The organism is Actinosynnema sp. NPDC059797 (assembly GCF_042732085.1).
Classification (GTDB): Bacteria; Actinomycetota; Actinomycetes; order Mycobacteriales; family Pseudonocardiaceae; genus Actinosynnema.
In genome coordinates this window covers 1-45,531 of record NZ_JBHWIE010000037.1, presented here as the reverse complement: position 1 = coordinate 45,531, position 45,531 = coordinate 1, and the positions used below count along the sequence as shown (strand labels likewise).

Genomic DNA, 45,531 nt, shown 5'->3' with positions numbered 1-45,531 from the left:
GCGTTCGACGGCGGTCGCGGCGCCGATCTCGTTGGTCGGGGTGAAGCGGTGCCCCAGGGCTTGCAGGGCCTGCGCCTCCGAGGTGGCCAGGAAGGCGGGTTCGGCCTGCGTGCTCGCGGCGTTGCGCTGGGAGGCGCGCGGCGCGGCGATGGCCTCGACGAGCGGCGTGCCCCGGTCCAGCCGCTGGACCAGCACCTGGAGGACCGTGGTGATGATGCTCGCGCCGCCGGGCGAGCCGAGGGCCAGCACCGGCTTGCCGTGGTCCAGCACGATCGTCGGCGACATGGACGAGCGCGGGCGCTTGCCGGGGCCGGGCAGGTTCGGGTCGGGCACGCCCGGCGTGACCGGGGTGAACGAGAAGTCGGTCAGCTCGTTGTTGAGCAGGAAGCCCCGGCCGGGCACGACGATGCCGCTGCCGCCCTCCTGCTCGATGGTCAGCGTGTAGGCGACGACGTTGCCCCAGCGGTCGGCGACGGTGAGGTGCGTGGTGTCCGTGCCCTCGTACGGGGTCGCGGCGGGTTCGCCGGTGGTCGCGCACGGAGCCGGGTTGCGCGGGTCACCGGGGGCGACGGGGCTGGTCAGGGCCTTGGTCGGGTCGATGAGGCACGCCCGGCTGTCGGCGAAGCGCTGGGACAGCAGCTCCCGGGTCGGGACGTCGGCGGCCGCCGGGTCGCCCACCCACCGGTTGCGGTCGGCGAAGGACAGGCGGCTCGCCTCCAGGAACCGGTGCAGGTACTGGGTGGGCGTCTCCTCGGCGAGCTTCGTGGTCTCCAGGATGTTCAGGGCCTCGCCGACCGTGGTGCCGCCGGACGAGGGCGGGGCCATGCCGAACACGTCGAGGCCCCGGTAGCGGACGCGGGTCGGCTCGCGGTTCGCGACGGTGTAGCCGCGCAGGTCGGCGGTCGTCATCCCGCCCGACCGGACCTCGCGGGTGGCCCCGGCGACGACCGGCGGCTGCTGGACGGTCCGCGCCACCTCGCGGGCCAGGTCGCCCTCGTAGAAGGTGCGGACGCCCTTCCTGCGCAGCTCGCGGTAGGTGTCGGCGAGGTCCGGGTTGCGGAACGTGCTGCCGACGGCGGGCGGCGTCCCGTTCGGCAGGTACAGCTCGCGGGACGAGGTGAAGTCCGCGAACCGGGCGGCGTTCTCGGTGACCTGGCGGTTGAAGGTGGCGTCCACCTGGAAGCCGCGCCGGGCCAGGTCCTCGGCCGGCTTGACGGCCCGGTCCAGCGAGAAGGTGCCCCACCTGCGGAGCGCCTGCTCCCAGGTCTTGGGCGTGCCGGGCACCCCGACCGACAGCCCGCTGGTGACGGCCTCCGCGAACGGGATCACCGCCCCGTCCTCGACGAACAGGTCGGCGTCGGCGGAGGCGGGCGCGGTCTCCCGACCGTCCAATGTGGAGACCTTGCGCGTGCGGGCGTCGTAGTGGACGAAGAAGCCGCCACCGCCGATGCCGGCGGAGAACGGGTCGGTGACGCCCAGCGCGGCGGCGGTGGCGACGGCGGCGTCCACCGCGTTCCCACCTCGGCGCAGGACCTCGATCCCGATCTGCGAGGCGTCGGGATCGATGCTGGACACCACCCCACCACTACCAACGGCTTCGGGCACCCGTGGCGGCGCGGCGGCGGCGGCGGCACCCGCGACGGCGGGCAGGAGCGGGACGAGGAGGAGGGATGCGAGGACGCTGGCGACAGTCGACCGGAGCATCGTTCCCTTCTACTCCAAGCCGGCGGAAACCTGAACCTCCCGAGTGGCTGGTTCCCGATGGGTGAGTACGGGGCGACGAGGTGGAGGGGCGAGGAGGAAGGGGCCGAGGCGAAGGGGCGCGAAGGGGTTCGGCCGGCCTGACCCGGGGTTCGGTTCGGCGGGTCAGAGGACTTCGAGCGGGTCCAGTTTCACGCGGACCGCCTCGGGTTCTTTTCGTGCGCTGCGCACCGCTTGGACCTCGCCGAGGATCGCGGCCAGGGTTCGGCCGTCCGGGCGGGCCACCCGGACCAGGGCTCGTTCCCTGTCCTCGTCCAGTGGGACCGGCCCCAGGACCTCCCCGCTCGGGGGCAGGTGGAGGTCTTCGAGGACGGCGGCCAGCGCGTCGCGGGAGCCGTCCACCGTGGCCATGCGCACCGCCGGCGGGAAGCCCAGCTCCTCCCTCGCCGCCAGTTCCTGCCTGGCGTGCCACACCGGGTCCCAGCGGACCAGGGCCTGCACCGGCGCCAGGGACGAGTCGGCGACCACCACGACCCGGCCCGCCTCGTGCACCAGCGCCGCCGCCGTCATCCAGCGGCGCAGGGCCTCCTCGGCGGCTCGCAGGTCGGCGCGGCCCAGCAGGGCCCAGCCGTCCAGGAGCAGGGCGGCTCCGTAGCCGCCCGGGGCCACCGGTTCCGCGCCGGGGGTCGCCACCACCAGCGACCGGCCGCCGGGCACGGTGGACAGCACCTCGTCGCCGCCCGACGTGCGGACCGGGACGCCGTTGAACGCGCGGCCCAGCTCCTCGGCCGTCCGGCGGGCGCCGATGACCTGCCCGCGCAGGCGGCGCGAGCCGCAGTTCGGACAGCGGAAGGCGGCTTCCGTCGCACCGCACCAGCGGCAGTACGCGGGCCTGGGCTCGCCGTCCCGCGTGCCGCCCGGCAGGGCCAGCGGTCCCGCGCAGCGGCGGCACCGGGCGGGCGACCGGCACTGGCCGCACGCCAGCGCCGGCACGTAGCCCCGGCGCGGCACCTGGATCAGGACCGGGGTGTCGGCCGACAGCGCGGCTCGGGCCGCGTCGAACGCGATGGACGGGAGCCTCGCCGATCTCGCCGCCGGGTCCTTCACCTCCTGCCAGTCGTTGTCGCCGACGGCCGCCACGCGCGGCGCCACCGAGCGCAGCGTGTCGCGGGACGCCACCACCTCGTGCGCCCAGCCGCTGTCGACCAGCACCTGGGCCTCGGCGGTCCGGGCGAAACCGCCGACCAGGAACGAGGCCCCGGTCAGGTGCGAGCGCTGCACCAGCACGTCGCGCACGTTCGGGTACGGCATCCTGGGTTCGGCGTGCAGGTCGTCGCCGTCGTCCCACACCACGACCAGGCCCAGGTCGTGCACCGGCGCGAACGCCGCCCCGCGCGTGCCGAGCACCACCCGCACCGAACCCCGCCGCACGGCCAGCCACCTCTTGTACCGCTCGGCGGGCCCGAGGTCGGCCGACAGCGCCACCACGTCCGCCTCGTGCATGAGCGCCAGGCACGCCTCGTGCAGCCGCGCCAGGTCCCGGTGGTCCGGCACGACCACCAGCGCGCCCCTGCCGGTGCTCGCCATCGACGCCGCCGCCTCGGCCAGCCGGGCCGGCCAGTCCTCGGCGGGCAGCGCCTGCCACACCGCCCTGGCGGCACGGCCCGAGCGCAGCGCTTCGAGCAGGCGCGGCCCCAGCGGGTACCGCTCCCAGCCCTCGCCCGAGGGCGCCGCCGGCGCGGGCCCCGGCTCCGGCGACGGCTTCGCCTCGGCCCGCGCGTGCCGGGGCGGGATGGCCATGCGCAGCACGTCGATCAACGACCCGGCGTACCGGTCGGCCACCGCCCGCGCCAGCTCCGCCACCTCGGGGGACAGCACCGGCTCCGGCGAGATCACCCGGTCCAGGAACGTGAGCTTCCGGTCGTACTCCGACGACTCCGCCCGTTCCAGCAGGTAGCCGTCCACCAGTTGCCCCGCGAACCGCACCCGGACCCGGCAGCCGGGCACCGCGTCCGCGTCCTGCTCCGCGGAGACCTGGTAGTCGAACGGGCGGTCCAGGTGCGCCAACGGCACGTCGACGCACACGCGGGCAACCGGCATCGAGGCGGCGGGGACCCGCTCCCCGCGCCTGGTGCTCGCCTTGCCCGCCACGGAGGGAGGTCTACCAGAGACCGCTGTGGACGCCCTCGCCCCGGGTGGCCGCCACCGGCCCGTCACGACCGCGTTCGGCAACCGGTGGCAGGGAAGGGACGAGAGAGGAGGGAGAGGAACCGGTCAGAGGAGTTGTCGTGGTCATGGATTTAGTATCGAACAGGTGTTCGACTGGGGCAAGTTCCCTATCGGGTGATCATCCGGAGATGCTCTCCCGGCCGTTCTCCACGTGCCCGGCCAGCCTGCGGTGGAACGCGCCGCAGGCCACCACCACGTCGTACCACCCGTGGCGAAACTCGGTCAGCCACGGCACCGACCGGCGGCGGCCGGGGCGCACGACCACCTTGAAGTCCCGCCCGTCGCCGGTGATCGAGAACGTCGCGTCCGACGTGCCGGAGTTCGCCAGCACCACGCTCAGCACCCGGCTGTGCCCGTGCACCGACGACGACGCGGACACCGACTCGCCGCGCTCCCCAGCGAACTCCCGCCGGAAGCCGTTCGGGCCGATGAGCGTGAACCGGTACGAGCCGCCGAACGGCACCGCGAAGTCCTCCGACGAGCGCACGTCGAAGTGCACCGGGAACTCGAACTCCCCCGCGTACGGGTACAGCGCGAGGTGCACGCTCTCCGCCCCGGAGTTCAGCAACGTCACCCGCACCTCCCCGCCCTCGGCGACCCCGAACGCGTCCGGCTGGTACGGCAGCGCCCGCGCGGGCCGGACGCCCGGCTCCTGCACCGGCATCCGCTGGTCCGCGGGCGGCGTCGGCCGCCAGCGCGGCGAGGCGGGCGGCACCTCGGGCGGCGGCGCGAGCGCGGGCCGGCGCAGGCGGCGGCCGAAGTCGAACGCCGAGGTCAGGTCGCCGCACGCGGTGCGCCGCCAGGCGCTGATGTCCGGCGCGGGCACGCCGAGCCAGCGCTCCAGGAAGCGGGTCGTGGAGGTGTGGTCGAACACCTGGGAGTTGACGTAACCGCCGACGGTCCAGGGCGACACCACGGTCATCGGCACGCGCGGGCCGAGGCCGAGCGGCCGGTCGCCCGCGTGCTCGTCGGCGACCCCGGCGGGCGGGCGCGGCGGCGGGACGTGGTCGAAGTAGCCGTCGTTCTCGTCGTAGGTGATGAACAGCGCCGTGGTGTCCCACACCTCCGGCACGGAGGCCAGGGCGTCCAGCACCTGGTAGGTGAGCGCCGCGCCGGCGGCGGGCGAGGACGCGCCGGGGTGCTCGGACCCGGTGGACGGCGCCACCAGGTACGAGACCCGGGGCAGCCGGCCGGCGGTCACGTCGGCGCGGAACTCCGCCGCGAGGGCGCCGGGCCGCACGCGGCGCAGGCCGCGGTCGTAGAGCGCGCGCTCCTCCGGCGTGAGGGCCTGCACGCCCTCCTCCAGCTCGGCCAGCACCTTCTCCGGCTCCGCGGAGCGCGCCAACGCGGCGTAGAAGGAGTCGAGGCTGCGGTGCCCGCCGCGCAGCGCCTTGCGCGCGACCTCCTTGAAGCGGGTGAAGAACTCCAGGTTGTTGTCCTGGAAGTTGTCCCACTCCTGGTAGACGCGCCAGGAGTGGCCGGCCTCCTGGAGCCGCTCGGCGTAGGTCCGCCACGGGTAACCGGGGTGGGTGTCCTCCGCGTAGGCGGCGTTGGTGACCGCTCGTTCACCGGATGCCTCGAACCCGGTGTAGCCGCTGACCCAGTAGTTGCGGTTGGGGCTCGTGGAGGTGGGGACGGAGCAGTGGTAGGCGTCGCAGAGGGTGAACGTGTCGGCCAGCTCGTAGTGGAACGGCAGGTCCCGGCGGTCGTAGTAGGCCATGGTCGCGGGGGTCTTCGCGGGGACCCAGGAGTCGTGCCAGCCGCCGCGCAGGGCCCGGTGACCGCCGTCCCAGCTGTGGTCGAGGTCGCCGATGTACTGGGCGTCGCCCGCGCCGCCGCGGACCGGGAACGGCAGGGTGCCGCCCTGGTCGAACACGCCGTCCAGGGCGTTGCGGTCGGAGAAGCCGCGGACGCCGCGCAGCGTGCCGTAGTAGTGGTCGAACGACCGGTTCTCCTGCATCAGCAGCACGACGTGCTCGATGGCGGACAGCCCGCCGCGGCGCGGTTCGCGGGCCAGGGCCCGGTGCACCGAGGGCGGCAGGAGGGAACCCGCCACGGCGGCGGTCAGCAGGGCGCGGCGTGAGACGACCATGGGCACGGTGTCTAGTGACCGGAGGTGAACCGGCGGCCACGCCGGCGTGGCGGGCAGCGGCCGGCCGCCGGAATTGTGCCCGCCGGGCGGTGTGCCCGGGGAGGGCCGAGGTGCAGTCCGCGCCGAACAGGACTTCCGGGTTCACGGAGGGTGCCCGATGCCCCGGGCACCCCTTCCCGCCGCGCGACTGCCGGTCCGGGCCGCGGCGGGCAGGCGTCGACCGCGAGCCGCTGGAGGTGCCCGGCGCGCACCACGGCTTCGACGCGGTCCGCGGGAAGGCGCCGGTCTCCCGCGCCTCCGTGGACGCGCAGGTCGCGGCGCCGGCCGGCGGCCTCGCGCCCCGGGGCCGACGGCCCCGGGTCAGGCCCCCGCGGCGGCGCGGAGGTCGGTCGCGCGGTCCGTGCTCTCCCACGGCAGGTCGACGTCCGTGCGGCCGAAGTGGCCGTAGGCGGCGGTCGGGGCGTAGATCGGGCGCAGCAGGTCCAGGTCGCGGATGATCGCGGCCGGGCGGAGGTCGAAGACCTCCTGGATGGCCTGCTGGATCTTCTGCGGGTCCACCGTCTCGGTGCCGAAGGTCTCCACGAACAGCCCGACCGGGGCGGCCTTGCCGATCGCGTACGCCACCTGCACCTCGATGCGCGTGGCCAGGCCCGCGGCCACGGCGTTCTTCGCCACCCAGCGCATCGCGTACGCGGCCGACCGGTCCACCTTCGACGGGTCCTTGCCGGAGAACGCGCCGCCGCCGTGGCGGGCCATGCCGCCGTAGGTGTCGACGATGATCTTGCGGCCGGTCAGGCCCGCGTCGCCCATCGGGCCGCCGATGACGAACCGGCCGGTGGGGTTGACCAGCAGCCTCACGGCGGAGGTGTCCAGCTCGAGCGCGGCGATCTCGGGCGCCACCACCTGCTCGCGCACGTCGACGCCGAGCAGCTTCTCCAGGTCGATGCCGTCGGCGTGCTGCGTGGACACGACCACGGTGTCCAGGCGCACCGGCTGGTCGCCCGCGTACTCGATGGTGACCTGGGTCTTGCCGTCGGGCCGCAGGTACGGCACGGTGCCGTCCTTGCGGACCGCGGTCAGCCGCCGGGACAGGCGGTGGGCCAGCGCGATCGGCAGCGGCATCAGCTCGGGGGTGTCGGTGCAGGCGTAGCCGAACATCAGGCCCTGGTCGCCGGCGCCCTGCTTGGCGATGTCGTCCTGCTCGCCCTCGACCCGCTGCTCGAACGCGGTGTCCACGCCCTGCGCGATGTCGGGCGACTGGGCGCCGATGGCCACGTTGACCCCGCAGGAGTGGCCGTCGAAGCCCTTGGCCGACGAGTCGTAGCCGATCTCCAGGATCTTGTCCCGCACGATCGACGGGATGTCCGCGTAGACCTCGGTGGTCACCTCGCCCGCGACGTGCACCTGACCGGTGGTGACCAGGGTCTCCACGGCCACGCGCGAGCGGGGGTCCTTGGCCAGCAGCGCGTCCAGGATCGAGTCGCTGATCGCGTCGCAGATCTTGTCGGGGTGCCCCTCGGTCACAGACTCGCTGGTGAACAGCCTGCTGCTGTGCTGGCTCACGGCACTCCCTAGCTAGACCTATCCGACAACAGGTCAAGCTTACTGAGCCCGACCAGGGTCTTCCTCAATGTTCGGTCGAGGACGCAATGGCGTCCCACACAACGGACGCCAGTTGCGCTTTCGAGCCGTGCGGGATGGGGGTCTCCGCGCCGCCCGAGGAGAGCAGCCAGCCGGCGTTGTCCTCGACCTCGAACGCCTTGCCGTCGCCGACCGCGTTGACCACGAGCCAGTCGCAGCCCTTGCGCTTGAGCTTGGCGCGGCCGTAGCCGAGCACGTCGGTCTCGCCGTCGCCGGTCTCGGCGGCGAAGCCCACGACGACCTGGCCGGGGCGCCGGGTGGCGACCAGCTCGGCCAGGACGTCCGGGTTGCGGGCGAGCGCGACGGGGTCCGGGTCGCGGTCCCCCTTCTTGATCTTGTGCTCGGCGAGGTCGACCGGCCGGAAGTCCGCCACGGCGGCGGCCATCACCAGCACGTCGGCGGTCTCGGCGGCGGAGCGCATCGCCGCGCGCAGCTCCTCGGCGGAGCCGACGCGCACCAGGTCCGCGCCCGCGGGGGTGGCCAGGTCGGCGGTGTGCGCGGCGACGAGCGTGACGCGCGCGCCCCGCTGGGCGGCGACCCTGGCCAGGGCGTAGCCCTGCCGGCCGGACGAGCGGTTGCCCAGGTAGCGCACGGGGTCGAGCGGTTCGCGGGTGCCGCCCGCGGACACCACGACGTGCCGGCCCTCCAGGTCGCGCGGCAGCGCGTCGGGGCGCGCCAGCAGCAGCCGCGCCAGGTCCACGATCTCCGCGGGCTCGGGGAGCCTGCCCTTGCCGGTGTCCTTGCCGGTGAGCCTGCCGCTGGCGGGCTCGGCCACCACGACGCCGCGCGAGCGCAGCAGCGCCACGTTGGCCCGGGTGGCCGGGTGCTCCCACATCTCCGTGTGCATCGCGGGCACGAGCAGGACCGGGCAGCGCGCGGTCAGCAGCGTGTTGGTGAGCAGGTCGTCGGCCAGGCCGTGGGCGGCCTTGGCGATCAGGTTGGCCGTGGCGGGCGCCACGACGACCAGGTCGGCGGTCTGCCCCAGCTTCACGTGCGGCACCGAGGGGACGTCCTCGAACACCCCCGCCTGCACGGGCTGTCCGGACAGCGCCTCGAACGTCGCCGCGCCGACGAACTTCAACGCCCCGTCGGTGGGCACGACGCGCACGGAGTGGCCGGACTCGGTGAGCCGGCGCAGCACCTCGCACGCCTTGTACGCGGCGATGCCCCCTCCGACCCCGAGGACGATCCTGGGCCGGTCGGGGGCGTCGACGGTCCCGGTCACTCGCCTTCGGTGTGCTCGAGGAGACCGGCGTGGATCTCCCGGAGCGCGATCGACAGCGGCTTCTCGCGCGGACCGGGCTCGACCAGCGGGCCGACGTACTCGAGCAGGCCCTCGCCGAGCTGCGCGTAGTAGTCGTTGATCTGGCGCGCCCGCTTGGCCGCGTAGATCACCAGCGCGTACTTCGAGCTGACCTGCTCCAGCAGGTCGTCGATCGGCGGGTTGGTGATGCCCTCCGGAGAACCCGACAGCGGGCCCAGCTCGGTGTGCGTGGTCACTCGTCAACGCTCCTGCGGTTGGTGTGCGTTCGGGGTCGTCCCGCGCCTGCCGCGCACGCGTCAGGGCGTGCCGGGCACTGGGCCGACCACCAAGTTTAGCAAGCTCGCGGCAGCCGCCTCGACGTCGTCGTTCACCACGACCTCGTCGAACTCCGGTTCGGCCGCCAGCTCCTCGCGGGCGATCTCCAGCCGGCGGGCCACCACGGCGGGGTCCTCGGTGCCGCGGCCGACCAGCCGGCCGACCAGGTGGTCCCAGGACGGCGGCGCCAGCATGACCAGCTGGGCCTCCGGCATGGCGGCCCGGACCTGGCGCGCGCCCTGCAGCTCGATCTCCAGCAGGGACGGCTTGCCGGACGCCAGGGCCCGCACGACGGGTTCCCGGGGGGTGCCGTAGCAGTTGCCCGCGAACTCGGCGTGCTCCAGCAGCTCGCCGCTCCGGGCCATCCGGCGGAACTCGGCCACGTCGACGAAGTGGTAGTGCACCCCGTCGACCTCGCCCGGTCTCGGCTTCCTGGTGGTCACCGAGACGCTGAAGTGGATGTCGGGCCCCATGCGGCGCAGCTCGGCCAGCACGCTGGACTTGCCGACGCCGGAGGGCCCGGACAGGACGGTGAGGCGGGGCCGGGCGCGTGCGCCCGACCCCGCCCCGGTGCCATCACTCACTCGCCGCTGAACTCGGTGAGCAGCGCCTTGCGCTGCCGCTCACCGAGGCCGCGCAGCCGACGGCTCGGCGCGATCTCCAGGCGCTCCATGATCTGCTGCGCGCGAACCTTGCCGACGCCCGGAAGGGCTTCGAGCAGCGCGGACACCTTCATCTTGCCAAGGACCTCGTCGCTCTCGGCGGCCTTCAGCACGTCCGTCAGGGTCGTGCCGCCACGCTTGAGGCGCTCCTTGAGCTCAGCCCGAGCGCGACGAGCGGCAGCAGCCTTCTCCAGCGCTGCGGCCCGCTGCTCCTCGGTAAGCTGGGGAAGGGCCACGATTTCCTCCGTGGTGTGGGAATTTCAATTCTGGATCGGTGCCGCGACCGTACCGAGCGCAATTGCCTGGGTACAACGTGGGTCCCAGTCAGGTGAATCTTTCAGCGCTGGTGTGGTGCGGCGGGTGGTAGTAGTACCAACACCCTCCAACAGGCCCATCACCGCCACCGGTAACGCCCTGCGCACGCCCTGTGTGGTATGCGCTCGATGGGGGATGGACCCGTCGGTGGACTGGACCGTACCAGGGACCGTTTGCGCTGGTGAGCGGACCACGCGAAGCGTGTCGCGATTTGATCGTGATCACATCTCCAGCGAGCACCGCACGGCGTCCACCGCAGACCGCAAGGATGCGGTCTCCGGACCGTGCCTGAGCACGTCCCGGGAGGACGTCGGCAGCACCCCGCGCAGGTCCTCGCCGAACAGCGCGCGCAGGTCCCCGACCGTGCCGCCCTGGGCCCCGAAACCCGGCGCCAGGATGGGTCCTCGCAGGTCAGAGAGGTCGAGGTCGAGTTCGCCCACGGTCGCGCCGATCACCAGCCCGACGTCGCCGAGCGGCTCGGCGCCCGCGTTCGCGCGGGCCGCCTCGTCCACCACCGACTGCGCCACCGAACGCCCGCCGGGACCCGTGGCGCGCTGCACCGAAGCCCCCTCCGGATTCGAAGTCAACGCGAGCGCGAATATTCCGCGGCCGCTCGCCGCGGCGGCTTCCAGGGCGGGTCGCAGCGAGCCGAACCCGAGGTACGGCGACACGGTGACCGCGTCGCCGGCCAGGGGCGACCCCTCGGTCAGGTACGCCGCCGCGTAGGCGGCCATGGTCGAGCCGATGTCCCCGCGCTTGGCGTCCACCAGGACGAGCGTGCCGCTGCCGCGCAGGTCGGAAATGACCCTTTCCAGCACCGCCACGCCTTTCGAGCCGTACGCCTCGAAGAACGCGGACTGCGGTTTCACCACCGCCACGCGGCCGCCGAACGCCTCGACGCACGTGAGCGCGAAGCGCTCCAGCCCGGAGGCGTCCTGGGGCAGGCCCCAGGACGCCAGCAGGCCGGGGTGGGGGTCGATGCCGACGCACAGCGGGCCGTGCCGGTCGACGGCCTCGGCCAGGCGCTCCCCGAACCTCATTCGCCACCCCGCAGGGCCGCCTGGAGGGCCTGGAGGGGCCGCACGCCGATGTCGCCGCGGATGGCCGCCTCGATGCCGTGCACGGCCGCCGCCGCGCCCTGGATCGTGGTGACGCACGGGATGTCCTTGGCCACCGCCGCGGTGCGGATCTCGTAGCCGTCCACGCGCGGCCCGCTGTTGCCGTACGGGGTGTTGATGATCAGGTCCACGGTGCCGTCGAGGATCGCGTCGACCACGTTCCCCTCGCCCTCGAAGTGCTTGCGGACCACCGTGCACGGGATGCCGTTGCGGCGGAGCACCTCGGCCGTCCCGCTGGTGGCCAGCACCTCGAAGCCCAGGTCGGCGAGCCGCTTGACCGGGAAGATCATGGCCCGCTTGTCCCGGTTGGCCACCGACACGAACACCCGGCCCGAGGTGGGCAGGGAGCCGTAGGAGGCGGTCTGGGACTTGGCGAAGGCGGTGCCGAACGACACGTCGATGCCCATGACCTCGCCGGTGGACTTCATCTCCGGGCCGAGCAGCGAGTCGACGCCCTTGCCCTCCGGCGTGCGGAACCGGTGGAACGGCAGCACGGCCTCCTTGACCGCCACGGGGGCGTGCGCGGGCAGCCGGGCGCCGTCGCCGGCGGGCAGCAGCCCCTCCTCGCGCAGCTGGGCGACGGTGGCGCCGAGCATGATCCGGGCGGCCGCCTTGGCCAGCGGCACCGCGGTCGCCTTGGACACGAACGGCACGGTCCGCGAGGCCCGCGGGTTGGCCTCCAGCACGTACAGCACGTCGTCCTTGAGCGCGTACTGGACGTTGAGCAGGCCGCGCACCCCGATGCCGCGGGCGATGGCCAGCGTCGAGCGGCGGACGTTCTCGATGTCGGTCTCGCCCAGCGTGATGGGCGGCAGCACGCACGCCGAGTCGCCGGAGTGCACGCCGGCCTCCTCGATGTGCTCCATCACGCCGCCGATGAACACCTCGTGCCCGTCGAACAGGGCGTCCACGTCGATCTCGATGGCGTCGTCGAGGAACCGGTCGACCAGCACCGGGTGCTCGGGGCTGACCTCGGTCGCGCGCTGGATGTAGCCCTGGAGGGACTCCTCGTCGTAGACGATCTCCATGCCGCGACCGCCCAGCACGTACGACGGGCGCACCAGCACGGGGTAGCCGATCTCGTCGGCGATGGCCTTGGCCTGCGCGAACGAGGTGGCGGTGCCGTACTTCGGCGCGGGCAGGCCCGCGTCGGTGAGCACCTGGCCGAACGCGCCCCGGTCCTCGGCGAGGTGGATGGCGTGCGGCGGCGTGCCCACGACCGGGACGCCCGCGTCCGCCAGCCGGCGCGCCAGGCCCAGCGGCGTCTGGCCGCCGAGCTGCACGATCACGCCCGCCACGGTGCCCGAGGCCCGCTCGGAGTGCACGACCTCCAGCACGTCCTCGAAGGTCAGCGGCTCGAAGTAGAGCCGGTCGGAGGTGTCGTAGTCGGTCGACACGGTCTCCGGGTTGCAGTTGACCATCACCGTCTCGTACCCGGCGGCGCGCAGCGCCATGGCCGCGTGCACGCACGAGTAGTCGAACTCGATGCCCTGGCCGATGCGGTTGGGGCCCGAGCCCAGGATCAGCACCTTCGGCTTGTCGGCCTGGCCGACGACCTCGGTCTCGGCGTCGGGGTCCAGCTCGTAGGCCGAGTAGTGGTACGGCGTCCGCGCGGCGAACTCGGCGGCGCAGGTGTCGACGGTCTTGAACACCGGCCGCACGCCCAGGCGGTGCCGCAGCGCCCGCACGCCGTCCTCGCCGGCCAGCTCCGGGCGCAGCGCGGCGACCTGCCGGTCGGACAGGCCCGCCCGCTTGGCCTTGCGCAGCAGCCGGGAGCCGAGCACCGGGGCGGACTCGATCTCCCGGCGCAGGTCGACCAGCCAGGCGATCTGCTCCAGGAACCACGGGTCGATGCGCGAGGCCTCGTGCACCTGCTCGATGCTCGCGCCGAGCCGCAGCGCGCGCTCCACCGTGTAGAGCCGGCCGTCGTGGCCCGTGCGCAACGCCTCCAGGGTGGCCTCGACGGTCGTGTCGGGGTCCTGGGTGGTCCAGAAGCCGACCGACTTGGTCTCCATGGAGCGCAGCGCCTTGCCGAACGCCTCGATGAAGCTGCGGCCGATCGCCATGGCCTCGCCGACGGACTTCATGGTCGTGGTGAGGGTGCGGTCCGCGCCGGGGAACTTCTCGAAGGCGAACCGCGGCACCTTCACCACCACGTAGTCCAGCGTCGGCTCGAACGACGCCGGGGTCTCGCCGGTGATGTCGTTGCGGATCTCGTCGAGGCTGTAGCCGATGGCGAGCTTTGCGGCGATCTTGGCGATCGGGAAGCCGGTCGCCTTGGACGCCAGCGCGGAGGAGCGGGACACGCGCGGGTTCATCTCGATGACGACCATGCGGCCGTTCTCCGGGTGGATGGCGAACTGGATGTTGCAGCCGCCGGTGTCCACCCCGACCTCGCGGATGACCGCGATGCCGACGTCGCGCATGTGCTGGAACTCGCGGTCGGTGAGCGTCATCGCGGGCGCGACGGTCACCGAGTCGCCGGTGTGCACGCCCATCGGGTCGATGTTCTCGATGGAGCAGACCACGACCACGTTGTCGTTGCGGTCGCGCATCAGCTCCAGCTCGTACTCCTTCCAGCCGAGCACGCTCTCCTCGATCAGCACCTCGGTGACCGGGGACTCCGCGAGGCCGGAGGCGGCCAGCCGCTCCAGCTCCTCGGGGGTGTGCGCCATGCCCGAGCCGAGGCCGCCCATGGTGAACGACGGCCGGATGACCACCGGCAGGCCCAGCTCGGCGACGGTCTCGCGGACCTCGTCCATGGTCTTGCACACCGCGCTGCGCGGCACGTCGGCGCCGATCTTGCGCACGATGTCCTTGAACATCTGGCGGTCCTCGCCGCGCTGGATGGCGTCGATGTCGGCGCCGATCAGCTCGACGTCGTACTTCTCCAGCACGCCCCGCTCGTGCAGGGCGATGGCGGTGTTCAGCGCGGTCTGGCCGCCCAGGGTGGCCAGCACGGCGTCCGGCCGCTCGGCCGCGATGACCTTCTCCACGAACTCCGGCGTGATCGGCTCGATGTAGGTGGCGTCGGCGAACTCCGGGTCGGTCATGATCGTCGCCGGGTTGGAGTTGACCAGGGAGACCCTGATGCCCTCCTCGCGGAGCACCCGGCATGCCTGGGTGCCGGAGTAGTCGAACTCGCAGGCCTGACCGATGACGATCGGGCCGGAGCCGATGACCAGCACGTGCTTGAGATCAGTCCTCTTCGGCATCAGCGACCCTCGTCCATCATCGTCACGAACTCGTCGAACAGCGGTGCGGCGTCGTGCGGACCGGCCGCCGCCTCCGGGTGGTACTGCACGCTGAAGGCGGGCACGTCCAGCGCGCGCACGCCCTCGACCGTGCCGTCGTTGGGGCAGTAGTGGCTGAGCTGGACGCGGCCGAAGTCGGAGGTGAACTCCTCCCCCGGCTCGCCCTCCAGCGCGAAGCCGTGGTTCTGCGCGGTGATGGCGACTCGGCCGGTGGCCACGTCGATGACCGGGATGTTGATGCCCCGGTGGCCGTAGCGCAGCTTGTAGGTGTCCCGGCCGAGCGCGCGGCCCAGGATCTGGTTGCCGAAGCAGATGCCGAACAGCGGGATGCGCCGGTCCAGCACGCCGCGGGTCAGCTCGACCGCGTGCGCCTGGGTGGCCGGGTCGCCGGGGCCGTTGGACAGGAACACGCCGTCGGGCTTGACCGCGGCGATGTCCTCCACCGTCGAGGACAGCGGCAGCACGTGCACCTCGATGCCGCGGGCGGCCATCATCCGCGGGGTGTTGGACTTGATGCCCAGGTCCAGCGCGGCCACCGTGAACCGGCGCCCGCCGACCGCCTCGACCACGTACGGCTCGGGCGTGGTCACGTCGCCCGCGAGGTCCGCGCCCGTCATCTCCGGCGCGGTGCGCACGCGCTCCAGCATCTCCCCGGCGGTGCCCAGCTCGTCGCCGGAGAACACGCCCGCGCGCATCGCGCCCCGCTCGCGCAGGTGGCGGGTGAGCATGCGGGTGTCGATGCCGGACACGCCGACGACGCCCTGCCTGGTCAGCTCCTCGTCGAGGCTCCGGCGGGAGCGCCAGTTGGACGGCACCCGCGCCGGGTCGCGCACCACGTACCCCGCCACCCAGATCCGGCCCGACTCGTCGTCCTCGTCGTTCCAGCCGGTGTTGCCGATCTGCGGCGCGGTCTGCACCACGATCTGGCGGTGGTAGGACGGGTCGGTCAGGGTCTCCTGGTAACCGGTCATGCCGGTGGAGAACACCAGCTCGCCCAGGCTCGCGCCGAGCGCGCCGTACGCCTCGCCGCGGAACACCCGGCCGTCTTCGAGAACCAGTGCCGCGTTGGTCATCGGTCGCCTCCCAGGGCTAGCACCCACTGCTCGTACACGTCCTTGTCGTCGCCCCGGAACCCGGTGTCGAGCACCCGGTCCCCGAGTTGCCAGCGCACGACCAGCAGGCCGTCCGCGGTCATCACCTTCCCCGCGAGGCCGCGCGCCGTGCGGGCGCCCTCGACCCGGTCGGCGGGGATCCACAGCGGGCTCGCGCCCGCGCGCTCCACCAGCACGCCCCGCTCGGTGAGCCTGAGCACGGACTCGGCGCGGTGGCCGACGTCGCCCACCGCCACCCGGTCCTGCCAGTCGCCGCCCAGGGTCGTGCCGACGTACACGCCGGTCGTCTCCAGCACGGTGGCGCCGGGCTCGGCGGGCGGGGCCGGGAACTCGGGCAGGTCCGCCTGGCGCCGCTTGCGGTTCTGCCAGCCGCGCCACATGCCGTACAGGCAGAGCAGGAAGATCGCCAGGACCAGCAGGGACAGCAGCACGCGGGTCATGCGGGGATCCTTCCGCCGAGTGCCGTCACGCGCCCGCGCAACACGGTGGCGACCACCGCGCCGGGCAGCTCCATCCCCTCATACGGGGTGTTGGCGGCGATGCTGGCCAGCTCCGCGCCGCGCACGGTCCAGCGGGCGCCCGGGTCGACCAGGACGAGGTTGGCGGGCTCGCCGACCTCGATCGGGCGACCCTGGTCGGGCAGGCCCGCGATGGCGGCGGGCCGCTCGCTCATCACCCGCGCCACGCCGCGCCAGTCCAGCAGGCCGGTCTCGACCATGGTCGCCACCACGATCGACAGCGCGGTCTGGAGGCCGAGCATCCCGGGTCGGGCGGCGGCCCACTCGGTGTCCTTGTCCTGGACGGCGTGCGGCGCGTGGTCGGTGGCCACGCAGTCGATGACGCCCTCGGCCAGCGCCCGCCGCAGCGCCTCGACGTCGCCCGCCCCGCGCAGCGGCGGGTTGACCTTGTTGACCGGGTCGTAGGTGGCCAGGCGCTCGTCGGTCAGCAGCAGGTGGTGCGGGGTGACCTCGGCGGACACGTCGGTGCCGCGCGCCTTGGCCCAGGCCAGCACGTCGGCCGTGCCCGCGGTGGAGACGTGGCAGACGTGCAGGCGGGCGCCGACCTGCTTCGCGAGCAGGCAGTCCCGGGCGACGACCGCCTCCTCGGCGGCGGCCGGCCAGCCCTGGAGGCCCAGCCGGGCGGCGTGCTCGCCCTCGTGGGCCTGCGCGCCGACGGTGAGGCGGGGCTCCTCGGCGTGCTGGGCGACCACCACGTCCAGCGCCTTGCTGTACTCCAGGGCCCGGCGCATGATCAGCGGGTCGTGCACGCAGTGGCCGTCGTCGGAGAACACGCGCACGCCCGCCTTGGCCATGGTGCCCAGCTCGGCGAGCTTCTCGCCCTTCAGGCCGACGGTGACCGCGCCCACGGGGTGCACGTCCACCAGGCCGACCTCGCGGCCGCGGCGGGCGACGTGCCCGACCACCACCGCGTTGTCCGCGACCGGGTCGGTGTTGGCCATGGCGAACACGGCCGTGTAGCCGCCCAGGGCCGCCGCGGCCGAGCCGGTGGCGATGGTCTCGGTGTCCTCGCGGCCGGGTTCGCGCAGGTGGGTGTGCAGGTCGACGAAGCCGGGCAGCAGGACCGCGCCGTTGCCCTCGACCACGTCGGCGCCGTCCTCGGCGACCTCCCCGATCGCGGCGACCACGCCGTCGCGGACCAGCACGTCGACCGGATCGCCCTCGCCGTAGGGCCGTACTCCCCTGATGATCAAGGGGTTCACGCGGTTTCCTCCTCGTGGGCAAGCAGGTGGTACAGCACGGCCATGCGCACGTGCACGCCGTTGCGCACCTGGTCGGTGATGGCGGCGCGGGGCGAGTCGGCGACCGACGAGGCGATCTCCATGCCGCGCAGCATCGGGCCGGGGTGCAGCACGACGGCGTGCTCGGGCAGCAGCTTGAGCCGGTTGTCGTTCAGGCCGTAGGCGATGGAGTACTCGCGGGCCGACGGAAAGAAATGTCCGCTGCCTCCCGCGCCGGCGGGCCCGCTGTACATGCGCTCCGCCTGCACCCTCAGCAGCATGACCGCGTCGTGGCTCGGCAGCTCGGCGTCCAGCTCGTGCGAGACGCCCACCGGCCAATTCTCCACCCCCGCGGGCAGCAGCGTCGGCGGTGCGACCAGAGTCACCTCCGCGCCGAGCGCGGTCAGCAGGTGCACGTTCGAGCGGGCCACGCGGCTGTGCAGCACGTCACCGACGATCGCGATCCGGCGGTCGCGCAGGTCGCCGAGGCGTTCCCGCAGGGTGGCGGCGTCGAGCAGGGCCTGGGTGGGGTGCTCGTGCGTGCCGTCGCCCGCGTTGACCACGGACGTGCCCGCCTCGCGCAGCCAGCCGGCCAGGCGGTGCGCCGCGCCGGACGCCGGGTGGCGGATGATCACGCAGTCCGCGCCCGCCGCGGCCAGGGTCAGCGCGGTGTCGCGCAGCGACTCGCCCTTGCCCACGCTGGAGCCGGACGAGGAGACGTTCACCACGTCCGCGCTCATCCACTTGCCCGCGATCTCGAAGCTGACCCGGGTGCGGGTGGAGTTCTCGTAGAACACGGTGATGACCGTGCGACCGCGCAACGTGGGGAGTTTGCGCACTTCACGGCCTTCGAGGGCCTGCTTGAGCCGGGCCGCGGTGTCCAGGACCGCGGTGGCCTCGGCCGGGTCGATGCCCTCGGTGGACAGCAGGTGCTTCACCGCAGGACCACCCCGTCGCGGTCGTCGAACTCGGCCAGCAGCACGTGGACCTCCTCGGACCGCGCGGTGGGCACGTTCTTGCCCACGTAGTCGGCGCGGATCGGCAGCTCGCGGTGACCCCGGTCGACCAGCACGGCCAGCTGCACGGCGCGCGGGCGGCCGTGGTCGCGCAGGGCGTCGAGCGCGGCGCGGATGGTGCGGCCGGAGAACAGCACGTCGTCGACCAGGACCACGAGCTTGTCGTCGATGCCGCCGCCGGGGAGCTTCGTGTCCTCCAGCGGGCGGGTCGGGCCCCGCCGCAGGTCGTCCCGGTACAGGGTCACGTCCAGGGTGCCGGTGGGCACCTCGACCCCGCTGAACTCGGCGATCCGCGCGCCCAGCCGGCGCGCCAGCGGGGCGCCGCGGCTCGGGATCCCCATCAGGACTACTTCCGGTGCGCTGGGTGCACCTAGAGCGGTCTTCTCGATGATCTGATGGGCCATTCGGGCGACGGTGCGCGCGACGTCGCCGGCCGACAGGAGCTCGCGCTCCCCGGCCGGGTCCGTCGCGCCACGTTGACGTGGCGCCACGGTGGACCTCCTTCCCCGCCTCGCAGGACGGGTCCTTAAAGGACGTCGGACACCCGGTTGCGACCGGGCTGACCAGCACGGTATCAGGCGCGGACGGTCAATCTTCCGGGTGGTGTCCGTGGTCTCGCCCACCTGTCCCAACGAGATCAGCTTGACCTGGTGACCACGGAGAGCAATCATTACTCTGCGTATTGATCTAAGCCTCCCCGCGGCAGTCCCCTACCGGCTGACGGGGCGAATGAACGGAGAACCGCCACATGGGCGACTACGCCAAGGCGCTGGGGGCAAAGCTCCGCGCGATCCGCCAGCAGCAGGGCTTGTCTTTGCACGGCGTCGAGCAGAAGTCCGGCGGTCGCTGGAAGGCCGTGGTCGTGGGCTCTTACGAGCGCGGCGACCGAGCCGTCACCGTGCAGAAGCTGGCCGAGCTGGCCGACTTCTACGGGGTGCCGGTGGCCGAACTGCTGCCGGAGGGTCGGGTCCCGTCGGGGGCGGAGCCCGCCACGAAGATCGTCATCAACCTGGAGCGGCTGCAACAGCTGCCGGCGGAGAAGGTCGGGCCGCTCGCGCGGTACGCGGCCACCATCCAGAGCCAGCGCGGTGACTACAACGGCAAGGTGCTGTCGATCCGGACCGAGGACCTGCGGTCCCTCGCCATCATCTACGACATGACACCCGGTGAGCTGACCGAGCAGCTCATCGACTGGGGCGTGCTTCCCCCCGAGGCCCGACCGGCCAAGGAGGACTGAAGCACGGAGCTGCCGGGACCCGGGTGGTGTCATCGGGTCCCGGTGGGCACGGCAGAGGGGGCCGTGACCCGCTCGTGGTGAGCGGGACGCGACCCCCTGCCGGTGTTGCTACAGGACGGCGCGGAGCTGGTCCGCGATGACCGCGATGCGGCCCAGCACGCCGTTGACGAACCTCGGCGAGTCGTCCGTGGACAGGCCCTTGGCCAGCTCCACGGCCTCGTCGATCGCCACCGCGTCGGGCACGTCACCCGCCCACAGCAGCTCGTAGAGCCCGACCCGCAGCACCGCCCGGTCCACCGCCGGCATGCGCTGGAGCGTCCAGCCCTCGGAGTGCTCGGAGATCAGGTCGTCGATCCGCGCGCGGTGCGCGGCGACGCCCTCCACGAGGCTGACCGTGTAGTCGTTGACCGGCGGCACGTCGGTGGAGCCGACGCGCTCGGCGATCAGGGTGACCGGGTCCACGCCCCGCACGTCCGCCTCGTAGAGGACGTCGACCGCGCGTTTGCGGGCCTTGCTGCGTGCGCCCATCTCAGCCGTTCACGCGGCCGAGGTAGCGGCCGTCGCGGGTGTCGACCTTGATCTTCTCGCCGGTGGTGACGAACAGCGGGACCTGGATCTCCGCGCCGGTCTCCAGCGTGGCGGGCTTGGTGCCGCCGGTGGAGCGGTCGCCCTGCAGGCCCGGGTCGGTGTGCTGGATGACCAGCTCGACCGAGGTCGGCAGCTCCACGTAGAGCGGGGTGCTCTCGTGGATGGCGACGATCGCCTCCTGGTTCTCCAGCATGTAGTTCGCCGCGTCGCCGACGGTCGCCGCCGGGACGGTGATCTGGTCGTAGGTCTCGCCGTCCATGAAGACGAAGTCGGCGCCGTCCTTGTACAGGTACGTCATGCCGCGCTTGTCCACGGTCGCCGTGTCGACCTTGGTGCCCGCGTTGAAGGTCTTGTCCACCACCTTGCCGGTCAGGACGTGCTTCAACGTGGTGCGCACGAAGGCGCCGCCTTTGCCCGGCTTGACGTGCTGGAACGCCGTGACGGTCCAGAGCTGGCCGTCGAGGTTCAGCACCAGGCCGTTCTTCAGGTCGTTGGTCGTGGCCACGGTGGTGGGCTCTCCTGTGGGTGAGTGCCGGCGAGCGCCGACTGCTCGGACGTCAGACGACCACGAGCTCTTTCGTGGTCAGGGTGAGGAGCTCCGGGGCGCCTTCGCGCACCACGAGCGTGTCCTCGATGCGGACACCACCCTTCCCGGCCAGGTACACACCGGGCTCGACGGTGACCGCCATACCGGGCAGAAGTGTACCGTCACCCGCCTTGGACAGCGCCGGAGCCTCGTGGATCTGCAGGCCGACGCCGTGGCCGAGACCGTGCAGGAAGTGCTCGCCGTGGCCGGCCGCGTCGATCACGCCGCGCGCCGCCGCGTCCACGGAGGAGACCTCCGCGCCGACCGCCAGGGCGGCGCGGCCCGCCGCCTGGGAGGCCGCGACCAGCTGGTAGAGGTCCCGCTGCCAGTCCGCGGCGCGGCCGACGACCACGGTGCGGGTCATGTCCGAGTGGTAGCCGTCGACCAGGGCGCCGAAGTCGAGCTTGACGAAGTCGCCGTGGTGGACCAGCGCGTCGGTGGGCCGGTGGTGCGGCACGGCCGAGTTCGCCCCGGCCGCCACGATCGACTCGAACGACGGGCCGGCCGCGCCGTGGTCGAGCATGCGGCCCTCCAGCTCGCGCGCGATCTCCCGCTCGGTGCGGCCGGGTCGCAGGCCGCCGTGCTCGATCAGGTCGGCGAGGGCGCGGTCGGCCGCCGCGCACGCCATGCGCAGCGCCTCGACCTCGGCGTCGTCCTTGACCACGCGCAGCGCCTCGACCAGGCCGGGCGCGCGGACCAGCGCCGCGTCACCGGCCGCGCCCCGCAGCGCGTCCAGGCCGTCCACGGTCACGTCGTGGCTCTCGAAGCCCACCCGGCGGGCGCCGGTGGCCCGCTCGAGCAGCGCCGCGTCGCACGGGCGGTCGATGACCCGCTCCAGGTCGGGCACCTGCGCGGCGGCCTGGGTGAGGTAGCGGCCGTCGGTGCAGAACAGGCTCGACCCGTCCGACTCGGCGTGCACCAGGAGCGCGGCGTTCGAACCGGTGAAGCCGGTCAGGTAGCGGACGTTGAGCAGGTTGGTGACCAGCAGGGCGTCCAGCTCCTGCGCCCGGAGCGAGGCTCGCAGGGCGGCACGGCGGGTGGCGTGGGGCATACCCGCAGCCTAGGGCCACCGGACCGGTCATACAGGGCCACACGATCGGCTGAACTTCGAGACGTGGCGGACACATAGGGTGGAGTTATGCGCACGTGGCCGGTTCGCGGGTTCACCCTGGGGTTGCTCCACGGCGCGGTGCAGACCGGTGTCGCGGCGGTGGGCGTGCACAGCCCCGGCGCCGCCTCGTCGACCCGGTACATCGCGCTGGCGCTGCTCGTGGTCGTCGGCGGGCTGTGGGGCGCGCTGGACGCGTGGCGCGGGATGCGGGGGCCCGGGATGGTGTGGTTCCTGGCCGGCTTGGCGGCCGGGCCGGTGGCCGGGGTCGTCGGGGTGGTCGGGCGGTCGCTGGTCGACCAGACCGGGGTGGAGGCGCTGGGGTCGGCGCTGACCGGCGGCGCGGCGTTCACGGCGCTGGTGGTGATGGCGACGGCCGGGGTGGGGGTCGTGGTCGGGAGCAGGGTGCCGCAGCCGGACGGGGCTCGGGAAGGAGGGGCTCCGGCGGAGGGGTAGCGGGCAAGGGGGTGGCGGCCGGGGGCGCGTCGGTCGGACAGGGCTCGGTCGGAGGGCCGGTCGGTGGTCGGCCGCGGACCCGGTAGGGGGTCGGTCGCGCGGGGTCCGCCGCGGTGGCGGTGCGGTCAGCGGCGCCGGCCGCCCGCCTTCTCGTAGGCCTCCCAGGTCCTCTGCGCCACGTCGGTGACCGGGGACGAGTTCAGCGCGGCCACCTCGGCGTCGCCGACCACCCACAGCCGGTCGCCCTCCAGCAGCAGGCCGACCTGCCCGTCCGGCGCGCGCACGGCGGGCACGCCGGCCGGGACGTGCTCGGCGACCTCCAGCCGGTCCACCACGGGCGGACGCCGGTCCAACACCCGGGTGGCCAGGCGGTCGGCCACCGAGCGGCGCTCGACGCGGACCACCTCGCCGTTCAGCACCAGGTCGACGGTGTTCTCGGGGGACGGCACCGCGAAGCCGTGGAGGACGCGGGCCGCCGCCTCGGTGGCGCAGCCGGGGACGCCGGCCAGGTCCAGGCCGAAGCGGGCCAGGTCGGTCGGCGCGCCCGACTCGCCCTTGACCGTCGCGCGCACCACGTCCACCGGCACCCGGCCGCACGGGTCCTCCGGCGAGGTGGGCGCGTGCCCGGTGGGGGTCCGGACCAGGCCGGGGCCCTCCTGCCACGGGCCCGGGATGTGCACCGGCGGGTGCGGGTTGGCGGTGAAGTCGCGGTTCCAGGTGGTCAGGGTGGTGCCCCGGTCGGTGGAGTGGGCGATGACGAAGGCCTGGAGCGCGTCCGCGTACATCCAGTCGGCGCTGAACGCGTCGACGATCGAGCGGGTGCGCGAGCGCGTGTCGGGCACGTTCCCGAAGCCGTCGGGGCCGAGCGCCTGCACGCCGGTGGCGAACGTCGGGTCCTGGGACCGCAGCACGAACTGGCCCGCGCCGTTCCAGCCGGCCGCCGCGCCCGTGGTGTCGGTGAACATCAGGTAGACCCAGCCGTCGAGCCACAGCGCCGACACCTGGCCGGCGCCGTAGACGTTGTCCCTGATCACCTCGCCGGACGGGGTGATGATGGGGCCGTCGCCCCGCCGCGTCCAGGTCAGGCCGTCGGGGCTGACCGCGACGCCGACGGCGCTGCCGTTGTCCACGTTGTCGCGCTCGGCGGCGGTGTAGTACAGGTAGTAGACGCCGTCGACCCTGATCACCGACGGGTCGCAGGTGTGCATGGCGTCGAAGCCGGAGCCGCTGCCGGACAGCACGGGCGTGGCGGGGCTGCCGCCGGGCGCGGTGAACGGGCCATCCGCCGAGCGCGCCTCCGCGTAGAGCACGTCGTCGCCCGCCGGCTGGGCCACGCCGAGCTGGCTGCACCACCACATGCGGTACTTGCCGCCCTCGACCACCAGCGTGGGCGCGTAGTTGTAGGCCGAGTCCCCGCCGCCCACCGCGACCACGCCTCCGCTGCGCCGCCCGCGATCGGTGGCGAGCGCCACGGGTTCCGGTGGGGGCGCCGGTGAGCTGACGACCGAGGTGGACGGCTCCGGCGCGGCGCTGCTCGTGGTGGTTCCGGGTGCGGGGTCGGCGGCGCTCGGGGCGCAGGCCGCCAGGGAAGCGGCGACCAGCGAGAACCCGAGGAGCCTCGCCGCTCCCCGTGCGGACCTGGGCATGCGGGGCTTGGTCTCCACTTCTGCGGGTGGTCGGTGCGCCGGTGGACGCGCGGCGCCCGGCACCGTTCAGTGTAGAGATCGCCTCACTTGTTCGAGTGTCACCCGAATGGGGCTACGAATGCGGCTCCGAGGACGTTGCCGCACCCCGGGTGACCGGCGTGGTGCTGCGCGCCGGCCCCCTGGTCCTGCTGCCGGTGTCAGCGGCTACGTCCCCGACGAGGACAGGACGGGCGTCGTGGTGACCGGCCTCGTCTGGACCCCGCTCACCGCGGTCGTCCTGACCGTGGCCGTCGTCGGCACCCTGCGGGACCAGCGCGTGTGGCGCGAGCTGGACGCGGCCGGGGTGCGCGCCCTGGGCGAGGTCACGTCCGCGGACGTGGCGTCCTCGTAGTCCCCTCGCGAAGGGACTCGCGTCACAGCAGGACGCTGCCCCCGCTCTTCGGCTCACCCGCCACGGCCGAGTAGGCCGCCGCGATCAGCGACGGGTCCGGGCCCTCCAGGCGGCCCGGCTTGGCCAGCCCGTCCAGGACCACGAACCGCAGCACGCCGGACCTGTTCTTCTTGTCCGAGCGCATGCCGTCCATCAGCTGGGGCAGCGCGTCCGGGTCGTAGCCGGTCGGCAGGCCCAGGGAGGTCAGGATCGCGCGGTGGCGGTCGGCGGTCGCGTCGTCCAGGCGGCCGGCCAGGCGGGCCAGTTCGGCGGCGAACACGAGGCCGACGCTGATCGCCGCGCCGTGGCGCCAGCGGTAGCGCTCGCGGCGCTCGATGGCGTGGCCCAGCGTGTGGCCGTAGTTCAGGATCTCGCGCAGGTCGGACTCGCGCAGGTCGGTGGACACCACGTCCGCCTTGACCTGGATCTTGCGGCGGACCAGCTCCTCGATCACGTCGCCCGCGGGGTCGAGCGCGGCGGCGGGGTCGGCCTCGATCAGGTCGAGGATCGCCGGGTCGGCGATGAAACCGCCCTTGACCACCTCGGCCATGCCCGCGACCAGCTCGTTGGGGGGCAGCGTCTCCAGCGTGGCCAGGTCGACCAGCACGGCGGTGGGCTCGTAGAACGTGCCGACCAGGTTCTTGCCCGCGTCGGTGTTGATGCCGGTCTTGCCGCCGACCGCGGCGTCGACCATGCCCAGCAGCGTGGTCGGCACGTGGACCAGCCGCACGCCGCGCATCCAGGTGGAGGCGACGAACCCGGCGAGGTCGGTCACGGCGCCGCCGCCGAGGCCGATCACCACGTCCTGCCTGCCCAGCCCGATGTGGCCGAACACGTCCCAGCAGTAGCCGGCGACGCGCAGCTCCTTGCCGTCCTCGGCGTCCGGGATCTCGACGCGGTGCGCGTCGACCCCGGCGGAGATCAGCTCGTCGCGGATCGCCTCGGCGGTCGCGGCCAGCGTGGGCGTGTGGACGATCGCCGCCTTGGCCGTGCCTCGCACGAGTTCGACCAGGTCACCGAGCAGGCCACGGCCCACCACCACGTCGTACGGTCGTTCCGCGGCCACGCGGATCCGCACCGGCTCGCCCATCACCACTCCCTCCGTCGTCCACCATTCGACCACGACCGCTCCGAGCACGTCGCCGCACCACGCCCCCGACCTCCGGCCGGCCCTCCGCGCGGGAGGCCACCGCGCGGCCGCTCGACGCGTGCCGCCGGGCGAGGCCGCGCCGCCGGCACGCGGGGACGGGCCACCGTCACGCCAGGCCGGACCACCGTCGCAACAGGCCGGGCCACCGGCACCCGAGACCGGGTCGCCGGCGTGCGTGGTCCGGCCACCGGCGTGCGTGGTCCGGTTCCCAGTGAGCGGGGTTTGGCGGCCGGGTGGTCGGGCCTCGTCGCTCGGGGTCGGGTGTCGCCGTGCGGGCCCTGGGCCGCGGTGCGGTGTGCCAGGGCCCGCGCGGCGGTCAACCGCACCGGTCGAGCACGGTGTCGACCACCTGCTCCGGGGTGAGGTCGTCGGTTGCCACCTCGACGGTGGCGACCTCCCGGTACAGCGGCAGGCGGGCGTCGAGCAGGGCCTTGAACGTGGCGCGCGGGTTCACGCCGGCCAGCAGGGGGCGGGCGCTGGACAGGCCCGTGCGCCGCACGCCCTCGGCCATGCCGACGTTGAGGAAGACCACGGTGTGGTCGGCCAGGCGCTGCCTGGTCGTGGCGGACAGCACCGCTCCCCCGCCCAGCGCCAGCACGCCGTCGTGGGTCTCCAGGGCTTCGGCGACGGCCCGTTCCTCCAGCGCGCGGAACGCGGGCTCGCCGTCGGTGGTGAAGATGTCCGAGATCGGCTTGCCCGCGCTCGCCACGACGTCCTCGTCGGTGTCGCGGAAGGTCAGCCCGGTGCGCTCGGCGAGCAGCCCGCCGATCGTCGTCTTGCCCGCGCCGGGCGGGCCCAGGACGACGAACCTCGGGCTCACAGCCCCTCCCAGCGGGCTTCCAGGGCCTCCAGGTAGGAGGCGACGTTGCGCTTGGTCTCGGTGATCGAGTCGCCGCCGAACTTCTCCAGCGCCGCCTCCGCCAGCACCAGCGCCACCACCGACTCCAGCACCACGCCCGCGCGCGGCACCGCGCACACGTCCGAGCGCTGGTGGATCGCCACGGCAGGCTCGCCGGTGCGGACGTCCACGGTCGACAGGGCGCGCGGGACGGTCGAGATCGGCTTCATGGCCACGCGCACGCGCAGCGGCTCGCCGTTGGTGATGCCGCCCTCCAGGCCGCCGGCCCGGTTGCTGCGCCGGGTGACGCCCTTCGGCCCGGTGCCGCGGTCGATCTCGTCGTGGGCCTCGCTGCCCCACCGCTCGGCGGTGGTGAAGCCGTCGCCGACCTCCACGCCCTTCATCGCCTGCACGCCCATCAGCGCGCCGGCCAGCCGGGCGTCGAGCCTGCGGTCCCAGTGGACGTGCGAGCCGAGGCCGGGCGGCAGGCCGTAGGCGATGACCTCGATGACGCCGCCGACCGTGTCACCGGCCTCCTTGACGGCCTCCACCTCGGCGACCATGGCGTCGGTGCCGCGCTGGTCGAAGGCCCGGACCGGGCTGGCGTCGATCGCGGCGAGGTCGCCGGGACCGGGCACCTCGGCGTCGGCCGGGGTCTTGGCCTTGCCGATCGACACCACGTGGCTGATCACGTCGACGTCGAAGACCTGCTTGAGGAAGTGCCGGGCGACCGTGCCCAGCGCGGTGCGGGCGGCGGTCTCGCGGGCGCTGGCGCGTTCGAGGACCGGCCGGGCCTCGTCGAAGCCGAACTTCTGCATCCCGGGCAGGTCGGCGTGGCCCGGGCGCGGCCGGGTCAGGGCCTCGTTGCGGCCGGTGGGCTTCAGCTCGCCCGGGTCGACCGGGTCGGCGGACATCACCTTCTGCCACTTCGGCCACTCGGTGTTGCCGATGCGGACCGCGATCGGACCGCCCTGGGTCAGGCCGTGGCGCACCCCACCCAGGATGTCGACCTCGTCGGCCTCGAAGCCCATGCGGGGGCTCCGCCCGAACCCGAGGCGACGCCGCTCCAGTTGGGCGGTCAGGTCGGCGGTCGTGACCTCGACCCCGGCGACCATGCCTTCCAGCACGGCGACGAGGGCGGGCCCGTGGGATTCCCCAGCAGTCATCCAACGCAGCACGCGGGGAATCTTTTCACAGCGTGAACGGGAGGGGGTGGATCGGGGCCGCGGGCCGGCGGCTGCCTCGGACGTCCCGTCAAGTGGACGCCGCGCGGCCGGCGGGCGCGCGGGGGCGCGGCGCTGACCAGCGCGAATGTCCAGACCTGTGATGTCCAGACCTTTGAGGACCGTCCAACGAGGTCGGCCGGGCACGGGCCGCGGCTGCCACCGCGACGGGGTCAGCCGGTCGACAGCACCGCCAGCCACGCCGCGACCAGCAGGCCCGGACCGTGGGGCGCACCGCCCGTTCGGCGCACGGCGGCCACGGCGAGGGTCACCGCGCTCGCCACCACCGCGCCGACCGGTAACGCCCACCAGGACACCGACGCCAGCACCGCGCCCACCGGACCCGCCAGCTTCACGTCACCGCCGCCCATCGCGGACGGCGCGAGCAGCCGCACGCCCAGGTGGAACCCGAGGAACAGCGCCGCGCCCGCCGCCGCGCGCCACAGGTCGGCCCCCGCCCACCACAGCGCCAGGCCCACCAGGGGGTAGGCGGGCAGCGTCACGACGTCGGGCAGCCGCCGGTGCCGGAAGTCCACTGCCGACAGCACCACGCCCAGCCACGCCACCAGCAACGCCAGTGGCAGCCACCGGGGCGGGACGAGCAGCGCGCTCAGCCACCACAGCGCGGCCGTGGGCACGGCGCACCACAGCGGGCGGACCTCCGCTCCCCTCGGTGCGGAGCGGAGGACGAGGGCTCCCAGCGCGCCGGCGCAGAAACCGGACGACGAGGCCAGTCCCGAGGGGAGGAGAGAGGAGGGGTGGTCGGACGGGACGGAGGCGAGGAGCGCCGACGAGAGCGGCGCGGACGTGGAGAGGGCCATGCGTCCAGCGTCGCGGCGGGGGCGGTGCGGGGCAACGAAGGGTGCGGGTGAATGGTCCATTCACCCGCCCTCCCGTCGAGCAACGGCCGCCGCCGCCGGGGACGACGCCGCGGGGAAGTCAGCGCCGAACGGAAGTCAGCGCCGAACGGGAATCAGCGCCGCCGGGGTCAGCGCCGCCAGGGGTTCAGCGCCGCCAGGAGAACAGCACGTCCCCCGCCGCCACCGGGCCGGATGCCTGGTCGAGCAGCACCTCCGGCGCCGCGTCCAGCGCGATCACCGGGCAGATCGGCGCGAAACCCGCCGCCTCCACCTCTGCCGGGTCCCAGGTCACCACGGGCTGGCCGGCCCGCACGGACTCGCCCTTGACCACGTGCAGCGTGAAGCCCTCGCCCTGGCGCTTGACCGTGTCGATCCCGAGGTGCACGAGCACCGCCGCACCGTCCTCGGTGGCCACGACGAACGCGTGCGGGTGCAGCGTCACCACCGTCCCGTCCACCGGGGACACCACGTCGGCGCCGCCCCGCTCGGGCTCGACCGCCACCCCCGGACCCACCATGGCCTCCGCGAAGACCGGGTCGGGCACCTCGGTCAGCGGCACCACGCGGCCGCTGACCGGGCTCGTCACGCGCAGCGTCACAGCAGGTCCTCGATGTCGCTCGCGATGGTGTCGGCCTCGGGGCCGACGACGACCTGCACCACGTTGCCCGACCGCATCACGCCGTGCGCGCCCAGGCCCTTCAGGGCCTTCTCGTCCACCAGCGAGCCGTCCTCCAGCTCGCAGCGCAGGCGCGTGATGCAGGGTTCGATCTCCACGATGTTGTCCGCACCGCCGAGCGCGGCGAGGATCCGCTCCGCCTTGTCGTCCGCCACTTGAAGTCCTCTCTCGACACCTGGCCCGAGGGTGCCACCGCTCGGGCACGGTCCCGTAACGGCGGTTGACACCCGGTCGGCGCGCGGAGCATCCTCCCCGCACCAACTGGTCTAGACCGGAAAGTACCAATCCGGGTCTGCTGAAGCGAGCGCGGGGAGGTGTCGTGGGCGGCGCGGAGATCGTTGACGGGCCCAAGCCCAAGCACGCCCAGCTCCGCGACATCCTGCGGCGGATGGCGGAGCAGGAGCTGCCGCCCGGCTCGCCCATCCCCTCCGAGCGCGACCTCGCCCAGCGGTACGGGGTCTCCCGCATCACGGTCCGCGCCGCGGTCGGCCAGCTCGTCGCCGAAGGGCTGCTGACCAGGGCGAAGGGCCGCGGCACGTTCACCGCCCGGCGCCGCATGGACGTCCAGCTCTACCTGGAGTCGTTCACCGACGACATGCGTCGGCGCGGCCTGGCCCCCGCGACCGAGGTGGTGTCCTGCGCCGAGGAGCCGCCGCCGCCCGCGGTGGCCGGCGCGCTCGACCTCGGGCCGCGCGAACCGGCGTACCGGCTGGTCAGGCTGCGTCGCGCCGACGGCGTGCCGCTGGCCGTCGAACGCGGCTGGTACAGCCCCCGGGTCGTGCCCGGCCTCGACCGGCACGACCTGACCACCTCGCTCTACACCCTCATCGCCGACACCTACGGGGTCCAGCTCGACCACGCCGGGCAGACCGTCTGGGCCGAGGCCGCCGACCCCGCGACCGCGAAGCTGCTGGACGTGCGCGCGGGCTCACCGCTGCTGGTCTTCCGGCGCGTGAGCTCCGCGCAGGGCAGGCCGGTCGAGGACATGACGTCCTGGTACCGGGGCGATCTCTACCAGGTGACCATGCAGTTGGACCGGACCGACCCGGGATCCGGCCCGCACCACTCCGCCACAAGGAGGTAACCCATGAGCGCCAGCGCCCCACAGGCGACCGGCGGTCGGGAGATCAAGGGCCTGGCCGCCCTCCAGCGCTTCGGCCGCAGCCTCATGCTGCCGATCGCCGCCCTGCCCGCCGCCGCCCTGCTGCTGCGGCTCGGGCAGGACGACCTGCTCGGCAAGGACGGCCTGGGCTGGAACGCCGTCGCGAGCGTCATCGGCGGCGCGGGCAACGCGCTGTTCGCCAACCTGCCGCTGCTGTTCGCGGTCGGCGTGGCGATCGGCTTCGCCCGGCGCGGCGACGGGTCGACGGCGCTGGCCTCCGTGATCGGCTTCGTGGTGACCACGGCCGTGTTCGAGGCCATGTCGCCCCTGGTGCTCGATGGGCAGACGAAGCCGAACGGCGATCCCGAGGTGATCAACTACTCGGTGCTGACCGGTCTCGTGGTCGGCCTGATCACCGCGGTGCTGTGGCAGCGCTACCACCGCATCAAGCTGCCCACCTACCTGGCCTTCTTCGGCGGTCGGCGGTTCGTGCCGATCCTGGTCGCCGCGGTGATGATCCCGGTCGCCGTGGTCATGGGCCTGGTCTACCCCTGGTTCGACGCCGGCCTGACCAACGTCAGCGAGGCGATCACGGGCAGCACGATCATCGGCGCGGGCATCTACGGCACGGTCAACCGCCTGCTGGTCCCGCTGGGCCTGCACCACATCCCCAACACGTTCCTGTGGCAGGTGTTCGGCGAGTACGAGGGCAAGACCGGCGACATCCCGCGCTTCTTCGCGGGCGACCCGACCGCGGGCACGTTCCAGACCGGCTTCTTCCCGATCTTCATGTTCGCCCTCCCGGCGGCGGCGCTGGCCATCGTGCACACCGCGCGCCCGGCGCAGCGCAAGATCATCGGCGGCATCATGGGTTCGGCCGCGCTGACCGCGTTCATCACCGGCGTCACCGAGCCGCTGGAGTTCGCGTTCATGTTCGTGGCGTGGCCGCTGTACGTGATCCACGCCGTGCTCACCGGCACCTCGATGGCCATCAGCAACGCGCTGGGCATCCGCGACGGGTTCGGCTTCTCCGCCGGCGCGATCGACTACGCGCTGAACTTCAACATCGCCGAGAAGCCGCTGCTGATCATCGTGCTCGGCCTGGTCTACGCGGTGATCTACTACTTCCTGTTCCGCTTCGTGATCACCAAGTGGAACCTGAAGACCCCCGGCCGCGACGAGGACGAGGACCCGGAGGCCGACGCGAGCGCGGTCGAGCCCGAGGACGGGAAGGGTGCCCGGCGGCGTGCCGCGCGGGCCGAGGAGGAGAGGACCGAAAGTGCCTGAGCGACGGGTCACCGTGGCGAGCAAGGTCGGACTGCACGCGCGCCCGGCCGCGGTGCTGGCCAAGGCGGCTGCCGGTCAGCCGGTCAAGGTCACCATCCGCAAGGACGGCGGCCAACCGGTCGAGGCGGCGAGCGTGCTGGGCCTGATGACGCTCGGCGCGATGCACGGCGACGAGGTCGTGCTGGCCGCCGACGGCGACGGCGCGGACGCCGCGCTGGAGGCCATCGCGGACATCATCGCCACCGATCTCGACGAGGCCTGATCCCAGGTCACACCGGGGGCCCGCTCACCCGTGAGCGGGCCCCCGGTGCTTGGATGGCCCGGTGAGCGGCGAACCGGGCTCGGCGGTCGTGGTCGTAACCGGCATCATGGCGGCCGGCAAGTCGACGGTGGCCCAACGCCTGGCCGAACGGCTGCCGCGCGCCGCGCACGTCCGCGGCGACGCGTTCCGCCGGATGATCGTCTCCGGGCGGGCGGACATGACCCCCGACGCCGCCGACGAGGCGGAGGCCCAGCTGCGGCTGCGGTACCGGCTGGCCACCACCGTCGCCGACGAGTACGCCCGCGCGGGCTGGACCGCCGTGGTGCAGGACGTGGTCCTCGGGGAGCACCTGCGCGCGTTCGTCGACGCGGTGCGCACCCGGCCCCGCTACGTGGTCGTCCTGGCGCCGTCGCCGGAGGTCGTGGCGCTGCGCGAGGCCGCGCGGCCCAAGACCGGGTACGGCGCGTGGACCGTCGAGGACCTGGACCGCGGCCTGCGGGCCGGCACCCCGCGCCTGGGCCTGTGGCTGGACACCTCCGACCAGACCCCGGACGAGACCGTGGACGCGATCCTGGCCGACCTGGGCGCGGCTCGGGTCGACTGACCCGACCTGCTCAGATCGGCAGGGGCAACTGGTCGCCCGTCGCCGCGCTCAGCGCCCGGCGCATCTCCTCGCGCGGCGCGGGCAGCCCGGTGAACTGCTCCACCTGCCCGAACGCCTGGTGCAGCAGCATGTCCAGCCCCGTCGCCAGGGACCGCCCCCGCGCCCGCACGGCCAGCGCCAGCGGCGTCGGCCACGGGTGGTAGATCACGTCGAGCACGCACGGCGCGCCGGCCAGCGCGTCCGCGATCGGTCCGGTCGCCGCCGGCGGCACGGTGCTGACCAGCACGTCGCAGGTCGCGGCCAGGTCGGCGAAGTCGGCCTCGTCCCACACGACCGGCTCCAGCGCCAGCCCCAGGCGGGCGGCGCACTCCTCCGCCTCGGCGGCCCGCGACACCGAGCGCACCACCAGCGCCACCGAGCGGACGCCGACCGAGGCCAGCGCCACCAGCGCCGCCGTGGCGGTGCCGCCCGCGCCCAGCAGCACCGCGCGCGTGCCGGAGGTGAAGCCGCACGCCGCGCTCAGCGCGCCCAGCACCCCGTCCACGTCCGTGCAGTCCGCCCGCCAGCCGCCGTCCGCCGGCACCAGCGTGTTCGCCGCGCCCACCAGCGCGGCCCGGGACGTGGCCGAGGACGCCACGGCCAGGGCGGCGCGCTTGTTCGGCATGGTCACCGACAGGCCCGCCCACGACTCGTCCAGCCCGGCGACCAGGTCGGGCACGGCGGACGCCTCGCACTCGATCCGCGCGTAGGTCCAGCCGGTCAGCCCCAGCGCCTGGAACGCGGCGCCGTGCAGCACGGGCGACAGCGAGTGGGCCACCGGCGAGCCGATGACCGCGGCACGGCGCGCCACGTCAGAAAACACCCCTCGCCTGGGCGTCCGCCACGTCCGCGAGGTGCTCGTCGAAGCTCTCGTTGAAGCACGACTTGCCGTCCTTCTCGCACTTCACGAAGTACCGCCAGGCGCCGTCCTCGGGGCTGATGGCCGCCTGCACGGCCTTCTCGCTCGGCGAGCCGATCGGCGTCGGCGGCAGGCCCTTCGTCTCCGCGTTGTAGGTGTTGTACGGGCCGGAGCGGGCGCGGTCCTCGGGGCTGGTGGTGATGTGCGGCCGGTCCAGCTTGTAGTTGACCGTGGAGTCGAGTTCGAGGAGCTGGCCGTCGGCGAGCCGGTTGTAGATGACCCGGGCGACCTTGCCGAAGTCCTGGGTCACGCCTTCCTTCTCCACCAGCGAGGCCACCACCAGCACCTCGTACGGCCGGAACCCGGTCTTCTCGGAGCCGACGGGGATGCCGAAGCCCTGGAGGCGGTTCAGCGACGTGGTGATCACGCTCTTGAGCAGCCCGATCGCGTCCGCGCCCGGGTCGAGGTGGTACAGGCCGGGCAGGATGAGCCCTTCGAGCCGGTTCTCCTTCGGCGCGGCCGCCACGAACGCGGCCGCCCACTCGGGCACGCCCAGCGCGGCCGGGTCGGCGTTCTCCGCCGCCTCGCGCAACTGGTCCACCGTCACGCACTTCCTGGCGCCGTCCAGCTCCACGCACGAGGCGTCGGACAGCCGCGACATGATGCCCTTGGTGGTCGAGCCGTCCAGCGCGGTGAGGTCGTGCAGCACGTAGCCGCCCCGGACCTCCAGCGGCGTGATCTTCGCCGCCTTCTCCAGGATCCGCGCGACCGCGGCCTCGCCGGACATCTTGGTCTTCATCAGGTAGAAGCCCGGCTGGATGCCCGTGACCCGCGCGTCGTCGGCGCCCGCCTCGGTGAACGCCCGCTGGCTCGCCACGACGTCCTGCGCCTTGAGCGTGGCGGCGATGGAGGAGACCAGGTCCCCGTCCTTGACCTCGATCACCACGTCGGCCTCGCCGGTGCCGGCGTAGTCGTCGTAGGAGCCGATGCCGCTCAGCGTCCGGTACCCGTAGTACGCGCCCGCGCCACCGCCGGCGAGCACCAGCGCGACCACGACCCACAGGATCGTGCGCTTGCGCCTGCGCTTGGCCCGCCGCGCCGCCGCCGCGGCCTCGCCGCCGCTCCTGCGCCGGGGCCGCCGCCGCTGGTCCTGCTGCGCTTCGGGATCGGTGAACAACCCGAGGTCGTCGTTCACGAGCCGTCCTTCGGTCCGGGGGCACGCTCCTCGGCGGAGCGGGCCACGTGTCGAGCCCGCGCGTCCAGCCAGGACTGGAGGATCTCCACAGCGGCAGCCTGGTCCACGACAGCGCGTTGCTTCTTGCCTCGCACACCGCGTTCGGCCAGCACCCGGCTCGCCGTGACGGTGGTCAACCGCTCGTCGGTGAGCCGCACCGGCACCGGGGCGACGCGCTCGGCCAACGCCGCAGCGTACGCCGTCGCCTTCTCGGCCGCCGGCCCGTGCTTCCCGGCCAGCGTGCGCGGCAACCCGACCACGACCTCGACCACGTCGTGCTCGGCGACGAGTCCGACCAGGTCAGCGAGGTCCCGGCCGGTCTTCTCGTCCCGCGACAGGGTGACCAGCGGAGTGGCCAGGAACGCGCTCGGGTCGCTCAGCGCCACCCCCACGCGCACCGCGCCGACGTCGACGCCCAGCCTCCGACCGAGGCCGGGGTCGTCGACGCCGGGGCGGTCAGCGCTGCTCAAGGGCGCGGTCCACCTCGGCCCGCAGGGCCGTGAGGGCCTCGGGGACGCCGGCGGGGTTCGTGCCGCCGCCCTGGGCGAGGTCGGGCTTGCCGCCGCCGCGACCGCCCACGGCCGGGGCGAACGCGGGCACCAGCTTGCCGGCGGCCAGGCCCAGGTCGCGGGCCGCGGACGTGGTGGCCACCACGAAGCTGACCTTGTCGCCGTCCGGGGCGAACAGGCCGACCACGCCCGGCTTGCTGCCGAGCCGGTTGCGCACCTCGCCGGCCAGCGCCCGCACGTCGCCGCCCGCCGTGCCCTCGGGCAGGGCCAGCGCGACCACGGACACCCCGCGCACGTCCAGGGCCTGCTCGGCGAGCGACCCGGCGGAGGACAGCAGCTGGGCGGCCCGCACCCGCTCCAGCTCCTTCTCGGCCGCGCGCAGCCGCTCCACCAGGGCCTCGACCCGGGCGGGCACCTCGGCGTCGGGCACCTTCAGCATGGCGGCGACGTTCTGCACCAGGGCCCGCTCCTTGGCCAGGTACTTGAACGCCTCGATGCCGACGTAGGCCTCCAGGCGGCGCACGCCGGAGCCCACGGACGACTCGCCGATCACCGTGATCGGGCCGATCTGGGACGAGTGCTCGACGTGCGTGCCACCGCACAGCTCGCGCGACCACGGCCCGCCGATCTCGACCACGCGCACGGTCTCGTCGTAGGTCTCGCCGAACAGGGCGACCGCGCCCATCTCCTGGGCGCCGCCCATGTCGGTGTAGACGACGCGCACCGGCAGGTCCTTGCGGACGGCCAGGTTGGAGACCTCTTCGATCTCGCTGCGGGTCTCCTCGGACAGGCCGCCGGTCCAGGCGAAGTCCAGGCGCAGGTAGCCGGGCTTGTTGTAGGAGCCGCTCTGCAGGGCCGACGGGCCGAGCACCTGGCGCAGGGCGGCGTGCACGACGTGCGTGCCGGAGTGGCCCTGGCGCGCGCCGACGCGCCACTCCGGGTCGACGCGGGCCTCGACGTGCTCGCCCTCGGCGACCTCGCCGCTGACCACGCGCACCTGGTGCACCCACAGCTTGCGGGCGACCTTCTGGACGTCGACGACCTCCAGCTCGGCGTTGGCGGTGACGATGGTGCCCGCGTCGCTCTCCTGGCCGCCGGACTCGGCGTAGAGGGGGGTGCGGTCGAGCACGACCTCGACGAGGTCGCCCTCGCGGGCCGACCTCACCCGCTTGCCGCCGCTGATGATGCCGCGCAGCGTGGCCTCGCTGGCCAGCTCGGTGTAGCCGGTGAACTCGGTGGCGCCCAGCTCCAGCAGCTCCCGGTACACGGTCTGGTCGCCGTGGCCGGTCTTCTTGCCGGCGGCGTCGGCCTTGGCGCGGGCGCGCTGCTCGGCCATCAGCTTGCGGAAGCCGTCCTCGTCCACGGACAGGCCGGCCTCGGCGGCCATCTCCAGGGTGAGGTCGATCGGGAAGCCGTAGGTGTCGTGGAGCTGGAACGCCTTGTCACCCGGCAGGGTGGCGCGGCCCTCGGCCTTCACGGCGCCCGCGGCGCTCTCGAAGATCCGCGAGCCGGCGTCGAGGGTGCGGAGGAAGGCGTCCTCCTCGGCCTTGAGCACCTGCTCGATGCGGGCGAAGCCGCTGACCAGCTCGGGGTAGGTGGGGCCCATGGTGTCGCGCACCAGCTCGGCGAACCGCACCAGCACCGGCTCCCGGACGCCGAGCAGGCGGGAGGAGCGCACGATGCGGCGCAGCAGGCGGCGCAGCACGTAGCCGCGGGCCTCGTTGCCGGGGGTGACGCCGTCGCCGACCAGCAGCACGCCGGAGCGGGCGTGGTCGGCGATGACGCGGAACCGCACGTCGTCGGTCTCGTCGTCGCCGTACTTGCGGCCGGACAGCTCCTCGGCCTTGGCGATGACGGCGCGCACGAGGTCGGTCTCGTAGACGTTGTCCACGCCCTGGAGCAGCATGGCCACCCGCTCGACGCCCATGCCGGTGTCGATGTTCTTGGCGGGCAGCTCGCCGAGGATCGGGTAGTCCTTCTTGGCCCCGCCCTCGCCGCGCTCGTTCTGCATGAAGACGAGGTTCCAGATCTCCAGGTACCGGTCCTCGTCGACGACCGGGCCGCCCTCGGCGCCGTACTGGGGGCCGCGGTCGTAGTAGATCTCCGAGCAGGGGCCGCACGGGCCGGGCACGCCCATGGACCAGAAGTTGTCCTCGACGCCGCGGCGCTGGATGCGCTCGGGCGGCAGGCCGGCGACCTTCTGCCACAGGTCGGCGGCCTCGTCGTCGTCCTGGTAGACGGTCACCCAGATGCGCTCGGGGTCGAAGCCGTAGCCGCCGTCGCCCGTGGACCGGGTGACCAGCTCCCAGGCGAGCCGGATGGCGTCTTCCTTGAAGTAGTCGCCGAAGCTGAAGTTGCCGGCCATCTGGAAGAACGTCAGGTGGCGGGTGGTCTTGCCGACCTCGTCGATGTCCGGGGTGCGCACGCACTTCTGCACGCTGGTGGCACGCCGGTACGGCGGCGGGGCCTCGCCCAGGAAGTAGGGCTTGAACGGCACCATGCCGGCGTTGACGAACAGCAGGTTGGGGTCGTCGAGCAGCAGGGAGGCGCTGGGCACGACGGTGTGGCCGGCGCTCTCGAAGTGCTCGCGGAAGCGCTTGATGATCTCGTGGGTCTGCACGGTCTTTCCTTCGCGAAGGGTGGGGTCGGGGCGCGGTGAGGCGGACGACCGGCCTCTCAGTCGTCCGCCCTGCGCGCTCGCCGCCCCGGCGTGAAGCCCGTCTGCCGCTCCACGGTGTCCTGCAACTCCTGCTCGCGCTCGGACATGCCGGCGCGCACGTCGGCGCCGAAGGAGCCGAGGGCGCCCGCCAGCTCGCGCAGGCCCTGCCCGACGTTCTCGCCGATGCCCGCGGGCGTGGCGGAGTGCGCGGCCTGGCCCGCCTTGCGGGTGGCGAACACACCCGCGGCGATGCCGAGCCCGAACCAGAACAACCGCCTCATCGCCTGCCCCTGCGTCGTGCGTGCTTCTTGGGCGCCTCACCGGCCGCGCGGCGCGCCCGGATGGCCTTGCTCACCCCGTAGGACAGCGCGGCGGCCTTGACCAGCGGACCGCCGAGCGTGGCGGTGAACAGCGAGGTCAGCGCGGAGACGTTGCCGGTGACCGCGCGGGCGTTGGCGGTGATCCCGTCCACCCGCTCCAGCTGCGTGTTCACGTGCGAGATCGTCGTGTTCGCGCCGGTGAAGAGCGGGTCGCTGTTCTCGTGCGCCTTGCGGATGGCGATCGTCGCCTCGTCCAGCGTGCGGCCCAGCTTGATCAACGGGATCGCCAGCAGCAGCACCAGCAGCACGAACGCGCCGGCGGCGACCAGCGCGGCGATCTGCCCTGGCGACACGGATCCTCCTGGTGGCTTGCCTGTCTGGAGTGGTGGCCAAGGTTACCGCGCCCGGTCCGGCGGGTCCGCACGAGATCCGCGCGCGCGGCGTGCCACCTGGTGGGACGGTCGGTCCAAGACCCCCCATTTGGCCCCGCCTCCGGGGGTGGGAGGGGCGGCTAGCGTGGATTCAGGAGTGATCGTCACAAAGAGCTTGACAACGGCCACGCGGAGTAGATGAGGTAAGGCTTGCCTTAGCCGAGCTTCGGAGGTGTCGTGTTCGCCCCCAGCCCCTCCGGACGACCGATACCCGCGGGCGGACCCCACGAAGTGCTGGCCGCGGCCGAGCGCGCGCTGGGCGACGTGCCGGAGCACGGCATCGGCGCGGACGCCGCGCTGGCCAGGGTGGCCGGCGTGCTGGCCGCCTACGGGGTGGACCTGACCAGCCCGCTGGCCGCCGCCCACCTGCAACCGCCGCCGCTGGCCGTGGCCGTCGCGGCGGACGCGCTGGCCGGCGCCTCCAACGCCTCCCTGGACACCTACGACTCCGGGCCCGCCGCCATCGCGGTGGAGCGCTGGGTGGTGGCCGCGCTGGCCCGGCTGGCCGGGATGGGCGCGGACGCCGACGGCGTGTTCACCCCCGGCGGCACCCTGTCCAACCTCACCGCGCTGCTGCTCGCCCGGGACGCGGCGGCGGCCAGGCTCGGCGTGGACGCGCGGTCCGAGGGCGTGGCCGCGCTGCCCGACCCGGTGGTGTTCTGCTCGGAGGTCGCGCACTTCTCGGTGCAGCGGGCCTGCGCGGCGCTCGGCCTCGGCGAGGGCGCGGTGCGCCCGGTGTCCGTGGACGCCCACCGGCGGATGCGGCCCGACGCGCTGGCCTCGATGCTGCGCGCGATCACCGGCGCGGGCGGCACGCCGGTGGCCGTGGTGGCGACCGCCGGCACCACGGACTTCGGCTCCGTGGACCCCCTGCCGGAGCTGGCCGGGCTCGCCCGCGCGCACGGGGCGTGGCTGCACGTGGACGCCGCCTACGGGTTCGGCGCGGTGTTCTCCGCGAAGCTGCGCGGGCTGGTCGACGGCCTGGCGCTGGCCGACTCCGTGACCGCGGACCTGCACAAGATCGGCTGGCAGCCCGCGGCGGCGAGCGTGCTGCTGGTGCGCTCCGGGTCGCTGTTCGCGCCGCTGGAGCGGTCGGTGGCCTACCTCAACCCCGAGGACGACCGGGCCGAGGGCTACGACGGCACGCTCGGCCGCACGTTGCAGACCACGCGCCGGCCGGACGCGGTGAAGGTGGCCGCGACGCTGCTCGCGTTAGGTCGCGCCGGTCTCGGCGCACTGGTGGACCGCTGCCACGAGCTGGCCCGCCACGCCGCCCGGCTGATCGCCGCCGACCCGGCGTTCGAGCTGGTCGGCGCGGTGGTGCTGACGACCGTGGTGTTCCGCTACCGGCCCGCGGACGAGGCGCGGTCGGACGAGGTCAACGCGCGGTTGCGCCGCCGGCTGCTGCGCGCGGGCGAGGCGCTGATCGGCCGCACCGAGGTCGACAAGGCGACCTGCCTCAAGTTCACCCTGCTCAACCCCGACGCCCGGGAATCGGACCTCGTGGCGCTGCTCGCCCTGGTCCGCGAAGCCGGATCCGCGGCCGAACGACTGGTGGAGGGAGTGGCATGAGAGCTGACCCGCTGGACGGAGACCCGAGGTCGGCCGCCGAGCACGCCCACCTGGAGGCGCTGCTGCGCTGCTGGGTGCGGGAGCTGGGCGTGCCGGTCGGCGACCGGGTGCGCGTCGACGTGCTGGGGCTGCCGCTGGAGGCGGAGGTCCGCTACCACTCGCCGACCGGGCGGCACCGGTTCGGACCCGTGACCCTGGCCGGGAAGCCCGCGGACCCGGTGGTGGCGGTCGCCCTGGCCGGCGCGCAGCTGGGCGGCGACACCGCCGACCTGGTGGAGCGGACCGCCGAGTCGGTGCGGCGGGTGGCCGGGTTCATCGAGCACCGCAGGCGGCTCCCGGTGGGGCCCGCGGACCGGTTCCTGGACGCCGAGCAGCGCCTCATGCTGGGGCACCTGCACCACCCGGCGCCCAAGAGCCGCGACGGGCTGTCCGACGCCGACAACGCCCGCTACTCCCCCGAGCTGCGCGGCTCGTTCCCGCTGTTCTGGTTCTCCGCCGCCGAGGGGGTCGTCTCGCACGGCTCGGTGTCGGGCCCGGACGCGGTGACGCTGATGGCCGAGCTGGCCGGGCGGAACCCCGAGCCGGGGCGGGTGCTGGTGCCCGCGCACCCGTGGCAGGCCCACGACCTGCTGCGCCGGCCGCGGATCGCCTCGCTGGTCTCGCGCGGGCTGCTGGAGCCGCTGGGCGAGTTCGGGCCCGAGTGGTCGCCGACGTCCAGCCTGCGGACGGTGTACCGGACCGGCGCGCCGGTGATGCTGAAGCTGTCACTGGGCCTGCGGATCACCAACTCGCGGCGCGAGTCGACGTCCACCGAGCTGCGGCGCGGGTCGGAGGTCCACCTGCTGCTGGAGTCCGGGTACGCGGCCGGCACGGAGAAGGCGCACCCCGAGTTCTCGATCGTGCGCGACCCGGCGTGGATCGCGGTGGACGAGGGCGGCGAGGTGACCGGCCTGGACGTGGCCGTGCGCGAGTCGCCCGCGGACCTCGGCGACTCGCGGTGCCTGGCCGGGCTGGTCGCGCCGCGCCCCGGCATCGGCCGGTCGCTGCTGGGCGAGCTGGTGCTGCGGCTCAACGCCGCCGAGTGGGTCGCCGCCTACACCGACCACGTCCTGGTGCCCATGCTGCGGCTGTACGCCGAGACCGGCATCGGGCTGGAGGCGCACCAGCAGAACACGCTGGTCCGGCTCGACCCGGCCGGGCGCGTGGTCGGCGGCCGGTACCGCGACAACCAGGGCTACTACCTGGCCTCGTCCCACCTGCCGCGCGTGCTGGAGCGGCTGGGCGCGAGGACGTCGACGCTGGCCGTGGTCGACGACGCGGTCGTGGACGACCGGCTGACCTACTACCTGCTGCGCAACCAGGCGCTGGCCGTGATCGGGTGCCTCGGCGCGGAGGGCCTGGCCGACGAGCGGGACCTGCTCGGCGTGGTGGCGTCCCGGCTGAGGTCCGCGCTGCCCGCGCTGGCCGAGGCCGGCCCGGACGGCGACCGGCTGGCGCGGCGCTGGCTGGAGGCCGACGCGCTGCCGTGCAAGGGGAACCTGCTGACCAGGCTGGGTGGCATCGACGAGGTGCTGGCCCCGTTGGACGCGCAGTCCGTGTACTTCGACGCGCCCAACCCGCTGCGGGAGGTCGGGTGCGCCCGGTGACCCACCTCGACGCCTACCGGACGACCGACGACCTGTCGGGCGTGCCCGGACCGCCGCTGCCGGTGCTGACCGGCCGGTGGCGGGCGCGGGCCGCCGACCCCGGGCGCGACCTGTCCCTGGTGCACCGCTGGATGCAGGCCCCGCACGTGGCCGCGTTCTGGCACCAGGCGTGGCCGCGCGAGCGGTGGGCCGAGGAGCTGCGGAACCAGCTGGGCGGCGTGCACTCGCTGCCCGTGCTGGTGGACCTGGACGGCGACCCGGTGATGTACCTGGAGGTGTACCGGGCGGCGCGGGACGTGGTGGCGGGCGTCTACCCGGCCCGGCCGCACGACATCGGCCTGCACGTCGCCGTGGGCGAGCTGGCGATGACCGACCGGGGCCTGGTGCGGTCGCTGCTGCCGGTGCTGACCGAGGCGCTGTTCGAGGCCGACCCGCGGTGCACGCGGGTGCTGCTGGAACCGGACGTGCGCAACCGGCGGGCGATCAGCTCGTTCACCGCGGGCGGGTTCGCGCCGGTCGGCGAGGTGCTGCTGCCGGACAAGGTGGCGCTGCTGATGGTGCGGTCGCGATGACCGCCCACGACGTCGTGGCCGTCGGGTGCGGGCCGTTCAACCTCGGGCTGGCCGCGCTGGCGTCGACCGTGCCCGACGTGGACGTGGTCGTGCTGGAGGCGCGGCCGGAGCTGCGCTGGCACAGCGGCATGATGTTCCCGGACGCGCTGCTCCAGGTGTCGTTCCTGGCGGACCTGGTGACGCTGGTGGACCCCGCCCACCCGCTGTCGTTCCTGAACTACCTGCGCGACGCCGACCGGCTGTACCCGTTCTACGTGCGGGAGAGGTTCCACCCGACGCGGCGGGAGTACGAGGACTACCTGCGGTGGGCGGCGGCGCGGCTGCCGGTGCGGTTCTCCAGCCCGGTGACCTCGGTCGAGTGGGCCGGCGACCGGTTCGCGGTGTCCGGGCCGGGGTTCTCGGCGGAGGCGCGGCACCTGGTGCTCGGGGTCGGGACGGAGCCGCACGTGCCGCCGGCGCTGGCGGGCCTCGGCGACCGGCTGGTGCACAGCTCGGACTACCTGCACCGGGACGTGTCCGCCGAACGGGTGACCGTGGTGGGTTCCGGGCAGTCCGGGGCCGAGGTGGTGCTGGACCTGCTGCGGCGCAACCTGTCCGCCGGCCGGCCCGCCGTGTCGTGGCTGACGCGCACGCCCGTGTTCGCGCCGCTGGACTACACCAAGCTGGTGCTGGAGATGACCACGCCGGCGTACGTGCGGCACTTCCACTCGCTGCCGCAGGACAAGCGGGACGCGCTGCGGGCCGAGCACTGGCGGCACTACCGGGCGATCTCCTCGGAGACCCTGGAGGAGCTGCACGACCTGCTGTACCGGCGGGAGTGGGAGCGGGGCCTGGCGCCGGTCGAGCTGCGGCCGGGGGTGGCGGTGGTGTCGGCCTCGGTCGAAGGGGACGAGGTGGTGCTGGAGTGCGCGCACCGGGACACCGGGCGGGCGTTCCGGCACGTCACGGACGTGGTCGTGGCGGCGACCGGGTACCGGCAGGCGCCCACGCCGTTCCTGGCGCCGCTGGAGCCGTTCGTGCGGCGGGACGGGGCGGGGCGGTACGTGGTGGCGCTGGACCACTCGATCGCGCTCGACCCGGCGATCGGCGGGCGGGTATTCGTGGCCAACGCGGACCTGCACAGCCACGGCGTGGCGGCGCCCGACCTGGGCATCGGGGCGGTGCGCAACGCGACGATCCTGAACGCGGTGGCCGGGCGCGAGGTGTACCCGCTGCCCCGCCACACGGCTTACACGAGCTTCACCGCACCGGGAGAGACCGTTGACTGACCTGTGGCGCGAGTGCTCGGCGGCGTTGCTGGCGAAGGCGATCGGCGAGCTGTGCTTCGAGGGCCTGCTGACGCCGTCCGAGGGGGCCGGCGGGTACGAGCTGCGGTTCGACGACGCGGTGTACGCGTTCGAGGCGCGGCGCACGGCGTTCGGCGGGTGGGCGGTCGCGCCGGGCTCGGTCAGGCGCGGCGCGGCGGGCATCCTCGGCGACGACGTGGTCGAGCCGTGCGACGACGTGCAGCGGTTCGTGGTGGACGCCTTCCGGTCCCTCGGGGTGGACCCGGCCACGACCGCCGGGTTCCTGGCCGAGGTGACCTCGACGCTGGCGGCGGACGCGCACCTGGCCGCGACGTCCCGGCCGGTCGCGGAGCTGGCGTCGCTGCCGCAGGCCGAGCTGGACGGGCACCTGACCGGGCACCCGTGGCTGATCGCGAACAAGGGGCGGGTCGGCTTCTCCGCCGACGACGTGGCCCGGCACGCGCCGGAGTCGCGGACCCCCGTGCGGCTGCCGTGGCTGGCCGTGCACCGTGGGCTGGCGGAGTTCCGGGGCACGCCGGAGCTGTCGGAGCTGGCGGTCCGGGGGCACGAGCTGGGCGCGGAGACGGTCGAGCGGTTCACCGAGGTGCTGCGGGAGGCGGGCGTCGAGCCGTCGGCGTACGTGTGGCTGCCCGTGCACCCGTGGCAGCTCGACCACGTGGTGCGGGTGCTGTGGGCGCCGGAGCTGGCGCTGGGGCGGATCGTGGAGCTGGGCGAGGCCCCGGACTGGTACCTGCCGACGCAGTCGGTGCGGAGCATGTCCAACGTGGACTCCCCCGGCCGGTACCAGGTCAAGCTGCCGCTGAAGGTGCTGAACACGTCGGTGTACCGGGGGATCCCGCCGCACTGCACGGTGAACGCGCCGGTGGTGACGCAGTGGCTGCGGGGGCTGTGGCAGGCCGACCGGCTCATCGGGTCGTGGGGGACGCAGCTGCTGGGCGAGGTCGCTTCGGTGACCGTCCGGCACCCGCAGCTGTCACGGGCGGGTGACGTGCCCTACCAGTGGTTGGAGACGCTGGGGTGCATCTGGCGCGAGCCGGTGGCGCTGGGTGACGGTGAGCGGGCCTGGTCCCTGGCGGCCCTGCTGCACGTGGACCGCTCCGGGCGGCCGTTGGTGCTGGAGTACGTGGGTGAGGTGGACCCGGCGGTGTGGTTCGCGGCGTTGCTGCGGGCGCTGTTCCGGCCGTTGGTCCACTTCTTGTACACGTACGGGGTCACTTTCAACCCGCACGGGGAGAACGTGGTGGTCGTGGTCGACGCCGCCGGGTTGCCGGTGCGGGTGGCGCTGCTGGACCTGGTGGACGACGTGAACGTGTCGGTGGACCGGGTGCCGGCGCGGGGGCTGGACCCGGACTCGGACGCGCCGGTGCTGCCGCGCAAGCCCTGGGCGGTGCTGCGGCAGTACGTCGTGGACGCGCTGCTGGTGGGCGTGTTCCGGCCGCTGGCGTCGCTGTACCCGTTGGAGGAGTCGAGGTTCTGGGGGATGGTGCGCGGGGAGGTCGAGGCCTACCGGCTGCGGTTCCCCGAGGTGGCGGGTCGGATGGAGGAGGGGTCGCTGACCTGCGCCGAGTTCCTGCGGTACCCGCTGAACGGGTACCGGGTCACGCTGGGGTACCGGGACCTGGCCGCCCGGCCGCCGGTGCCCCGGGCGGGGACGGTGCCCAACCCGCTGCACGAGGTGGAGCCGGTGCTGCCGGTGGACGGGTGGTGAGGGTCCGCGGGAGGTGCCCGGAGGGGTCGGCAGGGCAGGTGTGGTCGGGTGAGGGCAGGTGTGGTCGGGCGAGGTCGGGTGAGGTCCGGCTAGGTCGGGCGCCCCCCCCCGGATACCCCCCCGGGCGGGGCGGCCCCCGTTATATGTGGGCGCCCCGGTGAGGTA

43 protein-coding genes are annotated in these 45,531 nt (G+C 73.7%); 12 read left to right on the top strand and 31 right to left on the bottom strand.

Annotation, left to right across the window (positions count from 1 at the left end; all coding sequences use genetic code 11):
• The 15 genes from ggt to pyrR all read right to left on the bottom strand — a co-directional run.
• A partial coding sequence (gene ggt, locus ACFV4N_RS13125; protein WP_499672727.1) for a gamma-glutamyltransferase occupies positions 1-1,704 on the bottom strand: 1,704 nt, incomplete at its 3' end.
• A gap of 162 nt (positions 1,705-1,866) precedes the next feature.
• Positions 1,867-3,852: a primosomal protein N' gene (locus tag ACFV4N_RS13120; protein WP_499672726.1), complete on the bottom strand. Its 1,986-nt coding sequence runs from the start codon at positions 3,850-3,852 to the stop codon at positions 1,867-1,869.
• 196 nt (positions 3,853-4,048) lie between these two features.
• Entirely contained in the window at positions 4,049-6,022 is a 1,974-nt protein-coding gene (locus tag ACFV4N_RS13115) for a phosphocholine-specific phospholipase C (protein WP_499672725.1), read from the bottom strand.
• 360 nt (positions 6,023-6,382) lie between these two features.
• Positions 6,383-7,585 (bottom strand): methionine adenosyltransferase, encoded by a 1,203-nt coding sequence (gene metK / locus ACFV4N_RS13110; protein ID WP_499672724.1) that lies wholly within the window; start codon positions 7,583-7,585, stop codon positions 6,383-6,385.
• Positions 7,586-7,649: 64 nt separating this feature from the next.
• Positions 7,650-8,888, bottom strand: coding sequence for a bifunctional phosphopantothenoylcysteine decarboxylase/phosphopantothenate--cysteine ligase CoaBC (gene coaBC, locus ACFV4N_RS13105; protein WP_499672723.1), 1,239 nt, complete (start codon positions 8,886-8,888; stop codon positions 7,650-7,652).
• Entirely contained in the window at positions 8,885-9,163 is a 279-nt protein-coding gene (gene rpoZ / locus ACFV4N_RS13100) for a DNA-directed RNA polymerase subunit omega (protein WP_015103666.1), read from the bottom strand. Before rpoZ ends, coaBC begins: the two co-directional genes overlap by 4 nt.
• Positions 9,164-9,223: 60 nt before the next feature.
• Entirely contained in the window at positions 9,224-9,826 is a 603-nt protein-coding gene (gmk, locus tag ACFV4N_RS13095) for a guanylate kinase (protein WP_499672722.1), read from the bottom strand.
• Entirely contained in the window at positions 9,823-10,140 is a 318-nt protein-coding gene (mihF, locus tag ACFV4N_RS13090) for an integration host factor, actinobacterial type (protein ID WP_033427832.1), read from the bottom strand. The genes gmk and mihF overlap by 4 nt, the downstream gene beginning before the upstream one ends.
• Before the next feature lie 300 nt (positions 10,141-10,440).
• On the bottom strand, positions 10,441-11,259 hold the full coding sequence (pyrF, locus tag ACFV4N_RS13085) for an orotidine-5'-phosphate decarboxylase (protein ID WP_499672721.1): 819 nt from the start codon (positions 11,257-11,259) through the stop codon (positions 10,441-10,443).
• Entirely contained in the window at positions 11,256-14,552 is a 3,297-nt protein-coding gene (gene carB / locus ACFV4N_RS13080; RefSeq protein ID WP_499672720.1) for a carbamoyl-phosphate synthase large subunit, read from the bottom strand. The genes pyrF and carB overlap by 4 nt, the downstream gene beginning before the upstream one ends.
• Complete coding sequence (gene carA, locus ACFV4N_RS13075) at positions 14,552-15,664, bottom strand: glutamine-hydrolyzing carbamoyl-phosphate synthase small subunit (RefSeq protein ID WP_499672719.1); 1,113 nt, start codon at positions 15,662-15,664, stop codon at positions 14,552-14,554. The genes carB and carA overlap by 1 nt, the downstream gene beginning before the upstream one ends.
• On the bottom strand, positions 15,661-16,143 hold the full coding sequence (locus tag ACFV4N_RS13070) for a PH-like domain-containing protein (RefSeq protein ID WP_499672718.1): 483 nt from the start codon (positions 16,141-16,143) through the stop codon (positions 15,661-15,663). Before ACFV4N_RS13070 ends, carA begins: the two co-directional genes overlap by 4 nt.
• Positions 16,140-17,423 carry a dihydroorotase gene (locus ACFV4N_RS13065; RefSeq protein WP_499672717.1) on the bottom strand — a complete coding sequence of 428 codons (1,284 nt, stop codon included), beginning with the start codon at positions 17,421-17,423 and terminating at the stop codon, positions 16,140-16,142. The genes ACFV4N_RS13070 and ACFV4N_RS13065 overlap by 4 nt, the downstream gene beginning before the upstream one ends.
• Positions 17,420-18,379 (bottom strand): aspartate carbamoyltransferase catalytic subunit, encoded by a 960-nt coding sequence (locus ACFV4N_RS13060; protein WP_499672716.1) that lies wholly within the window; start codon positions 18,377-18,379, stop codon positions 17,420-17,422. The genes ACFV4N_RS13065 and ACFV4N_RS13060 overlap by 4 nt, the downstream gene beginning before the upstream one ends.
• Positions 18,376-18,948: a bifunctional pyr operon transcriptional regulator/uracil phosphoribosyltransferase PyrR gene (pyrR, locus tag ACFV4N_RS13055; RefSeq protein ID WP_499672715.1), complete on the bottom strand. Its 573-nt coding sequence runs from the start codon at positions 18,946-18,948 to the stop codon at positions 18,376-18,378. The genes ACFV4N_RS13060 and pyrR overlap by 4 nt, the downstream gene beginning before the upstream one ends.
• 257 nt (positions 18,949-19,205) lie before the next feature.
• Between pyrR and bldD the strand changes: the two genes are divergently transcribed.
• Positions 19,206-19,694 carry a transcriptional regulator BldD gene (gene bldD, locus ACFV4N_RS13050; protein ID WP_015103676.1) on the top strand — a complete coding sequence of 163 codons (489 nt, stop codon included), beginning with the start codon at positions 19,206-19,208 and terminating at the stop codon, positions 19,692-19,694.
• A gap of 108 nt (positions 19,695-19,802) precedes the next feature.
• Here bldD and nusB read toward each other — a convergent pair whose 3' ends face one another.
• From nusB to ACFV4N_RS13035, 3 genes are read right to left on the bottom strand one after another with little or no spacing between them, the layout of a single operon-like run.
• Positions 19,803-20,222 (bottom strand): transcription antitermination factor NusB, encoded by a 420-nt coding sequence (nusB, locus tag ACFV4N_RS13045; RefSeq protein ID WP_499672714.1) that lies wholly within the window; start codon positions 20,220-20,222, stop codon positions 19,803-19,805.
• A 1-nt stretch (position 20,223) separates the two neighbouring features.
• A complete protein-coding gene (gene efp, locus ACFV4N_RS13040; protein WP_499672713.1) occupies positions 20,224-20,787 on the bottom strand; it encodes an elongation factor P in 564 nt (187 codons plus the stop codon).
• Between the two features lie 52 nt (positions 20,788-20,839).
• A complete protein-coding gene (locus ACFV4N_RS13035) occupies positions 20,840-21,919 on the bottom strand; it encodes a M24 family metallopeptidase (protein WP_499672712.1) in 1,080 nt (359 codons plus the stop codon).
• An 87-nt stretch (positions 21,920-22,006) separates the two neighbouring features.
• Here ACFV4N_RS13035 and ACFV4N_RS13030 point away from each other — a divergent pair, with 87 nt between their 5' ends.
• Complete coding sequence (locus ACFV4N_RS13030) at positions 22,007-22,432, top strand: hypothetical protein (protein ID WP_499672711.1); 426 nt, start codon at positions 22,007-22,009, stop codon at positions 22,430-22,432.
• A 125-nt stretch (positions 22,433-22,557) separates the two neighbouring features.
• On the opposite strand, the gene ACFV4N_RS13025 is transcribed toward ACFV4N_RS13030, so the two are convergent.
• Positions 22,558-24,078 carry a beta-xylosidase gene (locus ACFV4N_RS13025; protein WP_499672710.1) on the bottom strand — a complete coding sequence of 507 codons (1,521 nt, stop codon included), beginning with the start codon at positions 24,076-24,078 and terminating at the stop codon, positions 22,558-22,560.
• A gap of 238 nt (positions 24,079-24,316) precedes the next feature.
• Here ACFV4N_RS13025 and ACFV4N_RS13020 point away from each other — a divergent pair, with 238 nt between their 5' ends.
• Positions 24,317-24,469 carry a hypothetical protein gene (locus ACFV4N_RS13020; protein WP_499672709.1) on the top strand — a complete coding sequence of 51 codons (153 nt, stop codon included), beginning with the start codon at positions 24,317-24,319 and terminating at the stop codon, positions 24,467-24,469.
• Positions 24,470-24,491: 22 nt separating this feature from the next.
• Here the strand turns inward: ACFV4N_RS13020 and aroB are convergent, their stop codons facing one another.
• The 6 genes from aroB to ACFV4N_RS12990 form a co-directional block, all read right to left on the bottom strand.
• A complete protein-coding gene (gene aroB / locus ACFV4N_RS13015) occupies positions 24,492-25,598 on the bottom strand; it encodes a 3-dehydroquinate synthase (RefSeq protein ID WP_499672708.1) in 1,107 nt (368 codons plus the stop codon).
• A gap of 376 nt (positions 25,599-25,974) precedes the next feature.
• On the bottom strand, positions 25,975-26,478 hold the full coding sequence (locus tag ACFV4N_RS13010) for a shikimate kinase (RefSeq protein WP_499672707.1): 504 nt from the start codon (positions 26,476-26,478) through the stop codon (positions 25,975-25,977).
• Positions 26,475-27,674 carry a chorismate synthase gene (gene aroC, locus ACFV4N_RS13005; RefSeq protein ID WP_499672706.1) on the bottom strand — a complete coding sequence of 400 codons (1,200 nt, stop codon included), beginning with the start codon at positions 27,672-27,674 and terminating at the stop codon, positions 26,475-26,477. Before aroC ends, ACFV4N_RS13010 begins: the two co-directional genes overlap by 4 nt.
• 218 nt (positions 27,675-27,892) lie before the next feature.
• Positions 27,893-28,540 (bottom strand): prepilin peptidase, encoded by a 648-nt coding sequence (locus ACFV4N_RS13000; protein ID WP_499672705.1) that lies wholly within the window; start codon positions 28,538-28,540, stop codon positions 27,893-27,895.
• Between the two features lie 184 nt (positions 28,541-28,724).
• Positions 28,725-29,177, bottom strand: coding sequence for a PTS sugar transporter subunit IIA (locus ACFV4N_RS12995; protein WP_499672704.1), 453 nt, complete (start codon positions 29,175-29,177; stop codon positions 28,725-28,727).
• Complete coding sequence (locus tag ACFV4N_RS12990; RefSeq protein WP_053721653.1) at positions 29,174-29,410, bottom strand: PTS sugar transporter subunit IIB; 237 nt, start codon at positions 29,408-29,410, stop codon at positions 29,174-29,176. The genes ACFV4N_RS12995 and ACFV4N_RS12990 overlap by 4 nt, the downstream gene beginning before the upstream one ends.
• Before the next feature lie 164 nt (positions 29,411-29,574).
• Between ACFV4N_RS12990 and ACFV4N_RS12985 the strand changes: the two genes are divergently transcribed.
• The 4 genes from ACFV4N_RS12985 (at position 29,575) to ACFV4N_RS12970 (ending at position 32,510) form a co-directional block, all read left to right on the top strand.
• Entirely contained in the window at positions 29,575-30,339 is a 765-nt protein-coding gene (locus ACFV4N_RS12985) for a GntR family transcriptional regulator (protein WP_499672703.1), read from the top strand.
• A gap of 3 nt (positions 30,340-30,342) precedes the next feature.
• Positions 30,343-31,644 (top strand): PTS transporter subunit EIIC, encoded by a 1,302-nt coding sequence (locus ACFV4N_RS12980; protein ID WP_499672702.1) that lies wholly within the window; start codon positions 30,343-30,345, stop codon positions 31,642-31,644.
• Positions 31,637-31,906 carry an HPr family phosphocarrier protein gene (locus ACFV4N_RS12975; RefSeq protein ID WP_499672701.1) on the top strand — a complete coding sequence of 90 codons (270 nt, stop codon included), beginning with the start codon at positions 31,637-31,639 and terminating at the stop codon, positions 31,904-31,906. Before ACFV4N_RS12980 ends, ACFV4N_RS12975 begins: the two co-directional genes overlap by 8 nt.
• Positions 31,907-31,967: 61 nt before the next feature.
• The gene (locus tag ACFV4N_RS12970; protein ID WP_499672700.1) at positions 31,968-32,510 is read left to right on the top strand and encodes an AAA family ATPase; all 543 of its coding nucleotides are present in this window, start codon (positions 31,968-31,970) and stop codon (positions 32,508-32,510) included.
• Positions 32,511-32,520: 10 nt separating this feature from the next.
• Here the strand turns inward: ACFV4N_RS12970 and ACFV4N_RS12965 are convergent, their stop codons facing one another.
• From ACFV4N_RS12965 to ACFV4N_RS12940, 6 genes are read right to left on the bottom strand one after another with little or no spacing between them, the layout of a single operon-like run.
• Positions 32,521-33,360, bottom strand: coding sequence for a shikimate dehydrogenase (locus ACFV4N_RS12965; protein ID WP_499672699.1), 840 nt, complete (start codon positions 33,358-33,360; stop codon positions 32,521-32,523).
• 1 nt (position 33,361) lies between these two features.
• Positions 33,362-34,603, bottom strand: coding sequence for an endolytic transglycosylase MltG (gene mltG / locus ACFV4N_RS12960; RefSeq protein ID WP_499672698.1), 1,242 nt, complete (start codon positions 34,601-34,603; stop codon positions 33,362-33,364).
• The gene (gene ruvX, locus ACFV4N_RS12955; protein WP_499672697.1) at positions 34,600-35,112 is read right to left on the bottom strand and encodes a Holliday junction resolvase RuvX; all 513 of its coding nucleotides are present in this window, start codon (positions 35,110-35,112) and stop codon (positions 34,600-34,602) included. The genes mltG and ruvX overlap by 4 nt, the downstream gene beginning before the upstream one ends.
• Positions 35,099-37,771, bottom strand: a complete 2,673-nt coding sequence (gene alaS, locus ACFV4N_RS12950) for an alanine--tRNA ligase (protein ID WP_499672696.1) — start codon at positions 37,769-37,771, stop codon at positions 35,099-35,101. Before alaS ends, ruvX begins: the two co-directional genes overlap by 14 nt.
• A gap of 56 nt (positions 37,772-37,827) precedes the next feature.
• Entirely contained in the window at positions 37,828-38,091 is a 264-nt protein-coding gene (locus ACFV4N_RS12945; RefSeq protein ID WP_499672695.1) for a hypothetical protein, read from the bottom strand.
• Complete coding sequence (locus ACFV4N_RS12940; protein WP_499672694.1) at positions 38,088-38,483, bottom strand: DUF948 domain-containing protein; 396 nt, start codon at positions 38,481-38,483, stop codon at positions 38,088-38,090. Before ACFV4N_RS12940 ends, ACFV4N_RS12945 begins: the two co-directional genes overlap by 4 nt.
• 255 nt (positions 38,484-38,738) lie before the next feature.
• Here ACFV4N_RS12940 and ACFV4N_RS12935 point away from each other — a divergent pair, with 255 nt between their 5' ends.
• From ACFV4N_RS12935 to ACFV4N_RS12915, 5 genes are read left to right on the top strand one after another with little or no spacing between them, the layout of a single operon-like run.
• On the top strand, positions 38,739-40,133 hold the full coding sequence (locus ACFV4N_RS12935; protein ID WP_499672693.1) for a pyridoxal phosphate-dependent decarboxylase family protein: 1,395 nt from the start codon (positions 38,739-38,741) through the stop codon (positions 40,131-40,133).
• A complete protein-coding gene (locus ACFV4N_RS12930; protein WP_499672692.1) occupies positions 40,130-41,779 on the top strand; it encodes an IucA/IucC family protein in 1,650 nt (549 codons plus the stop codon). Before ACFV4N_RS12935 ends, ACFV4N_RS12930 begins: the two co-directional genes overlap by 4 nt.
• Positions 41,767-42,351: a GNAT family N-acetyltransferase gene (locus tag ACFV4N_RS12925; RefSeq protein WP_499672691.1), complete on the top strand. Its 585-nt coding sequence runs from the start codon at positions 41,767-41,769 to the stop codon at positions 42,349-42,351. The genes ACFV4N_RS12930 and ACFV4N_RS12925 overlap by 13 nt, the downstream gene beginning before the upstream one ends.
• Complete coding sequence (locus ACFV4N_RS12920; RefSeq protein ID WP_499672690.1) at positions 42,348-43,619, top strand: lysine N(6)-hydroxylase/L-ornithine N(5)-oxygenase family protein; 1,272 nt, start codon at positions 42,348-42,350, stop codon at positions 43,617-43,619. The genes ACFV4N_RS12925 and ACFV4N_RS12920 overlap by 4 nt, the downstream gene beginning before the upstream one ends.
• On the top strand, positions 43,612-45,366 hold the full coding sequence (locus tag ACFV4N_RS12915) for an IucA/IucC family protein (RefSeq protein WP_499672689.1): 1,755 nt from the start codon (positions 43,612-43,614) through the stop codon (positions 45,364-45,366). Before ACFV4N_RS12920 ends, ACFV4N_RS12915 begins: the two co-directional genes overlap by 8 nt.
• Positions 45,367-45,531 lie beyond the last annotated feature (165 nt).

Excerpts from the sequence above, each read along its gene's own strand:
- ACFV4N_RS13115 (WP_499672725.1), bottom strand. The coding sequence starts at position 6,022 with ATGGTCGTCTCACGCCGCGCCCTGCTGACCGCCGCCGTGGCGGGTTCC.
- pyrF (WP_499672721.1), bottom strand. The coding sequence starts at position 11,259 with ATGAGGTTCGGGGAGCGCCTGGCCGAGGCCGTCGACCGGCACGGCCCG.
- carB (WP_499672720.1), bottom strand. The coding sequence starts at position 14,552 with ATGCCGAAGAGGACTGATCTCAAGCACGTGCTGGTCATCGGCTCCGGC.
- carA (WP_499672719.1), bottom strand. The coding sequence starts at position 15,664 with ATGACCAACGCGGCACTGGTTCTCGAAGACGGCCGGGTGTTCCGCGGC.
- ACFV4N_RS13070 (WP_499672718.1), bottom strand. The coding sequence starts at position 16,143 with ATGACCCGCGTGCTGCTGTCCCTGCTGGTCCTGGCGATCTTCCTGCTC.
- bldD (WP_015103676.1), top strand. The coding sequence starts at position 19,206 with ATGGGCGACTACGCCAAGGCGCTGGGGGCAAAGCTCCGCGCGATCCGC.
- nusB (WP_499672714.1), bottom strand. The coding sequence starts at position 20,222 with ATGGGCGCACGCAGCAAGGCCCGCAAACGCGCGGTCGACGTCCTCTAC.
- ACFV4N_RS13035 (WP_499672712.1), bottom strand. The coding sequence starts at position 21,919 with ATGCCCCACGCCACCCGCCGTGCCGCCCTGCGAGCCTCGCTCCGGGCG.
- ACFV4N_RS13030 (WP_499672711.1), top strand. The coding sequence starts at position 22,007 with ATGCGCACGTGGCCGGTTCGCGGGTTCACCCTGGGGTTGCTCCACGGC.
- ACFV4N_RS13025 (WP_499672710.1), bottom strand. The coding sequence starts at position 24,078 with ATGCCCAGGTCCGCACGGGGAGCGGCGAGGCTCCTCGGGTTCTCGCTG.
- aroB (WP_499672708.1), bottom strand. The coding sequence starts at position 25,598 with ATGGGCGAGCCGGTGCGGATCCGCGTGGCCGCGGAACGACCGTACGAC.
- ACFV4N_RS13000 (WP_499672705.1), bottom strand. The coding sequence starts at position 28,540 with ATGGCCCTCTCCACGTCCGCGCCGCTCTCGTCGGCGCTCCTCGCCTCC.
- ACFV4N_RS12980 (WP_499672702.1), top strand. The coding sequence starts at position 30,343 with ATGAGCGCCAGCGCCCCACAGGCGACCGGCGGTCGGGAGATCAAGGGC.
- ACFV4N_RS12945 (WP_499672695.1), bottom strand. The coding sequence starts at position 38,091 with ATGAGGCGGTTGTTCTGGTTCGGGCTCGGCATCGCCGCGGGTGTGTTC.
- ACFV4N_RS12930 (WP_499672692.1), top strand. The coding sequence starts at position 40,130 with ATGAGAGCTGACCCGCTGGACGGAGACCCGAGGTCGGCCGCCGAGCAC.
- ACFV4N_RS12920 (WP_499672690.1), top strand. The coding sequence starts at position 42,348 with ATGACCGCCCACGACGTCGTGGCCGTCGGGTGCGGGCCGTTCAACCTC.